This is a genomic window from Aequorivita antarctica (assembly GCF_007997155.1).
Classification (GTDB): domain Bacteria; phylum Bacteroidota; class Bacteroidia; order Flavobacteriales; family Flavobacteriaceae; genus Aequorivita; species Aequorivita antarctica.
Genome location: NZ_VORT01000007.1, coordinates 173,015 through 229,903, shown reverse-complemented (window position 1 = coordinate 229,903; position 56,889 = coordinate 173,015). Strand labels below are relative to the sequence as shown.

The following is a 56,889-nucleotide window of genomic DNA, read 5'->3' as shown; positions in this document are numbered from 1 at the left end:
TTTCCTAAATGATTGCTCAACCAACAGTTTTTCACGTAGAGCGGTTCATCTCTCCTGGCACGCTTTTGACCAAAATTGTATTTTAAAGAACGTACCGTAAATATACTCATTCTATCCACTCAGCCAATGTTTTGCGATGTCTTTTATCGCTTCGAGAACCGTCATCGGGTCTATTCTAAAAATTGTTATTATTACTACAGCAATTATCAGTAGTTTCCACCAGCTCGGCAACGTTAATTGGATTTGGTTCTCATTCGTGTTTTTCTTTTTTTTGCCCATAATCAGCTATTTTTTTAAATTATTATATCACGTTGTTTTTATTTAACAATGTCAGTAAGGTTTTTAGGTTTCATTCGCTGTACCCTTTGCCTTGTTACATATATCTTTGGATTTCCCAAAAGTTTAATTTTTGTTCAAATAAAAAAAGGACAACAGTTTACGAGCCTTTCCCACGAAGGTAAAACAGTGGTTTCGGTTAAGTTGTGACAGTAGTTTTTTTAAGGTTGTTTTAATTCTCAACTACTTGAATAACAGTATTTATACTGCAAAATTACGCAAGGTTTCTTCCCTGTTAAAAGATGTAAAGCCAGTTTTGATGAAGGTTTCCTTGATGAAGATTTCCTTGATTTTTTTTCTAAAAACTGGGTTGATAGATTTGGAAGGTAAAGCCCTCGCAGGGCAAGCCCAGATTTTTGCGGAAAAGCAAAAAGCCCCTGTTCTTGCCCTGCTCCCTTACAGCCGCACAGCACTACAGCCACCAAAAGCCACGGCAACAGTTTTTGATTTCGTCATTGATTTTTAAGTGGTAAAAACCGTTGCAAAAAGTGGCGTGGCAGTAGTGCTTTCCAAAGCTATATTTACATAATTGGGCATTATAGAACAGCCGACTACAGCCGAACTCTGCCCAATCTTTTCTATAATACAACTATGTAAAATAGCCGCTACGCCCAACGCTCACTTCCGAACTGAACAATAAACCTTTGAACTTTAAACAAAAGACAAACTGGGTGTCGCTCTTTGCCGCTGGGCAAGCATTCCGATAAGCGAAGCACCGCCAACGCTCCTTCCATCGCTGTACTTCACTTATCGGAACGCCCAACAAAAAAGGCCCGTCCGCTCGGGTTTTGCCCGAACTTCAGCGGATTGGCTTTTTTGGATTGTATTCCCGTAAGGATTTTCCATCCGAGTGGGATTGACGTTTTAAAAAGATGAAGATTTAGGCGGTGGATTTTTGAGCGCAAAGGCAATCTTCGGCTTTTAAAAATGATAGCCACTTATGCGGCGATTGAGCATAAATATTAACAATCGTAGTGCGCTGGCAGCAGCGTGGGCAAAGAGCGTTGGCAGAGCGGACATTTTACATAATAGCAGTTATAACTACACCCGCAACAATAAAGAGCGCCGCAGGCAACCAAAAGGGAAGCTATTATAACTACTATTATGTAACTTGGCTTGGGATGGTTTTTATGGCGGATTTTTTGTTTTGTGGCGTTGGCGCAGCTCTTTACTTTTTTAAGATTACAGCTTTCTTTAAACAACTAAATTTTCTTAAAAAAGTAATGTGCTGTTTGTGCGTTGGCTACAAAAAATGTGACATAAAAACCATAGAAGTGGTGGCAAGCGGAACAGGATAAAAGACAGGGGATTTTTGCCTTTTCGGCAATAATCTGGCTTTTATCCTGTGGGGATTCAGACGGGTTTTTCATTGCAGTGGATGGTACATTTCAACGGACTTCTGTAATTCTTCCAGATTGCTCTCTTGGTATTTTTCGGTGCTGCTGATGTATTTATGCCCTGCCATATATTGTACTTTTCTAAGATCGTATTGTTTTAGCCAATTAATAATAACACTACTCCGCAAGTGGTTTGTACTCTCTAATTGTGGATTGATCTTTTGCAGCTTTTTGATATTCAACATCAACACATTGTTTATCTGCTTTGGAGCATCAAAAAAGTGTTCTTCGGATATGCTTGTGTAGTTGTGCGCCAACATCACTGGACGTACTTCATTTATATATTCCAACAACGGGAGCAGCTGCCACGATTGCAGGGGCAGTTCCCGTTCATTGCTTCGCAAGGTACTGGGAACGTTTAACTTTCCTTTGTAGAGATCAAAGTCTTCTTCTCTTAATTGTTTTATGGTAGTGGCATTGAGCCCTTGATAAATCATTAGACCGACAATGACTTTATTTTTCTTTGCATACAGTCGATGGTTTGAGCACCGTATGTTTTCCGTTGGAAAACGATAGTACATATCTTCCAATTGGTCATTGCTCAGTGGATTGTAAACGACTTTATTAATCGCTCCTCTCATAGTAATATCCTCGGTCGGGTTTGTTGTGGCGTGATAGATTTCTAAAAAACTATAGTAATTTTTTAAAGTCGCTAAATGGTTGCTGATGGTCTGGGGCTGGTATCCTTTGCGTTTTAGATAGGCGATGTATTTCAAGAAGATTTCATAACGCATTTGAGTGATTTCGTTTCCTGTTTTCTTGCACCAACTTTTATATAATTGCAATCGTTCCTTAAAATGGTTTTGGGTATTTGTGGTGTAACCTTCACGGATTAGGTATTCTGTATATTCCATCTTTATTTTTCGTTTAAAATATGGGTATAAATTTGTGTGCTTTCTAAACTACTGTGTCCTAAAAATCTTTGTATATCTGTTAATGGCATTCCACTTTGTAAAAAATGCGTGGCGATACTGTGGCGCATCGAGTGGGGCGTTAGCGCCAGTTTTTTGAGTTCGTAGTTATTGGTTGTTTCAATGATGGTTTGTAAGTAATTACGGATGGTTGTATAATGCAGTTTTAAAGAGCGGTCTGATAAAAAAAGGTATTTGCTCTCTGGTGCTTTCTTAAATTTATACCGCTCATCATATCTGTATGTTTCCAATATTTTCAGATTGTAGGCATTGATGGGAACATAGCGTTGTTTGTAATTTTTCCCTTTGGCCACAAAAATGTAGGCTCGTTCATAATGGATATGTTTCAGCTCGATGTGACAGACTTCTTGCGCCCGTAGTCCAAGACTATACAAACACACTAATAGTGCTTTGTGTGCTGCTCTATATTCCTCTTTTGGGTGGCTCTCGTCTGTAGCTTTGAACATCATTTTTATCTGGTCCAGTGTAGCGACTTTTATAATACTATCATTTGCCTTTTCCCTTTTGATGGGAAGGACAAAAGGCATTGCTCCGTGCTTTTTTAGATATTCCCTAAATTTTTTTAGTGCTTGTTGATGTTGGTTTAAATAGGCATTGCTTAATGCGCCGTCTCGTGTCTTGCTTGGTCTTTGTTGCAAGTGTGCATAGTACATCGTGATATGTTCTTTCTTTATATATGCCAGTTGGTTGATGTTCTTTTTTTCAAGATGGTAGAGGAACTCGCAGAGCATTTTGGGATAGTTGTTTTTCATACTATTGCTGTAGCCCAATACATCGAGCCATGCTTTAAATCCTTTTGCCAGTGCGCTGTAACTATCGTTTTGTAAATCGTTTATGACCATAATTGTAGCTTTAGAAAACTATGCCCGCATACCCTTTTTGGTGGAACTGTGGAACGGTCGGGCTAAACGTTTGATATTTATTTGGTTGACCGTTCCACTTTGGATTTGGAACGCTTTGGAACACTGGAACACGGCGAGTCGCCGCAGACAGATTTTTTTATATGCTCTAAGCAGTCATCCAATACCGTTTGTATCTGTGCTTCCATTTGTTGGTATTCCTTTTCGTCTGTGACTTGATATTGGTTAGTTTGCTTGTCTTTCTTCTTTACTTTCTTAATGAGGTAGCTATCTTCCAATTGCCTGTGGTAGCGCCATTGTGAGGTCTTGGGAACTCGTAAAGCTTTACGGATTTCAAAGGCGTTAAATTGTTTCTTTTTCTGTGATTTTAAATATGTCTTTACATCTTCGAGGTAATTTCTACAGCTGCCCGTGAGTTCATCACTCTTTCTTAAAAGCACATCTTTTAGCAGATAATTTGCATTTTCTATATCTTCAATCGTTACCTCAATATATTCTTCTCCTGTTTTTTTATCGAACTTGCTTTCCCTTTGGAACTGATGGTAAAAAGTAACCGCCTCAATAAATTGCAGGTAATGTGAGTTTGTTCTTCTTGGTTTGAATACGGATTCTGGTAATACCAATTTTTCCGCAAAAGGATTGATGATTTTTACGGGCTTTAAAACGCGCTGGACGTTCTGTAAAAATTCCTGCACTTCTGTTTCTTGGTGCGGGTTGATGTTTCCCGAGGCTGCCCGCCTCTGGTAGTCCATTATCTTTTGGTCCTGGGCATTGCTTTCGTTTAGGTAGAGCAGAAAACTACGGTTTGCGTTATCTTCATAAATACCCTCTTTGGTGGTGCAACCGCCAACGCACACGGGGCCTTCCACTATTAAATGTTCTGTTTTTGTCTTGCCGTTGCTGTCTTTGCGTACAATGGTCTTTACTATTTTCTTTTTGGTCTGTAGTTCACGTAAGGGATATAATGCACCTACAAAACCGTCCAGATCCTCGATGATGATAATTTTATGGGAGAGTGCTTTTCTTTCAAAATAGTAAAAGGCGTTGTCTGATAATGTTGTGATACCGATAATATCTTCTGGCGGCATACATTCACTTACTTTTTCTTGTAGGTGGGTTTTTCCCGTTCCGCTGCTCCCAAAACTGATAACGTGCAATGGCTGTTGCTGCTTTCTTTTTGTAAAAACTAAATACATTATTTGCCTATTGATGTCCTCGCCAATAACACCACTTTTTCCAATAAGATCATTGGTCTTTTCTAATAGATTGGGTTCCTTTAAAAAATTGATGGCGGTTTCTTGTTCTTTGGTGGTCAGTTCTATGGTAGTTGGCTTGGCTCTTTCTTCCCGTTCTTTGATCTGCGATAGCCTGTATTTTTCAAGTTCCTCTATGAGTTCGTAAAAGGATGCAGATATTAAACTTGCGCCGATCTCTAATTTTTCTGCGCACTTTTTTGCAAACCTGTCGAGCTGGGTGTCGCTGTATAAATCTAGGTTGTGCCTTAGCGGTGGGCGTGCGCTTTTGTTGAGCTGTACTTTTAATGTTCCTCGCAATCGCTCCAGTGCTTCTAACTTGATACCGCCCAAGACTGCGATGCTCACAAGGTCGTTTTTGTAGGTTAGGTGGAGTGGGTTCTCTGTATTTAGCGCAGCCATATTATTTTTTGCCTTATCAATCAATTAAGCAAATTTATATATATTTGCCTTATTAAGCAAATATAATTTTACAAACGATGTCTAAATTGATAAATAGGGCTTTAAAACGTAGCTTTGTTGTAACATTAAGCAACAATATGAAAATAGGCGACAATATAAAGCGGATTCGAGAGGTAAAGGGTCTTTCTCAAAAAGAGGTTATTACAGCCATTGGGATGGGGGCGGCTCAATACTCACGCATTGAGAACGGCAAGACCGATCCATCTATATCTACGGTAGAGAAAATTGCAAAGGCTCTCGGTATTTCTATGGCGGAGCTCTTTACGGGTGTGGAAGACCTAAAGGAAGTGCACTCGCTCGACAAGACTTTGATGGAACGGGTAACGCTTATCGATAGCCTTGACAAGGAGGAACAAAAAACCATCTTTACCATCCTTGATGCCTTTATCTCCAAAAGAAAGTTCAAGACCACTCTCAAGGGAGTGCTCAACGAGATGGATTGATTTTTAACAGATTTATTTAAAAACTAAGGACAATATCATATAGATCACTATTCCTAAAATTAGTGATACAATTATCTCGTTTCTAAGCTTATTTTTTGACATTAAAACCTGATTTAGTTATTTCTTTAGTATCGAATATTTGTTTTTTTAAGTTGATTTGATTTTTTTTTGGGTCTTCTTTTGAAATTGTTATTTCGTAAAAATTACCTATAAATCTTTCACTCCCATCAGAATCAACCTTACTAGAACCTTCATATAAATGGTTTTCATAATAATATTTATACTTTACATTATGTACAGTATATTTTGAGATTGAGATTTCATAAACCATACCTACTACCGATACAGGATTTTTATTAATCTCATTTACATAATTATATCTATAAACCATAAGTACCGCGAACAGTAATAAAACTATCAGAACTACGTATTTTTGGCTATCTGATTTCAAATTGATTATGGCTTATCATCTTTGTTATCACTTGTGCTTTCAATCTCTTGCCCTACTACATTAGTTCCTCCTTCTAAAGCGGTATTGCCTAATGATTCCATAAAAGTGCCTAAAGATGGGGATAAATTAAATAAATCACTTCCAGCATTATTAAGTTCTTTGCTAAGACCAGCTCTGGTTGATCCCAAGGTGATTTCTAAAGCAGTTGTTTGAACACTATTTGTTGTAGGTCCATTTTCAAGTGTAAAATTGGTATAAGCTTGTGCAAAAATTGATGTCCAACCACTAGATATTGTACTTAAACCAACATCTCCATAATCTATATCATCAAGACTAAAACCATGCCCTATATATTGTCCAAAAAAGCTTGATGTGCCACCTACTACGGCTGCGCCTGTAGAATTAATCGTAAACCCACTACTTAACGCACTCTGCCAAATTGGGGCAGATTCAGCAACTAAAGCAAGTTCACCAACAACAGCTGGGGCGGCTACTGCTGCGCCTATTATCACTGCTGGCACAGCCAATGTTCCAATAATTACATTCCCTGGATCGAAACTTTGATAAGAATCATATGTGTTTTTACGGTGCTCCGAACTTGCAGAATGATTCAGGGCATCAAGAAATACACTATTACTGCTTATTGTTCTGCCTCTAATTTCGTCAGAATTAATACTATGCTGTGTCGTAACAGGCGTACCAAATGATAGCGGGGAACCTTTAAAACTCTCATACACATATTTCGTTACAAAATAGCGATTGGGTTCTCCATTTCGAATAATATAAATAGCTTTGGTAAAATTGTCAAAATAATAGTCATCCTTTCCGTCAGGATCTTTGAAAATAATTGGATTATTCCTTGCAAAAACATAATTTGATTGGTCAGCTTTCGGTTTTTTGTCTAAAGCAAACCATCTCCCAACTCTAGGGTCTAGCATTCTCGCACCAAAATCGTAACTATTCCCTTCCCCTTTGATTTCATTATCAAGCTCCATCCCATTCATACCATAACGATAGTCAGGCGTATTCGCGTGCCTTCCCGGCTGTAACATACCAAATGGAAAATAAGAATTATACGCCTTCACATCTGGGTTGAAGTATTGTAATGTGCTACCAGACAAGGTTGGTATCTTCTTATCTGATACCACGGAGAGTACATTTCCTAAGTGATTGCTGAGTTCGTATCTTCTATCTCCAATTTTTCGTCCATAAGTGTAAAGAACCAACCCGTCATCACTAAAAATACTAGCCGCCCAGAACTCATCCTGTGCATTAATGTCCATTTCAATGGATCCTAATTTACTTATAGGTTCGCCAATTCCTTCCTGTAATGAAAAATAATCTTCCAAGGTATTATATTGGGTAGTCAATCTATAGTTAAGATCTCTAATCTGAAAGCGGGTACTGCCAAAACCACCAATTAATGAATGTTCCGTCACGTCAACTGGATCTGTAGAGGCATAACTTTCCGTCAAAATATTTATCCCATTATTCTGTGAATATGTACTGTCGTTTATCTTTAATCTTGCCAAAAGATTATCGTTTTCAGGATCAAAATTTGTATTTATTTCAAAATCGATCCCTTTACTTAATACATCAGTTTCAGAAATACCATTTTGGGAAATTATATTTATCAATTCTCTTGTTTGGCCTTGGGTGATTGAAGTTGTATAAAAATCAGCATAATAGGCACCCCCCGAATTTCTTATAAATAAATCAAGCCTGTTCGCCCTAGATAGCGTGTCTGTTGCACTGTTCACTTTTGTATTGGCAAAGGCAAATCTCCCTATCTTAAGAGAATCATTCACGGGAATAGCATCCAAAAGAATAATTTTTGCTGAAATTTTATAATTGATAGGAGAGTGGTCTGTCTCATTATCAATATAACCAGCATACCATGATCCTTGGGTTCCATTGTCCAATTGAAGTGCTAATGGACTTGTACCGTCGAGCCCCGAAATATCTATGTCAACACTTGCGATATTCTGTTCTTCTATGCCCAATCTACTACTTCCGTAGATATGTTGTTCTTTAACTCCTATACTTGTAAAAGTATGATTGGCTATATTTTCTTCATCGGCAAGCGTCTCTATCACACTCAGCACATTTCCTTGGGCATCGCGTGCATAATGGGTGCCTCGAACTTCATCTATGGAATTATCTATAACTTTTTTTACTATACGATTGCCAAGCCCATCATATTCAAATTGAATGGTCTCAACTATTTCGCCAAATGAATTGTCTGCATATTTATTTACTTTGTCCACTTTACCATCTACACGCCAATCAATCCTAATTTTCTCTGCCTTGTCCATAATTAACTGCCCTAGCGCATTATAAATATAATTATGGGATTGCGGATTGGTTTCATTATACGGAACACCTGCAATTGTTTGGTCCTCAATATCAACCGTAAAAGGATCCCCGCTAACGTTGTCTTTAACAAGATTAAGACGGTTAGAACCTTCCTTATAATTATATTTAAAGTCGTCCATAGCTATTGGGGGACTAGTAGGCGCGGACTGGTTGAATACTTTTCTTAAAAGTGTATCAAGGTTACCATTTCTATCGTATCTGTAATCTGATGAATAACTGTCATAAATAGTACCTGAAAATGCAGAACCGGCAATACCAAAAGATCTCATGGAATTTATGCGGTTTAATTGATCATATTGATAATTATTGATCTGTGTGTTAAGCATTTGATTACCAGCTTGTCTTAAACTAGTAATCATTTCTTTTATATTTCCATTATACAAATCCTTATCGCTATGTTGAATATTAGAATTATTAGAAACACTTAAACCTCCATTTGTAAAAGATGTCGTTGCTCGTGGGCTGTAATCATCATCAAAATAAGAAAGCGAGTATCCAAATGCATCTTTTGCAATTAAAGGATTGAAAGTTGTTGCATCTTTTCCAAAATCATTGTCTGGATTGCTGATGTACTCTCCGTTCACTGCCTTGAGCCATCCTTGAAGGGTATAGACATAATCCGTTCCCTGAACTTTTTTGTCGCCTATTTCTGTTCTAGCCAAAGGACCGTGTTGATAATATTTATAAGAAGCATCATTTTCCCATATAGCACCGTCTTTTGATGTTGAAACAGAGGTAATTCTGTTGTCGGCATCATAATTATATTTATGTATAAATTGATCTGTCTTACCTTTTTGATACACGACATTGTTTACATTCCCACTTATGAGGTCATATTTATAATCTATCTTTTTAATATGTTGTGAGGATAAGGAGTTATTGCTTTTTAGCTCCGTATAATAAGTTGCCAAATTCTCAACGTTTCCATGGATGTCATAATTGTAAAAAATACCATTATCGAAAAATCCAGCTGCTACTATTTCAGGGTTCAAAAATTCATTATAAAGAATACCTGTAACTCTATTTCTAGCGGTCAATTCGTTATAGTTATCAAATAAATCATCCGAATTCTGGATTGGATCTATAGTCGTACTTATATTGGCTATAGGAACTGGAGAATCATAATAGGTCCTTGTTACTTCCCGTTTGTTCAGAAGTCCATCGAATCCATTTACAGGAGTTACGTTATAATTTAATTTTCCATAATTCGAAATGCTATAATCATCGAGGGCAGGCAAAACTTCTCCAGCTTCCACAATTCTGCCTAAGGCGTCATATTTGGTGTAGCTAAATTTTTCAATTGGCTCAATATCGGCGCCATAGTCTATTAGCTTTAAGTTGTTGATTTTGGTATTATTATTAAACATCGCGAAGTCGATTCGCATGGGCTCTCCCGGATGGGATTCTGTAAATGTCGTTTTAAGAACTCCATTTTGGTACATTTTTATCTGCCCGTTGATGCGTTCAACCTTTAAAACATCGCCAATGGAATACGAGAACGAAGGAGAAATAGTTGGATTGTTTTTTTTGGAAAACGACACCTTTGGATTTAAACCACTTAAATAAGTATAAATAAAGTAATCAATAGTACCATAGGTATTTGAGGCTGGTGTCTGGGGGTAAACCACTTGATTGCTGGCATAGCTCAATCCCAAATAAATCAAAGTATTTTCGGTATAATTATTAAGGAGGGTACGCTCTACATAGCCATTGCCTTCCAATATATCAATACCATAGCCACCGCGCCAGTTATTTCCACTTTTTGTAATGGTATTGCCATTTTGGGAAAATGCAAAACTACCAGGATATTCCTCTGCCAAAATAAGCTGTGGATTCTCATTGCTCTGCTCAGAGTTTTGTGAAGCAATAATTCTACCCAAATCGTCATAGCCAAAGCGGGTTTCACCTCCATCTGGTGTTTTTTGCCAAACTAATTGGTTCAATGAATTGTATTGATATTGGGTACGATATGCATGCTGAGGCAGAGTTGTATTACTGGTGTTATTAGCAATATCTGCGTCTATGGCAGCATTGAGGGTTGCCTTTGCATTTTCGTCCATTCCCTTCCCTAAACGTTTCACTCCCTCTGGAGCTATTGTTTGGATAAGGTTTCCGGCTTGGTCATAATAATATAGCGTGTATTGATATTCCTTATCTGGATAGCGCATGGTGTAATTTTCCACCGCATTACTTATGGCACCATTAATATATCCTGTTTCAAACTGTTGCCTGATGGTCTCAAGATAATCGAGGTAGTTTTCTTGGGCATAGGCAAGCGTAATATTGCCCAATAACAATTCACAAGGATCATCGGGCTCAGGAATCTCAATGTCTATGTGAGGAATCATAGGAGCGGGTACACATAATACATTTTCGAAGTATATTGTATTTACATAATCTTGCCATGATTTAGTTGCTGGATCTGTAAATCCATCAATTATGGCGATCATATCATTTTGTGGTGTCTCTGGATCATCATAACCATAGTTCAGAAGCGTGTCCCCAAACTCACCAATGGATAAATAATATGGGTGTAAGGTGCTATCTACCCCTTTTGTGGTTATGTAGTATAGATAATTATCTGTAATGTAGGCATAGTTCATGCCACAGAAATATTCCTCATTAAAAAAGTAAGGTTCCTCGTATCCAGCTATAACACTCGATACGTATATGTCAGAAGAATTTTGTTGCAGCCCCAGCCCATTTATATAAGCGTCAAATTTTTCATTACAGGATTGGGGGGCAACGGTTTGTTGGGTGCAAGGGCAGGGAGGCAATTCATTATCACAAACCTTAAAATAAAGTTCTTTATAACTAATCGTTTCACCCGATTGTTTTGGATTATAAAATCCAGATTTTATTGGGATACTCTGAGGGGAATTTGATGGATCTTGATAACTGAAGTTAGAATCATATAAGTTTAAATAGTAATAGGGCTCGGAAAAATCGTTTGAAATTCCTGTATTAAAAGAAATGGAATTAATATGTTGAAATTCATTAAAATCTATTTCAACATTGCCACTTTCACGGAAGTGATAAAATATATTTAGTTGTGGAAAATAAATTCCAGAGGTATACCTATCAGGTCTCATTGGAAGAAAAAACTGTCCATTTTTTACAAAAACGGCCTGATCTGGATTAAAATTAGAATCTTCATAAATTAATCCATTATATAAAAAGGATACAGTAAATAACTCCTTTAAAAAATCTGTATATTCTGGAATTGAACCTAATGCAATTACATTATTTGGATTTGGTATTACTTCATTTAACAGTGCAGTATAATCATTTTCAAAATTTTGTTTAATTTGATTGACATCGAAACCTGGACAGTTAAATAAGTCACTTGAAATATAACTGGATTTCTTTCCCAAATAATAATTTGAGATATTTAAAATTTGCTGGGGTACAGAAAATGATTCAGATTCACTCTCTTGAATAGGAATCGGATTTAAAAAACCATTGTCACAATCAAAACTCCATTGACTACCGCAAATATTAGTTGTAGTTGAATTCGTGGAATAATTATAATTTTTATAAATTAAAGATTCTTTATGATAGTTTACCCCTGATTGTTCCTGAACTGTAATTATAGAACCATAAGAGAAAGGAGAGTAATCCCAAAGAGGAATAGGAGGTATTTTATAATCTAAAATATTAAAAAGCTCAAAATCATTAACGAGTAGAGGTATAAATACATCACCAATAATTAAACCAAAATAGTCATTATTTCCTACTTCATCAGTTCTTCTTATTGAAGTGTTTAGAATATCCGTCTCAGAAAAAATTGTACCACAAGAATCAACATTTTCATAAATCGGAATTTTTCTAAGATAGTCTAATATGGCTTCACGTGATGACCAAGAAACAGCGTTCAATAAAGGGACTGAATTATTCAAAAGAACTGAATAATTATTTTTCCCGTATATCATTAATTCATTTATCGCTGCATCAACATAATTTTGATAATTTTCGCTTCTATCATAACAAAGGGGGTATGGATTAAAATCAGGAAGAGACGATGTTTGGCTGGGATCTGTACAAACCCAAGGACAATCCAACCGCAAGCATGTACTCCCTTTAAAAACAAACTCCTTAACCACTCCACTAATTTCCACTTTCCCCAAAATTTCGAAATGATATTTATTGGGGTCTATTATTGAAGTATCGTAATAATACTGTGACATCTCAATAATTTTCCACGAACTGCCGTAGTTACCCCAATTGTGGGAAGAGTTCCAATTTGGGCTAAGGGGCAGGTCCAAAACTATTGGGCTATTGCATTCCCCGGGAATGTTGGTATCTATGGTTAATGAATTGGAAGTGATAGTTCCATTAATATTTACAGGATCTGGAATTCCTTGAGCACCCCCAAGCGCCTCAAACAGCCCAGGAACAAAATACGTTCCTGTATATTTCATGCCGTTGGTACTAAAAATAGCTCCCACATCACCATCTGAAAATAAGCCATCCAAAAATATTTGTTGGTAGAACTGCATGGCGCACATACCAGTTTCTGCAAAAATATCCTCTTCACTACTTGATAGGATTTCTTCCAAAAATATGGTTGCATCATCAGCATATTGTTGAGAATCGTATAAATAGTCAATCGGCACAAATCTTTTAATTTTGAAATTATACGAATCCCCTGCTATAGTGCAGAGCGATGAAGCACCGTCTCCACTTATAAAGCCACTGATAGTAGAAGTATCATAATTGCTCAATACATCCAATATATCTTCCGAGCCACTATACCCTCCCAAGCAATGGTTGTGTACTCCTTCGTTTTGAGCATGGATTGTAAGGAATACATAATACAGCCGCTCTTTTAAACCAAAATAGGATGATTTGTACTGATGCCACAGTTGATCTTTTTTTTCTGTACTGAGTGCATCTATTGCAGTTAATAATGCACTATAACTGGAGGGAATAGGATATCCGCTGCCATTGGAAAGGCTTCCGCATTCTGCAAGAACATACGCTCCCTCCAAAATTGAATATCCGCTTGCCTCATAGTCTGTTCCTATGGCATATTGCATTAAATTAAATCGTGCTGTTTTATGAGCTGCGATTTCTCCAGAAAAAGATTTGAAAAAGAATTCATCGCCATTCATTAATTCATATTCATTTGAACTAAAAAAGCCTTTATTGTTTTTTGCATCATCATAGGTGGTAATTCCATTAAGATATGTGGTATAGTTATATGAATTTAGTTGATTGTTGCCGTTTTCAGAATTACTTATATCTTCAGTATATAATGTATATTTATATTCGGGGTGGTAAGGTACTAAGGCCGCAGCCCAATCATTGTCCCAAAAAGCAAGAAAGTCTACAACATTCACCAATTGCTGCGGAGTTATTCTATTTTCTGAATCTCTATTGCCAGTATATTCCGGCAGCCATTCGCCATTCTCAAAATGCAATTGTATTAAGGCCTCGTCGCCATCAGTTTGGTAACTTGGTATTGGGTGTTTCCAAGACCAGTTTAGGTTTGGATCTGCAGGATTATTGATGGTGCCGTTACGATAAAGGATATTATTATTATTAAAAACACTAAGAGGATCTGTTATTTCTCCATTTGAGTCAACTGCGTCATTGGCGTATTGTCCTCCTCGGTAAAAATCTGCAATCAAGATACTTTCATATACATTGTGAGTATCAACTTCCTGACATAATTCTTCAATAATGTGATAGACATCTGTAAGATTGTCTATTGCGGCAACCACTTGATCATAGATTTCAGGATCCAAAGCTGTATTGGCAATAATTTGTCCTCCAGTTTCTATATATGGGGCGGGGTTTGTACCAAATAGCGTTTCAAGATTTGACTTTAGATACACATTTAGCTCGTCATCTAAAACACTGCAATCTAAATTATTACAGTTTATCTCCAACATAAAATCATCTATATTCAAAAGACATCCTCCTTCTTGACTGGCACTTTCAAGAAAACTTTCCCAATGTTCTTGCAATGCTTCTTTACTTACCCGAAGGTCTTTATAGATTTTATACTCATCGAGATTTAACGTCTCTTGAATATTTATAATCGTATCGGTTACTCTTTTCTTACTGATTTCCGGAAATGCTTCCCCGCAATCGTTTTTTAAACTGAGTACAAGGTCATATTCATAAGGAAATGTTTCGGGGCATTCGGGAAAATTATATAGACTTGAATTAGCCAGACTATAATCAAACTCATAATCTGAATTATTCTCGATAACAACTATGCTCTTGTTTAGCTTCAATCCGTCGAAGTTCATTCCATAATTTCCTGTGGTATATTTAATGTTATTGTCTTCTTCCGTATCAGGTGCGTTGGGGTTTAGTTTATTCAGAAGGTCTCCAATCATATAGCCATGTAGCTCTTCTTCACTATCAATCTCATCTTCCAAAGCTACCAGATTAGCAGGATTTCCTCCAGCAAGTGCCGTAGCTATTGTACGCCCCTGTGGATCGATATAATTTACACTCACTTGACCATTGGGATCCACCACCACATTCTTCTTATAATGGCTCAATTTTCCTACCTGAAAACCAAACAATCTATTCAATTCGAAGGAAGAGTTGGGCTGCCCATAGAAATATTGCATTTCATGGTCACTTCCCAGTTGATGGGTAACGCCAACGCCACTTTTTCTGCGAATCCTTCCTGTATTGTCAGGCGTATATTCAATTTGAGAAAAGGGATATGCCTGTGTCGGATCTGTGGGATCTACAGATGATGGTACAAAATCCTGATATGTATTGGTTCCGGTGGTAGATTTGTTATAGTATTTTGAAGCACCCTTTACAGGGTTCATGCCATTTAATTCAACCTCACAATCTTCATTTACCGCATCAAAGTCAAAATCATTATAGGTATAAACATCGCTCGTTGGGTTTAAATTAAAATCCTCATAATAGTGTATATTGTTGTCTCCTGTGGGGACGGGGAGTACCTCAACTGCTGGCCTACCTTGAGCATCATATATTACTTCTCCGGCAATGGCATTGTTGTCACTGTTAATTTTTGTTACAGTTTGTCTATTTCTTAGCGTGCCATCAAAATAGTTAATCACATCCTTTCTTTTCCCGCCCTCTGCATAACTGGACTGAAACTGCCAGTTTTTTTTATTTTCGTGGGCGACACTAATTTGTATTTTGGACCATTCGGAAACATTCTGAGGAGCTGGAAGTCCACTCCAAGGACCGTATTTGTATGTTGAAGTTGAAGTCAGGAACCTTCCTATGGCTCTTACCCTATAAATTAAATAGCCTTGGGAATAAATCAAGGGAATGGTATAGGAGGTTTCTTTTGTCTGAATCCTTGTGCTATTCAATTCAAACTCTCTATTGGTCATACTTATCTGGGATGCCGTCTGATCATAATTATCTACCCAAGTCCATTCTACATCATATTCAATGGCTCCTGGGATTCCTGAACTTTGCCAATCTATTCTTACGGCATTTGTTAACGGGGTAGAAGCTGGGGTGGGAACTGTCGAAGAAAGTTCATAATATCTCTCTCCTCGAAAACCCAATAATATATAAGCGTTGTTAGGAGTACTGATAGTACTATTGTTGGGATTATAAGAAGTGTAGCTCAAGATTTTGACTCTTATGCCATATTTATTTTTAATCTGATGGTCGATTAAATCCGTAAAATTCCCATATAACGAATTGGGATTGTATTCAACCGTAAATGTTTTGTTATATTCAAGACTTGGTTGCAGAATACCAGCTGAATTATAGGGAGTAATCTTTGTAGATAAAACAAGTCGATATGGTATATATGGTCCCTGATCGTTATCTATGTAAACTTTTATATAGGCATCAAAGTTTTTGGTAACATGACCTCCTATTGAAACCTCGGGATCGATAAAATCAATTGGTGTAGTAGGTAATGAAATGGTATTTATTTGAATTGGTCCACCAGAAGGGTTGAAATCAAATTCCTGACCGTAAGAATTGTATATAAATAGAATATTAAATAAAAAAACCAGCGTATATAAAAGTTGGCGGTCGTGGATTAACCAGGTTCTTTCGCTTCCCATAATAATATTGTTTTTGGTTAGTTAGCGGGAAAAAATTCAAAATCTTTGAATTCCTTCCCCAAAATAATGTTGTTATCTTTTATGGTAAAGTAGCGTTCCTTTTCAAAGAAGCTATTTGTTGTCTTATATTTGATATTTCGATATTCCACTTCAAGTCGGGCAACATCATATAGTTTTTCTGATTTTTTTTCTTCATAGATAGAGAAATCCTTGACCTGGGATAAATAAAACACCTGTTTTATAATTTTACCATTTTTAGTATATATTTTCATTTTCGCTATGTCGCTGTTTTTTTCAGGATTGGCATACATTTCAATCACCTCATAGCCTTTTTCATTAATTATCAATCCCTCACAATAATATTTGAGTAATTGGGAAACATTATCTATAAACATATTATTAGAATAATCCTCATTAGAAACACCAATAGTTATCTCTTTATCTTCATGATTTAACTTCACGAAAAGATTATCACCAATTAGCAATTCCATTGCTCCAATTTTTTGATAAAAACTATTTCCTTTCTTTGCGTTAATGCCTGAATAATTTTCAAAAACCTTGGTGCCTTCCATGCCTTTGTAAAGCCGATAATTAGTCTCCACCTCAAATTCCTGTTTTCCAAATGTGCTTTCAAAAGATTCTTTCAATAATTTTTCAGAGGTTTGGCCAATAATGTTCCCTCCCAAAAAAATGAGTACAATTACAACAACATGCTTCAAATATTTTTTTTCAATCATAGCTATCAATGGAATCTAATCTGAAATCGAGTTTTTGGATCTTGTTTCTTGTATTGTATAAAAACCACGTTCTGTTTCTTTTTTGACACGTATTAAACCACCTTCTTTGTCGTATTCATAAAGAGTAGCATAATTATTTTCATCTAGTTCTGCCATAAGCCTTAAAGAAACTGGATCGTATACAAACGATTTTAAACTGGAGTTAAATGGCTGGATTCTTATATCATCAAAAAAAACAGCACTACTTACATCATTGCTTTTCAAAATAAACTCAATTCTGGTATAACCAATCGGAACTACAAATTTTTGAGAGATTTTTTGCCAGCCTTCTATAATTGATCCGCTTGGAAAAAAACTGTACTCCTCCAAAAGATTAGACTGTTGATCATAAAATTTTATTTCGATTCTAGGATTGGAGTATGAAATTTTTTGTTCATAGCCATCTTCTTTTGCCCAAGCACTTAGAACGTATTCTTGTTCAGGTTCAAGTTTGATTTTTATACAATTGCAGTCATTTCCCGTTACCTGTGTGTAAGACAGTAAAGGAAATAATAAAAGAATGCTGTAAAGACTTATTTTAATATATTTCATAGTAGATTATTTTATTCGTCACACCCAACTATTTGAGTAGTACTACAATTTGAGGGGTCCTCCGTACAAATTGTATAGCTATACAAAGGATAACCGTCAGCACTACCAGTATGTTCAATATAAATATTATCTATTGCTGTTTGATCATTGGGATCTAATGGACTTGAAAAATTATAAAGCTGTACTTGACCACTAGTAAAATTCTCGATTTCAATACTTGTTATTAAACAATTTCCCAGTTCGTCATTTCTCAATATATATCTTTTCCTATCATTTCCAGTCGAACCATTTACAATACAATTATCTTCTACGGCCTGGATAGGCTCACAATCATCGCATCCATATGCTGGATCTATAATATAAGTCAAAGATTTTCCAGCCTCAATCCGCATACTACTTTTACCAGTATGTGATTCATTGGGATCTATGGATGCATTTTGATTTTGAGCAATAGCCTGTGCAAAGCTAAAATGATCTTGTTTTTTTAAACCGCCTTCAACTGTGTAAGATTCCATATTATCATATCCTATCTCTTCGTATTTGGAATTTGAAGCTACGGCAATAGGCATAGTTGCGGCATAATCATAAATGGCAGCTGAATATCTCTCAAGGGCATCTTTATTTTCAAGTTCTGCTCCTAAAGGACTATATTTTGTAACCTCGCTGGCGGCAGTCCAGTTCGTATTGTTAATTTGCCAAGGTGCATTTACATTATCTTTTCCATAAAAAGGCATATATTCTTCCATATAACCTTCTTTTCTTGGATGATATCCTTGAGAGCCATTGTTGCGCCCTGTTAGGTATGCATAGGACTTGACTGGTCTAAATTCTCCCAAAACATTATAGACGTATGGATTGTAGGTTTTCTCTGGGTCAATTTCCGTAATATTTTGATCTCCGTCCAGACTGAGAATATCCATCTGGGGCAATCCATATTCACATTGACTGTCCCAGAAATCACTAAATTCTATAGCACTACTGTTTACCACATTTGTACCAACCCATTGTGCTGGGGGCAGAATGTTTGTTAGATGTCCACCGGAAGTTGCAAATGGTATAGTTTGAGTAGTGACACTAGCCATTGAAGCATTCAAGTTATTTCTTTTTCCAGAACGGGTTATTTTAAACTTTGAATCATTGATATATCCCCAGTCGCCATCGCTATCCATCAATTTGATTTTTGAGCCGATAATCGATACTATCCAATATTTATCGTTTTGTCCTTCTATGGCAAGTTCATCACCTAGATTCAATAAACCTATAATGTTATTGCTCGGATTAAATTCATCCTGAACGGTATGTTCCTCATTGGAGTCAAGAATAATCTTGCCTTTTAGTCCAATATTTTGTGATGCGCTTCCCATATTCTTATAATACCACCTAGAAGGATAATTGAAGCTGTAATAATTTTCATCGTATTCATTACTTACCTTGGTGAGTAGTACCTCTCCAGTATCAGCACTCCAACCCAAATTTTCTGTAGAAACTCTGGATCCAAGGTCGTATGCCACTTTTTCAAGTAGTATTCCATTGGTATGGACAACCTTAGTTGTAGACGCCATTTTTAATTGGGTTTCATGTCTTCTCAAGTTTGGAAATATTGATGGTATTGGGATTGGGAAACCAAAAAATATAGTTGGTATAATTGCAACGTTTCCATCGGCACCCAGCACTTCTGCTTTAGATTTGCTCATTCTGAAATCGTTGATCATATCATAATTTACTCCAAGGAGTTCTTGATGAACAGCCCCATCATCATCTATTAAATCCAACGTATTGGAAAGCTTGCCATTTCCATCAACGGAATAATTATAATCTACACCTGAAATAAATTCTCCCTCTCCCTGTCCCTCTGCTTTAACCCTTTGTGATTTCATTTTGCCATTCATATCATTGGTATGAACAACAAACCCTTGGGACATAGTAAGATGGTTTCGAGTTCTTACTTTTAGAAAATTTCCTAATACTCCGGTTTTATCAAATTCAATGGCGGGATCAGTGTAGTCCGCAATAACAGGAAAATCAAAAGATGTATAAAATGTAGTTACTACTTCACCAGTTGCGTGTTTTGAAATTGTTTTGGTTGGGTTTCCTTGCGTATCCAGAATATCCTTATTAAGATTTTTAACCTTAACGCGGCTATAGGTTACCTGTGCGGCTGGAAAGAAAGATTCTCCCAATGGCTTTTCAATATAGTTTGATTCTTTTGGCGCAATTACTTTAACGGGGTCATCGAATATTGGTAATACAAATGGATTTTCTTTACTGCCATTTGGTTCAAAAGTTGCTACGCCGCTGCTCTTTCCTTCTTCAGTAAGATAGGAATATTCTTGCCCGTACATATTTTTATACAGGTCATTACCAGGCTTGTTAACCATAATATTCCATTGGTCATTCAAAGTAATCTTTTTTACCCGGATGCCACCTCCAAATTTGAAGCCTGAGGGTTCGTATAATCTTATCCAAGATTTTTCGGGAACAAACGTACTTGCAATATCCTTGGCCTTGAGGGCTTGATTTGGACCTCCGAAAATATTGAGCATGCTACCAATACTGCTGACAAGGGCTTTGGCAGCACTTGCCAAATTAGTTTCATCTACTGAAGCTGACAAACCATATGCCTGTCGGTTCAAATATTTTCTAGCAAAATACCAACCAGCTTTGGAAATAGGGTTTACTAATTCATTTGATCCAACTAATCCACCTTCTTTATCTTGAAAAACAAGAGGTAATGCAGCATAATTTCCTTGAGGTAATTCAACAATATCAATTCCACTATCTAACCTTAAATAACCAGTTACATAATCATAATCTGGCAAACCGATATTTTTGGTCATATTTGTAAGCACCCTAAAATACATTAGATTATTATCTGAATATCCTATATCCCCATTAGCTCCAGAATTACTTTTTATATAGTCTCTCCTAAATTCATTAACAGAATACCCCGTAGGCAATTCATCAGGAAGTTTTACGTATATATATTTCATTGGACCATTTCCATCATATAACCTATTGCCTTCTAACTGTGACGGACTAGGGTCATTCGTATTTCCTGCACCCACCAGTTTAAACATCTGCATAGCCTTTCTGTTCTGCACAAACTGATAATCATCGCTTTCGGTTTCGACAGTAAGTTTCCCTCCAGAGGGGAGATCTATGGATTCCAGTGTCCAGGCGGTTGCATTTAAATCTGCCAGAGATTTGTCTTGTTCTACAAAGGGAAACTCGGTAGGTGTTAAATTTCCTTCCACTATATCACAAGTGCTTGAACCTATATTTTTCTTATAATTTCCCCAAATATCATAACCTTTAAGATTGTAGGTGTAATTATTTTTATAGTAGAATCTGTATGGGGTGTATTTACCCATTTTAGAATTTTGATAGGTAAAATAAACTTCATTAAGGGTTAGCTTGCCTTCGGAAGAATTTGGTAATCCTGGACATAGAGTATACGCATAATCGAAATGGGCAGTTTTAATAGGAATGGCATTTATATTCGTTGTTCCACTCACACCATTTATGTAATATTCTGTCAGTGTATATAACTTAATACTATCAAGTTTTTTCATTCTTCCACTTCCCTCACTTCCTTCTGGACCATTCACTCCTTTGGCATCATCTCGAGAATTTAAATGGAATATAGCAACATGGGTTTTGGTCTCGATTTTATCGACATACTTTATTTCCTTTTCACCATAGATATAGTTTCCTTTTTGATCTTGGTGATCAGTATTGAGACCAGCATTAAAGGATGCGGTTTTGGTACCATATGGAACTCTCCATTTATAATCGTTTGTGGCCGAGTAAGTGATCTTAGTATAAGATCCCAAATCATCCATAGTGGGCCCGTCATTTTGTAGATCTTCGTAATCTTTCGAAAGAACTGAGGTCAATAAATAGCTATGTGCATAGCTTGGAGTTATTACTTTATTATAGAAGTGATCTCTTCCTTGGGAATTTGAAGTTCCATCGTCACTATTTTCATACGATACTATTCCTGTACTGCAATCCGAATTATTACCGCTTACAGCAAAGGTAGCCTCAACCTTTTTTGTGTTATATGCACTTTCTCCATAGATATATCGTGATCCGTCATCCTTTAAAACCGATATTCCAGCGGTATGATGTGCCTTAACAAAATTCTCCGCTCTTTGTGATATCAGACCTTCTTTTCCTGCCTCAGCATTGGTAAATTTTTGAATACCATTGGTTCTATCTTCTCTATTATTTCGTTTTATTCTATTCACACTTGAAGAACCAGAACCTTCATATTGCAACTTAGTTGTTCTTTTGAAAATGCCCCCACCGATTCCTATTCTAAGTGGTGAGTCTGAATAATAATTATTGTTGGGATCAGAGTATTCTCCATCAGAGCTTATATCTCCGCTCATTTTATAATAAGTAGGCTCATAAGCTGCATCATTTTCACTATCTAATTCAAATCTGGATAAAGCAGGATTTGTTGATACTTCCCACCGTCCGGAAGTGCTAGTCGAGGGATTAACTTCTATATCCAAACCAAAATGGACATATGCACCTAATCCTAGTTCTCCACCAAGAGCTGCGCCATCACCTGTAGTAGATACATAAGTATCATATAAATTTCCAACTTGACTACGATACGGACGGAAACCACCCTGCAAACCTTGTCCGGCAACCATGTAGCTATCGTAAGTGTAATTTGTCGGTGCAAGGGCTTTGGTGTTTTCATTCACTATCCTGTCCTTTTCCCTATTAAAATCTAGAATGCTCTGACCCACCAATGCATTTTCAGTATTTTCATAACCGTATGCTGATATATTTTTGAGCTTTTCAGGATCACGCAATTGTTGGATTGATCCCCAAGCTGTGATTTGTCCCTGAACTTCTACTCCCCAAATTTCTCCACCCAGAGCAAAACTGAAACTTAAATTTGTATTATTGAAACTCAACTCATTTTTTGGAGTAAATGTTAAATAATCATTTAAGGGAATGTTACCGCTAATACTATTTCCATGATTTAACATAGCCACAGTTTTATTTGAGAAATTAGTAGTACTTTGATTATATGAAGCAGATACATTAAAAGAAGAAAGACCTTTTTGAGAATCATAAGTCACACCAATATTTCCTGTTAGAGATTCGACATTTCCCATACTAGTCTTATTCTTACTTGAAAGGGAAATTCTTGGAGAAACCGAAGCTCCGCCTTCAGAAGTACCACCCAATTGCATACCAATACTGACTTGATCACTAATATCAAAGCTGGGGCCAAGTGAAGTATTAAATGAAATGCCATTATAATTGTTATATACTACACCAATACCAATTCCCAAAGAAAGAAAATCATATCCAAATAAGGGAAATCGCACATCAGCGTTTACCCCAATACTAACGTTGTCCTTTACATTATTTTCATAAATCATGTTATCTCCGTCAAAATCATCAGGAATCCCCCGTACATTTCTATTAATTTGACCAACATTCAAATTCCAACCCAGTCCAACCCAAGAAGCTTCCTGATCCATAGTAACGCCTGAATCGTAGGCTAAATTCAAAGGATATCCTCCCACATCCATTATGGGGATGTTGTAATTAAAGTCCCCAGTGGAGAGATTTACCATATCCGATGTGCCAATGGGTGTAAAAGAATTAAATTCCGGTTGCGTTGGTCCTCCTGTAAGTGCATACATATTGTTGGGCTGCACAATGGATACAATCATTTGGATTGCCAAATAACTGGCAATGATCTTTGAGAGGCGGCTGTTTCTTATTTTGTGTATCATGGATAAATAAGTTTATGTCTTAAAGGGCAATTCATTGAATTTGAACTTAAAAATACCGTTGTTGAACAAACGGTCCTGATATATAAGCTGGATATTTTCAGAAGGATCGATATTCCCAAAATAAAGAAGAACTCGCTTAAAAGGACTGACCTTAAAATGGCGCTCAAACTGAACGCCAGAGCAAGGTATGGTATCATTCTTAGTAGTTACGGCCATAAAGTCCCTACTTATAGTCGAGGCCATATAGGTAACTGATTTGTCATAATCCAATGCAGTATATTCCTCCTTTAAAAGATCGTCCTCATTGATCTGTTCAAATTCAAATTCAATGATCCTCTCCCTATTATGATTTTTGGAGAGTGAATCAATACGGGAAAGATTTTTATTCCCTTCGCTCTTTAATAGATAGTATTCGTTCGGGACTTCTGTAGCACTATAGTGGATATCATTGACAAAGTGGGTGATGCGCTGTGATTTCCATCCTCGGTTTTCCAATTGAAAAAGCTTGTGTGAAATAACATTATTAGAATCTTTTTCTTCATTTCCAGAGTTACAAGAACCAAGAAGGATGATAATAATAAAGTATATTATTTGTCTATTCACCTTCATACTTTTTGTTTGCAAATTCAATAAAGTTCTGTGTAACATCGAGCTCCTTTTGGGCATACATTATGTTGCCATTTCCCTGTGTTCCCATGATCAAGGTATAATTGTTCTGAGTGCCATATTCCTCGATATAGGAATTGATGCGAGACCATACTTGTTGGCTTACATTGTTCGTGAAATATTCACCCATCTCCTTGAGTTTGTTGTTCTCGAAAACGAAACGGCGCTGCAATTCATCATTAGGATTATTTTTATCGGAATCTTGCAGTATGGCAATGATACTGTCTACAGTCTTTTTTTGTTTTTGGAGGTTTTTCTGGTGTGTCCTATCAAGATCTTTGGACATATTGAAGCTGGAGAAAACCTTTATATTATCCACGTAAACCACGTCAGGATTAACTTTACCATAATAGGTGTAAAGGAAAAAAAGTGCGAGAGATAGCAGTGCGATCGTGTTGATCACACTCAAGAGTGATGGTTTTATTTTCAATTTTGTAGGTTAGTTAGTTAGTTTTTCTCTATGTTATCTTAAAGTGAAAGTTGAAAACTTATATTTTAAGAGTCAAAAATGATTTTATAAATAGAATGATGAACTAATTGGGGTGCAACTAAATTAATAATTTTTTTAACAATTCCAAATTTTTTTTGGCAAAAAATTAACTAAAAAATTCTTCAAAATCTTACCCTATTGATAATAAGCGATTTAATCTTACTTTTTGACGAAGATTTTTTTTTCATTTCCAAAGAAAATTAAAACTGAGTCTTGATAAATTTCCTTTATTTCAAGACCTTCAAATTTCTCCCCTTTTCTAATACGTTCTAATTTGTTGTTGATTTTAAATAATAATAGAGAGCCATTGCTTTTTTCTCCCTTCAAAAAACCATAGTACTCTATTGAAGGCCATATCAATTCCCTTACTTTCATTACTTTTCGATGAGGCATTTTTATAGAGACCTCCTTCTTTTGTATGGTATATTTTCCCAAGAATGGATCTCGAAATATTGTAGGTAAATCAAATACTTCTTCTTTTTCAGTTTTAAAATTTACACTTTTAGGAACTACCGTTGTTGAAATGGAATCAACTTCTTTTTTTCCAAAGAAGCTTGAAATAAGTTTATATCCCACTACGGACCAAATCAACAATAGTGAAATAATTAAAATTTTATTGATGCCGGACTTACTCATTGACTGTCAGCTTTCCATTTGAATTAAAAGTTCCAATATTCCCTGCGGCATCCTCACCTTTTACTCTCCAGTAAAAAGTGCCACTATTGTTAAAATTATAACTAAAGGTTGTCGGAATGGAGACTCCACTTTCAATGACATTCACAAACGAGGAATCAGTTGCTATTTCATAAACACTTGTAATTGTTGAATCGATAACGCCGGGGTCATTGCCGAAATCCCAAGTAAAGACAATTATGTCGGAAAGATTAAACTCCTCTTCAAACTCAGGTGTTAAAAGTGAAGGGATGGGTGGCATTACAGTATCAATATAAAAGACCCGTGAAAAAAAAGCTGTCTGACTATTTTCATTTTTAGCTTTTACACGCCAAGTATATTTTGCATCACGATCAATTACATCCCCATTCAACGTCAGAGTGGTTTCAGTAAGTCCTTCCTGTAGACTGACTGTGATAGAACCCGAAGTCGTTTCCCGAAGCAACTCAAAGGTGTAGGATGTAGCAGATGGCACTGAGCTCCATGTAAAAATAATTGAGGTATCATTGGTATAAATGTTATTGGAGGGGCTATTGAGTTGGACTGCTTGATTTGTAAGATCAGACGATGACACCACCTCAAAATTAACAGGAAAATTATATTGTGTTTGGTAGGCCTCATTTTGCCCTTTTATACGCCATTGGTAGGAATCACTAGATAAGAAATTTACAAAGGGAGAATTATCCACCAGTGTATCCATTATCAGTAGGTTGCCTTTGTAAATCTGTATGTTGTAGTCATTGGCGCCGTCAATGGCATTCCATAAAAACTGGACCGTATTTCCTTCAACGGTACTGCCTTCATTCGGACTAATGATGGTTATCTGCATATCGGTAATATCCTTTTCTAAAATATCATCACAGGAAAAAAATAAAATCGTTAAAACAAACACACTTAATAAGCTACTTTTTTTCATAATTCTGGAATATAATTTCATTGTACAATTCATTTTTGGATGTTTTGGCATTTCGTTCAGTATGAAAAACCATACTTGCTATTCGGGCATATTCGAAATCCTTTTCAAACTCATAGATTGTTTTAAGAAGACCGTTAAAATCCCCTTGCAACAAAATAACATTAGAGTAAATAGTAAAATAATCATCATTTGAAACATGCAGATTCTCAATTTTTGAAAGAGTCATTTCCTGAGATCTTGTACTGAGGAATCCCAATATCTCATTTTGTACTATAGCCGGATTCTTCGTGCTTTTTCCAATCGTATTATCGAGGATACTGACCTCTTTTTTTATATTCGATAATTCCATTAAGGAATTTGAACTCTCCTTTATATTCTTTACAGATTCCCTATAGAGGCTAATCGTTTCAATAGTGCCTTTAAATGAGCGATTGTATGCGGTGAAGCTTAGTATTACCACGAAGACAAGTAGCCCATAAAATTTCTTTTTATAACTAATATTCTTGAACATATTATAGATATAGGTTCAACTTAAACTTGTATTCATTCTTTACGAATGCGTATGACGATACTTCCACTTTTTTTATCCAATCGTAGTTATTGAGCAATTCTACCCATTGGGTAACACTGGAATTTGATGGTGTTACACCTTCTATTTCAATAATATTGGGTTCAATACGGATTTTTTCGTTTGGATTGATCGGTTTTTTTGCTGGAAAGACCTCAAGTTTTTCAAGTAGAATAGTTTCTGGTAAGCCTTCCGCAATCTGGGCTATATAGAAACTTAGTTCATGTTTGCTTCCCAAACTTGAATTTGCAATAATGCTCGTTTTATATTCCCTATCTTTTTTTAATGTAGCTATCTGATCCAGAACCTGAGCATTCAACATTGCTTCCTGTTGAATTTCTGAACTCTTTTGGCTATAAACTGATTTTACCATATAACTTATAGAAAGGAGTATAAGAAATGTAACCAAAATGCCTTTGCCCATTACGGTAAAAGCTTTCTTATATGAAAATGATTCAGAATAAGCATCAATATTAGTCTGATAGTTTTTTTCTATATTATCGGGATTTAGGAAACATAAAAATCCAGCAAATCCTAATATATGGGTATTGTATATAATATCCTCTCCAACTTGAATTTCCTGCGTTTCGTTACTCTCAGCATTGTCATTTATTGATAATAAGGTATTGGTTAAATCATATTCAAACTCTGTGGTTTGAATTTTTTTTGGCTCCATCAATAGAGGAGCGAGACTCTCAAGTATGAATGGCCCAATGGAAAAATCCAAAACAGTGTAGCCTTTTTGAAGGATCTTATTTATATAACTGTCCAAATCATCTTTCCGAATAAGAGAAACAAGTGTTTTTGTCGGTTTGGGATATTCAAGAATATAATAACCTTCAGGATCCTTATTAAAAAGTATTTTATCAATATAATTAGCCTCGATGGCCATAATCTTGCTTATAATTTTTTTACCTGTAAATGCTAAAATCACTGGCACATCCTTTTGCAATTTTTTAAAAAGCTGATCAATCCCATAAATACTTTCCTGTTCCAAAATCGTAATCTTCGATTGTTTTTTCTTTAACCGAAGCACATGATATACTGTTTCTTTCTCCGAAATATGGACATGGATCGAATAAAACTCTTTAATCAAATACTTATTTGCAAAAGTCTGTATCATTAGTAAACAATCGTTGGTTTTATAAATACGTGCAACTTCGATTTAGATCTGGATTTTCGTTTGCTACTAAAAAACCATTTAATTACAGGAATTCTTGACAGAAAAGGTGTCCCAGAACCTGAATTCTGTCTATCTAGTTCATCCAACCCACCCAATAAGATCATTTCGTTGTTTTTCACTCGAACCAAAGATTCAAAGCGTTGAGTAGCTTTATCAGGTGGAGCATCTTCTCCGGCCCTGCCCAAAAAAGCACTTTTTTCAACGTTTATATTAAGTGTAACCTGCTCATCTTTGCTGACATAAGGTTTTATGAAAACACTTAGGTTGGCCTCTGTAGGCTTCCATACTCCGGATTGTAATATATTTTCGTTAATTCCAGATGTGATTAATTTATTGGTCTGTTCAAAATAGTAATTTGTCTCTCCTATCGATACGCTTGCCTCATGGCCACTTAAAGTTGCTATTTTTGGGGTGGACTGTACGTTTATTATCGAATTACTTTCAAGGGCTGAAAGATTTGCATAAAAGCGCTCCGTAACCTTGCCCAAATTAAAAATTCCGAAACCATTAAAGCTATCGATCAAATTATTTATGGAACTTGAATTTAATGTAACGTCTGTACTTGGAAACAATACTCCTGAAGTTTTGACATCCTTGCCTTCATCTCCAATAATTGCTTTTAGACCCGTTTGAATATCATAGGATTTTTGATATTGGACAATCAATACCTCTATTTGGACCAATGGCACCACCTTGTCGATCTCACGCAGATATTCTTTTATTTCCTGAATTTTGGGCTTGGACCCAGAAATCATAATCCCATTGAGTTCCATTACTTCCTTTACTTCTACATTTTCCAACAAAGCCTTTGGTAACGTTGGCAAAACCAATTCTATGGTTCTGTTTTCAAGCTGAACCAATTCCGTTATACGAAGGCCTTCAGTATTCTGCTCCCCAATTAAATATAGATCATCCATTTTTTTGAAAGTATATTTCTTCCCTTTGAATATATGGTTGAGCAGATCGTCAAAGCTTATTTCATTTGCAATTAAGGTGGTGGTCTCATCTCCCATGGGATTATAGAAGAAATAGCTTATTTTTAAAAGGTCGGCCGCTTGAAGGATGATACTTGTTAGATCTGATTGGTAAGCCTTTACGGTTAAGTAACCATTGGGGTTCAGTGCTACAGTAAGATCCCCAGAACTCTGAGGTGTTTTGGAGATATTCCCTTTTGTATTTCTACGACTCTTTGTGTCATTGACAACCTCAATATTATCTTTTCCCAAAAAATAAAATCCATTTTCGTCTATTGTCAAGGTCAATTGATTTGACTTGGCGAGCATATCCATTACCTGATCAAATGGTCTATTGAGAATGTAGGCCGAGACTTTCAGTTCTTTGATGTCAGGGGCCAATACAATATTCTTATTGGAAATCTCTGTGATTTTTTGGGCAACCCTTGGAAGGGAATCATTTTTAAGTTTAACGGAAAGAAAGTTGTTTTCGGGATTGTAATCAATATCTATTGGTGTCTCAACTTTGGGAGGCTCTATCTTTACTATTGGTTTCTTCTTGTTGAAAGCTATAATTCCATTCATAAAGGTTACTTCTAAGTCATATTTCTGAACCAAAAACAGATATACGTCCTTAACGTCAACATCGAAAAAATTACTGTTTACAATTTGATTCAAATCATTGTCAACACTCACGTTCAGTTTATGTTCTTCCGCAATAGAAGTAATAAAATCATATAACGACAACCCCGAAATATCAATCCGAATTTTTTCATTCAGACCGTTTCGGGTTTTGGCAATTTCACTGAGTTGACCTTCAATATTTTTAATATCTGTAGTTTGTGAAATAACAGATACGGAAAAGGTAATAGCCGCGATAAAAAATAAAAATTTGGTCATACGTTGTTCTTGTCTTCAATTAATATTGGATATACTTCCTCAAATGTGGTAATCCCCTTTTTTACAAGGTCAAATGCTTTCTCTGATAATTTTTTGTAGTTCAGTTCATTAGCCATGTTACTATTTCCCGTTTTAATCAGATCGATTATCTTTTGATCCACGGGTATCAATTCATAAATAGCTACTCTTCCCTTGTATCCCGTGTGGTAACATTCATTGCATCCAATTGGTATGTAATGCTCAGGCAAATCCTCATATCCTAAAATGCTATTCCCTTTTTCTTGAGACAATTTTTTACAATGGTTGCAAAGTTTGCGGACAAGCCGTTGTGCAACCGATATTCTTAGGGTTTCCGCAATCAAGAAAGGAGGAATTCCCATGTCCATCAATCTTGAAAGTGTACCGACAGCAGAATTGGTGTGGATAGTGGAAAGAACCAAATGTCCAGTCAAGCTTGCCCTTATTGCCATTTGGGCAGTTTGTTCATCCCTGATTTCTCCTAGCATTATTATATCAGGATCCTGTCGTAAAAAAGTTTTTAATGCACTGGCAAAGGTCAGTCCTATTTCTTCTTTCAACTGGACTTGATTGATACCCTCCATGGTATATTCAATAGGATCTTCTATGGTGAGAATATTTGTTGTCATTTTGTTCAACAACTTAAGAGTTGCATATAATGTGGTGGTCTTTCCCGATCCAGTAGGGCCGCTTATTAAGATAATCCCCTTGGTAGCGTCCACAGCCTGTAAATATGTATTTTTCTCATCCTCGCTCATTCCTAGCATTTCAATGGAAAGATCAGAAGTGTCCTTTCCCAAAATACGCATCACAATCTTTTCTCCGTGCAAAGTTGGAAGGATTGAAACCCTTATGTCAAAGTCGTTATAATTAATTCGTCCGTCTTGAGGCAATCTTTTTTCAGAAATGTTGAGATTGGACTTGATCTTGATTTTATTTACCAATTCGGGATAATCCTCAATTTTTACTTTATACCTTTCAATCAATTTTCCGTCAATTCTGAACCTTATTCTTGCCGCATCCCTAAAAATTTCAAAATGAATGTCACTGCTTGAATTCGATTTGGCTTCCCAAATCAAATTTTCCAAAAAATCGTTTCCCAACTTGAATTCGGTTCCCGCCACTTTATTTCCCTCTGAACGGTAATATTGGGAAAGCGCTTTGTTAATGGCATCGTTTCCCCATGGTTCCAATACGACTTCCGTTCCCAAAAGAAGCTCAATCTCTTCGGGTGAAACAGTTCCATAATTACTTTCCTTAATGTATAGCGTAATGATCTTGTCTTCCATCTTTTTGGGAATAATCCCATAATGAAAGGCAACATCAGCTTGGATTAGCTGTTGGTTCTCTGTTGTCAGGTTTATATTATTGGTTTCCAAAAGTATTTATAATAATAGGGTTGTAAAATAGATCCAGGTTCAAGCTGAGCGAAAGCACTTTTAAAACAATCAGATGACCTGATAAAATTCCGGCCAAGGGAATAAGTTTTGTTTTCATCAAGTTTTTGAATAGCATAAAAAAAATCAAGGCTATTATCATCCCACTTATGAAAAACAACATATAATTTCGCAAAGAGAACAGAGGTGCAACGGCAAAAAAGAACAAAACATCACCCAAGCCAATACCTTTCGTTATCGCCTGTATATTTCGATTTTTCAGTGTTATATAAATCCATAGTAGAACTAAGACCGATATCAGAAAAATACTTGTGTAAAATAGTGGGCTCAGGCTTTTTTGATCTTGCCACAATAATAAACAGCTACAAATGAACACACCGATTACGAGAAATACATGAATGGCCCTGTATTTAAAATCCTGATATATTATGGCGGCTAATGAAACGCCCAATATTATATTTAAAATTATGACCATCAATCCTTGGTAACTTCTTTGAGCAATTTATCTTCGTCGATTTCCCAGAGATTGAAAGTACCGTCCCCGTCAAAATCTGATAGGGCTGTTGCTCTAGCCTTAAAGTTATTCGTTCCTGCCTCAATAATTTCAATGTTATAGACTGCTTGCCCTCCTTTATCGATCCCCAAGGATGGTTCAAAACCTAATTCCTCGAAACTGGAAGAATAACGGGAATAACGATAAAAATGGCTTTTCTCCAGTGCATATAAATGGTTTAACATGGTTTGGGCTTCTATGGCTTTCGCCTGACTTATTACCGAAGTTTGATTGGGTAGCACCATTAAGATCAATATCCCAATAATGCATAATACTATAAGGATTTCGGTCATCGAATACCCTGGAAGAAAAAACTTATTTTTCGGCTTTTTCTTTAAATCTATTTTTTTTAAAAACATATGGTTAGGTATTTTGTATTTATAAAAAATTAATGCCCTCCTATCACTTCACTTAAATCAAACATGGGTGCATACATAGCCACCATGATGACACCCACAATTCCTCCAATAAAAAGAATGAGCATTGGTTCTATTATTGTGCCCATTACTTTTGTTTTATGTTCTACTTCGGCGTCATAATGATTGGCCAGTGTAAGAAACATTTCATCCAATTGGTTCACCTGTTCGGCAACCTTTACCATGGAAATAATGTTGGTATCAAAAATCTTAAACTTGGAAAGTGACTCGCCAAGAGCAATTCCTTTTGAAATGTCTTTTTCTATCACATCAAGAGCCTGCTCAATTGGATAAAAGGCTATCATTTTTTTTACCAGCCCAATGGATTCCACCAAAGAAGTTTTGGATACCAAAAGCAGCGCCATGGATTGACAGAATCGAGTGATGTAGATTTCTTTTACAAGTTTCCCAAAAAATGGAATTTTAAGTATTAGACCAGTAAATCTTTTTTGAAAAGCTGGCTGTTTTTTTATTTTTTGAAAAGTAAATATTGCAGATCCAATTATCAAAAGAAACACAATTAGTATTACATTGAAGTTTTCAGAAAGGGAAATCACATAACGTGTAAGTGTGGGCAGTTCCCTATTGAATTGATGAAAAACGGATTCAAACAACGGCACAACATAGGTCAGCATAAAATAAAGGGTTGCCAAGGTAAGTACCAAAATAAACGCTGGGTAGGTAAGTATGGATATTATTTGCTTTTTGAGTTTCACCTTACGATTGAAATACTTTTGCAGCTCTTCCAAAATATTGTCCAAACGCCGTGTTTCCTCACCAATCTTAATACTAAATATTTCATAAGGTGTAAAGTTTCCCGATAGTTCCATAGCCTCATAAAACGCTTTTCCTTTAATCACATTTACCAATAATTGATCTATGATATTCCTGATATATTCATTTTTTTGTTGATCCCTTATAATAGTAAGTGTCGTTTTAAAATCTATACCTGCTTTTAGTAATGTTGCCATATCCTTATAGATGAAAGCCTTCTTTTTTGAGTTTAATTTTTTCGAAACGAAATAGTTCCTTTTCGTCAAAGAAAAAGAAGTGTTCTTTTTTATGGAGACAGTTTTTCCTTTCCCTTGTATTTGACCAATATCAATACTCATTTTTCAAGTTCAGATAGTTTGAGAAATATTTTTTATAGGCAAATAAAGAGACGTCGTTTCCATATAGCTCAGCATTGACCAAAACATTTTTTATTAAATTTTCTGAATTCTTAGGCAAGTCAGAATAAAGAAATGTAAACGTAACTCCCTTGGATCGAATGGAATCCCGTGTAATGCTATTTTCTCTGTACAAATATTGTTCTCCCTGTCGATAGACCACAGAAGTTTCATCATAAAATATTACTGTAAATTTCCCTCCATTTGTGGAGATTATTTTGTCCGCTTTATAAAAATCTTCTTTTAGCCTTGTATTGAATGAGGCCATTTCAAAATTTTCTGTTGTCATTAATGAATATTCCGTCATGTTTTTTGAGAAATAGCCATATACCACATACACCATGCTTACGATAATGCTCATCAAAGCGAGGTTAATGATCATTTCCAAAATGGTAAATGCCTTAATTTTCATGACCTTCAATTTTATATAAGAGCATAGGTAATATCACGGTGTCTTTTTGACTTATGACTAAAAATTCGATATTGCTTAAGCTTCCGCCATCTTCTTTTTTAGACAACCTTCCTGCTATACTATAATCTTTGTATTCCCTGTTAAAAGGTATAAAGTCACTTTTCAGGGAGGTTTCTTCCATAAGTTTGCTTACTTCCATGGACCATTCGTATTTCTTTATGGGAGGTGTTTGGTCAATAATTCGACTGTACACCAATGTTGCAATTAGTGAACATATAGTTATGATAGTTATGGCAATAACTGTTTCAATTAATGAAGAACCCTTTATTTTATAGTAAGCCCTCATATTTTTTTTATGATTAACGGTTCTTTGCTTTTAAAATCTTCCAATAATGAAACCTGGAAATAATTCGCTGGTAATTTGTCCGCGAGGATCTTACCATTGAAAATTAAATTGTCGTACTGGCTGTTGTCCGTCTTATAAAGCAAAGCTGAAGCAAAAACACTTCCTTTTACTGTGCCATAAAGTGATAATTTCCCATCACAATAAACATCTCCTGTTATTTCGGCATCTTTCTCTATTATAAGCGTGTTTTTGTTTTCATCAATGAGTCCGTTGCCATATAAAAGTACCGTGCCTTCAATGACAGAATTTTCTCCCACAATTATTTTCTTTTCGGTTGATGTGTCATCTGAATCCACTACTAGAACGGAAGGATAATTAAGTTTGACATCCTTCTCTAATTCAATTTCATGGGTCGAGAAGACTTGAACATTCCCTTCAGTTCCAGATCGGAAAACAACCTTTGGTGCTTCAATAATAATATCTTCCAATATGGCAGAGGGCATAATGGAAAGTGTATCTTTAGAACGCACGATGATATTTCCTTTTAGTTTGATGTTTTCCAAAATGTTTTCTACCTCGATTATCTTTGTTATTCTGTCAAACGAATTTATCAAGGAGGCTTCACGAATATCTTCTAGCAATAAAAGTTCATATGCTTCGGGATAGCTAATTATAAAGCTCTCAACGTGCGGCAAAATTTTATCTGACCGGAAAACAGTTCCCGTAAACTTTGGTTCATAAAAACCACTATTTCCAGTAATGGTCGTTTTCTTTAACCCATAACCAGATATAAAAATATTGCCATTGATCTCGGTTTTTCCTGCAATCTTAAATTCGCTATCATTATCGCGCAGATAAAGAGCAGGGGCAGTATTTAGATGACGATCTGCCATTAGAATATCCTGTCTTACAGAATCCCTTTTTGCCATGCTTATAACAGTGTATTTTCGGAACACACCCCACGAGGTCCCCTCAAAATAAGTCTTAATGTCATTCTCTTTTGGAAAGAGAAAAACTTCTCTCTCGTTACCAAGGGTGTTATAATTGGCCTTTAAATATTCCAATGCTGAATCATTATTTGTTAATAATCGTTGGCGCAATTCAAAATGACTTTCTATATTTAAATTAAGTGAGAATGTCAATACCAAGGAATAACAAAGAATTCCAATGACCAAGGAAATGAAAATAGCGTATACCAACGAAGCCGCACGTATCATATCAGTTCTTTATATCCTTGTCTTCTTTTTTGTTACCCACTTTCTTTCCAAAGATTCTTTGAAAAAAATTTGGTTCATTATCTACATCTTTATTATTGGACTTAATTTTTGGATCCTCACTTTTCGGTTTCTTTTTTCCGAACAGTCTTTTAAAGAAACTGTCCTTTTCGTTTATAGCTGTGGAATCTTTTTTTCCGAACAATTTTTTGAAGAAACCTTTCTTTCCGTCAATTGAATCTTGTCGCTTTTTAACTATTCTTGGATGTTCTTTGAAAGCCCGACCTTTTTTATACCAAGTTGTGTCTTTGGTTTTCAAGTTTATCCAAACACCTATCTTAACATTATCCCTGTATTTTCCAGTTATTACCAGTTCTCCCATCTCATCGTAATAGGTATATGGTCCGTATTTTACTCCATCCACCCATCGGGATTCCTCCATAATTAAACCATTCGGGTACCATTGTTTCCAAACACCTTTTTTAAGGCCGTATTCAAATTCACCTTTCTCTGCCAAACTGTTATCCGTGTAGTACTTTACGTACTGAAGATGAAGCAGTTCGCCAGCCGCGTTGCCGATTGAATTGTGTATTTCACCCGATTTATACCAAAAATATTCTTTATTTTGATTTGCCCTTTTTTTCTTTAGGGAAACATAAAATTGAATATCATATTCTTTAGTCCGAATTACTTTTTTTTGAACTGGATCCCCATTAAAGCTGAAAAAAAGAAATATTGAAACTGTGAAAAATAAAAACTTCATAGACGATCTGACAGGTGGATAGATTTGTTTTGGGGTTAAATATATATATTAAAATGTTAAATTTATTAACATTTAAAAATATTTTTTCCATTTTAATTTTTCCAAGAACTATTTAGTTCTATTTTTAGACCATTAAACCTATTAATGACTCGAAAAGGTTCTTTTTTTGGTTTATAAAAAGGTCAAAAGTTCTTTTAAATAGTGAATTGAGTGAATATTGAATTACTATCCCTTCGGCATGTTACAGCCCGGGCGGCATGCGAACACATCTGACTATCGTTATGGTTTCCAAGGACAGGAGATGGACGATGAAATAAAAGGCGAAGGAAATTCCATTAATTATAAATTTAGGATGCACGACCCGAGGGTGGGAAGGTTTTTTGCTATGGATCCTTTGACATCTAAATATCCTTTCTATAGTCCTTATTCTTTTAGTGGAAATAGGGTTCTTGACATGATTGAGCAAGAAGGTTTAGAGCCAGATTTGCCAGAATATTTATGGTCGAAAAGCAAAGGGTACGAATTTTTGGGAGATTATTATAATCAAAATACCACAATTCAAGTTGTTCAGGGGTATTGGGTTCAATCTTATATGGATAATGAAATGAATGATAAATATCAATATTACAATCCTGAAAAGGAATCCTGGTTATCTTTCTATCCTGTAACACCAACCAGTCTTTATAAAGAATTGAGCGATTTAGCAACTGAATCGATTCCAGATGCAGGAGAAATTAATGCTCAAGGAAGTGTTAAAATTGGACCAGGAACAAGATATACTTTTGGCGTTTCGCTTTTCCATGCAGATGATGGTTTTGCCCTAGGTGTAAACCACGGCATTGAAGTATCTACCGATAATAGTTTATACTCTTTTGATGGTTTAAATATTAATGTATTTTATGCACATTATGGAAAAGAGTTGAGTACTTCCGATTTTAGTGGTAGAGAAAAAAATGTTTCAGGTGACATTCCTCTTGAGCTTTTCAATTTAGGACTGAACTATGCTGAATCGGAAACTTATACTGGTGCGGGCTTAAACTTTAACACACTTAGCAAACCCAGTTTTAGTATGGGAATTACAGAGTCAATTATGCTATTTGAGCAAAATGGGAATGGCATTTTTAATAGCCCAAATATAGAAGAGGACCTATCTGCAAAACCAGAAGAAGATGAAAACCCCTAATTTAATTATTTACATATGGTCAGTATTTTAGTATTACATATATCGATAACTCTAATTTTAAGCTTATTGGTGTTCGTGATATTTTCTAAGTTTAACTTAAATAATAAATTAAAAAATAAAACTAAGTTGAATATAAATTATGGAGGAATACTAATATTAATAATAATTCTTGTCTTCAATTTTATTCTAAAACCAAATGTGCTTGATAAAATTCAAGGTTATCGTATTTTTACCAATTTTGATAGTAAATCTATTAATAAAATCTATCTTGAAAGGTTACAGAGAAATGACCATGATGGCAAAATTTATTATGACAAGAAAGAATTTAAATTTTCTAAAATAGATACTATAGAATCATTGCTTTCTGAATTAAAAAAGATGAATTTAGGATTTCCCGAAAGAGTAAAACCTTATGGTTTCAGATGGGTCGGAAAAATTACTTCTATAGACTCAAGTGTGTTTTATTTTCAACTTATCCAGAACGAGGATGATATTACAATTATCCCATATTATAAAAATGGGGTGGTTTCATTTTACAGAAATGATAATCTATCAATATTTCTAAAATCCCTAAAAGAGATTGATTGATTGAAATTTGCAAATTACTATTTGTGAATATTCTAATCGTTTTAGGTTTTTGATTTTAAGGAATTTTAAATGGTTTCAAATAAAATCATTTATTTATGTAACTACCTAAGTTCTTTCACATAAACCTTCCATCCCTTCGGCATGTTACAGCCAGGGCGGCATGCGAACACTTCTGATTACCGTTATGGCTTTCAGGGACAGGAGATGGATGATGAGGTAAAAGGAGAAGGGAATTCCCTGAACTACGCCTTTAGGATGCATGATCCGAGAACGGCGAGGTTCTTTGCGCCAGATCCATTAACTAAAAAATATCCATGGTATTCCCCATATAGTTTTAGTGGAAATAGAGTTATTGATGCCTTTGAAATAGAAGGCCTAGAACCTTCTAAAAATCCTGAAGGTAATGGAGGGGCTAAGGAAATTATTGCGAAAGTTGAAGTAGGTTATATAGGTACAGCTTCTAATGTTTCTCAGGCTAAAACTAATGGAGCACAAAGTGTTGGTGCTAAATTAAGTTATATAGAATGTGAAACTTGTAATATTGGCGGGAATGATATAAACAGAATAACTAAAGAAAAAGGCATTTCTTATATTTCTGATGTGGATAAATCTGTTGGAAGATTTAATATGTATGTTCAAAGCTCAGGGGCTGTTCTAGTGTTAGAAGATGAAAAACAAATTAATTTAAATAACTACGAGCAATTTGTTGCGAACAATTTATTGCAGAATTTTATTTCAGGTAAAGGCCCTGAAAATTATGTATTTCCAACTGATGGAATTATCAGTAGATCGTTTTTAGGATCAGAAATTCTAAATAAAGCGATGGAAGAATTTAGATCAACTCCAAATGAAACAACTTTTAGAACAAGTTTTGGGCCTAAGGATTTAGGGTCTAATTTATTAAATAATGAAACAGCCTTTAACATATCTGGCTTAGTGGGCTCAGCATTAATTACAATAGTTCCGAGTGGGGATTTAATAAATATTACAATTTTTAATGTAACCAGTTTAACATCTGGGGCTTTAACTGCAAAAGCTTGGTCGAGATTGCCTTTTGTAGATAGCGAATCAGGCTGGCCAACATCATATGTAAGAGACAAAACTTTATATAATAATAGTGGAAAAAGAACTCGTTTTGGTAATATCAGTCAGACATTTCAATTAACCTTACCAAATCCTAAGAAAAAATGATCCTAAAAAAATATTTGATTTTAAATATTGGCTTATTTTTTTTATTAATTAATTATTCTTGTTTGGATAATAATTATAAAACAAAACAAGTTTCTGGCATTTATAAAGTTGATTTTGCTTATGGAGAAAATAATTTCAGTAGTGAAGAAAAAAATAAATATAGCGGTGTCTCTTTAACATTAAATAAAAATGGTTATTTTAAATTCAGTGAAATTCTTAGCCAAAAATCTGAAGCAGGTAAATGGCATTTCCACGATGATAGACTTTCTGGATTAATCGTTTTAAGATACGATAATGGAGCATATGGTGAGATTAGCCAATGTATTGATTTGGGTTGTTTCATATTGGTAACAATAAGAAGTAACGGTGAACTCAAAAAGCTCCCTTTCAAAAAAATACACCACTGATATTAATAGCGTATATTCCCACTGGCAGCTTTTATAAATCATGCATATTCGTTCTTTTTATTTTAAAAATACTATATTAAGTCTCCGTTCTTTCACATAAATATCCTATCCCTTCGGAATGTTGCAGCCAGGGCGCCACGCCAACACCGCGGACTACCGCTATGGCTTCCAAGGGCAGGAGATGGATGATGAGGTTAAAGGCGAGGGAAATTCCATCAATTATAAATTCCGAATGCACGACCCGAGGGTTGGTAGGTTTTTTGCAGTTGATCCCCTATCTCCTCAATATCCTCATTATTCTCCTTATTCATTTAGTGGAAATAAAGTTATTGCTTTTATAGAATTAGAAGGATTAGAAGAATTTTCACTTGAAACTCATATGAGTATGACTAATGGCAATCCCGCTTTGGGTGTAACATCATATGTTTTTGATTGGTATAATGATAAAGCTAAGGATAAAGTTGATGCCGCAGGCAGGGGACTTGATAACTTTTTACATAATATTGCTCCTGTTCGTCCTGTAACCCAAGAGGAACAAAAGTTAATAGATGAAGCTGGTGGTAATTGGGAGTATTTAAAGCAAACTCCATCAAGACTGAGGGAGTTGCCTTCAAATATAGCTAATGCAGCCGTTAAATATAAAGAAGTATTAGAAACAGGAACTCCTGAAGAAAAAATTGAGTCTTCTGTTGTCGTTCTTGGAACAATAGGAGCCGTTATTAAGGGAAAGAACCCGAGTAAGGTTTTGGTAAAAACCGTTAAGGCTGGATTCAATCCTAAAACTGGGATTGTATCTTGGATTAACAGAATTAAGAATATTAAGATAGAAGCAAAGTTGCCCGAAGGATTTGAGAAAGTTACTATTGCTGGTAGTAAGGCGGAAGTTTTTAAAAGAAAGGGGAAGAAAGAATGGATTTCACCTGATTTGGATGGCCATAAAGGAGGTGTTTGGAAAAAAGCATCCGGGAAAGCTGAAAATCTATTCGATAAGAAAACTAGAGATGGAACATACAACGAAGATTTATCAATAAAAGTGGGTGAATAGTTATGAGAAAATATATCAAACGAAAATACATTCCTATTATTAAATACAATCCTGCATATAGAGATAAAGAAGGCACTTATATTAAGAATGAATGGACGTCGTATTCAGAAATCGGAAACAGCTTTGATGGAGAAATATTTACACTAAAAAAATATTTGGAAGTTGAAGAAAAATATGTCGAAGCATTTTTTATGGTCAAGTCTTTTTTCCATACAAAAAGCATCGAAATCATTCATGTTTTCAAACACTCTGAAGATTTATCGGCTAGTGATTTTAGTGATGATTCATTATTTAAAACTTATAAGAATATAAATATTGGAGATGTAATTTATAGTGAGGATGTATTAAGTAACATTATTATCTTAGCTTTAAGAGAGTATTTTGAAGTAGAATTGTTAGTTGATAGAAGGTCCAGAAGTGAAATTTTATTTGGGTTTGATTATTATATGTATTTAAAGACAAATATAGATGTAGACCTTTTATTAAACGAAATAAGTGAAATTGGGCTATATACTTCTATTTAGGATTTAGAAAGTTTGCATGAAACGATTAACAACTTCCCTCCGTTTAGTTAAAATAAAAATCTAAGGAACAGAAATTGTATCTTTACATGAGCAAAAAGAAAACAACATGGATTTAGAAGCACGAAAATATCATTTTATAAAAGAACTTTTTAGCATTGACCGAGAAAGTATTATCGATACTCTAGAGCGTGTCTTAAAACGTGAGAAAGAAGAACATCAAGAAGTCTCTACAGACCTAAAAAATGAGCTGGACAGCCGTTTAGAAAGCTACAAAAACAACCCCAATAATATTTTGGATTGGCAAGATGTAAAGAATGATTGGTAATGAGTTATCAAATTAAGCTACTGCCGATTGTGCATACTGATTTGCGAGAAGCTAAAAAATGGTATAACGGAAAAAGTATAATTTTAGCAGAAGAATTTAAAGCTGAAGTCAATCAGGAAATTGATTATATAGGCTTATATCCAGAGCATTATCAACTTAAATACAAAGAGTTGCGACAATCATTGGTAACTCGTTTTCCTTACGCTATTTTTTATATGGTGGAAGAAGAACTGAAACAAATCATTATTTTTGGAGTTTTACATACACGTAGAAATCCCGAAATAGTTAGAAAAAGAATAAGTAAATAATCCCCATATTACAAAACCCAGTTTATTGCGAAGAAAATTCCATAAATATTTAGGTAACGGTTTATTTTTTTATGGAAAAGTTAGCTCAAAGTTTGAATTATAGAAATATATACTAGGGATTTATATTCTTGTTGGGATAGTGAGATTTATGCAAATCTGATACTTTTGGTAGTTTTGTTAAAAAGAATAACAATATTTAAACCACGTTCTTTCACATAAAATTTCCATCCCTTCGGCATGCTGCAGCCCGGGCGGCATGCGAACACATCTGACTATCGTTATGGATTCCAGGGCCAAGAGATGGATGATGAGATTAAAGGTGAGGGGAATTCTATCAACTACAAATACAGAATGCATGATCCTAGGGTGGGTAGGTTTTTTGCTATGGATCCACTTGATGGGAAATATCCAGATTTAACTCCTTATCAGTTTAGTTCTAATATGCCCATTCATGCACCCGAACTTGAAGGTTTGGAAACAAGTTTCGAATTAAGGCAAACTCGCAGGGATAAAGTAGTTCTAAAAGGCGAAATCTCCCGTGAAGAGTATATGAAACAAAATAATGCGGAGGGTTATGGAGCATTAATTGGGTTAGGAACTTTAGCTACGATATATTCAGGAGGTGAGGCTGTTCCTTTTCTGAAAAGAATAGTTACTTGGGCAATGTTAAACCCTGTAACGGTTTCAGAAATCGCAAATGAATCTACTGCTATAACTTGGAATCTACTTTTAGATGAGCCCTATCCAGGTCCTGCAATTGGTGATGATGTTGCAAGCGGAAGTAAATTAATCATTAAAGGCTTAGTTGATTCAAAACTCGTTAAAAAAATAACTATTCCACTTGGTAAATTAAATTTCGCTCTCGGTGAAGGTTCAACTTATTTAAAAGATTTGTCCAAAGTTAATATGAGAGAGATTGAAAATATGGCTAAATCATTAACAAGAGGAAATAAATTTAAGGATAATGGGATAAAAACTTCGGAGGACATTGCAAAATTAACGGTGCAAGCGTTTGATGAGGGAGTACGAATTACAGATAATGCATTCAATGGCATAAAAAAACAAATATCGCTTGAAGATGGTACCAAAGTGAATTTTTCATTTGAAAAAATTGATGATGTATATGAGTTAAAAAGTATTTCTATTCCTGAGGTTAATAAGGATTTGCCAGCCACAATAAGGGAACTCAAGGATAAAGCAATTGAATCAGGAAATAAAAATTTATAGTATGGAATATACATTAAGTAATATTAAAGATACGAATGAATTGACACATAGCTTACCTATAAAAATTGAAAAATTTGATTTTATATTGAACATAAATGAATTTATATACCCCGTATTTGATAAATATAATATTAAGGAGTTTGATGATGATAATGTAATATGTATTAACTATTGGACCAAAGTTGCGTTAATAGATGGGACATCAGGAGAATTACTACTATATATAGGAATTGAAAATGGATTTGTAGGAATTGAATCGTTAAAAGATCGATACTTAATAATTTCTGACACAGCTATGATTATGATTAACAAAGAGAATTTTTATCCCATATATCGAGCTATATTACCAGATTTTGTTTTAGATTATGAATTAATAAATCATAATGAAATTAAATTAAAATTTGCTGTGGATAATGAAATAATTAAAAAATTAGACAATTTGGAAAAAAATTATTAAAAGCAATTTTCAATTTTAATATGATATTTTTTTATTGTTCTTTTCTGACTATTTTTAGTGCGTGGTGAATTGTTTATTAGATATATTTTAGTACATCAAAAGCATTTTTTACTTTTAGAGAGAAGCTAAGCATCACTTCTATATAATTGAAGGATTTATAGGATCAATCTATAGTTAATCCATGTTCTTTTACATAAAAATGCTATCCCTTCGGAATGTTACAGCCAGGGCTGCATGCCAACACTTCCGATTATCGTTATGGGTTTCAAGGACAGGAGATGGATGATGAGGTTAAAGGCGAGGGAAATTCTATAAATTATAAATATAGGATGCACGATCCGAGGGTGGGTAGATTTTTTGCAACTGACCCATTAGAAAAAAAATACCCAATGTTAACCCCATATCAGTTTAGCTCCAACAGACCAATTGATTCAAAAGAATTAGAAGGGCTAGAAGGGTTTCAGCACACAAAATATGACATTGTTAATGGAGTCAAAGTTCCTATTGCTCAGATTGTTGAAGTCGATATTTATGTCTTGGTAACTTCAAACAAAAATGATAAAATAAGTTTTAAAAAGGGTTCGGGTGATGATGTAAAAAATATTCTAGATAGTAACTATAATCCAACTTATAATGATACTAAAAGAAATAGAAGATTAGGAAGAGCCAATATGAGTAAGGAGAAATTTACAACTACTATTGAGGGTAATGTAGTCCCAGTTGAATTTAAATTTAATGTTTTTGAAAAAGAAATTAGTGGAAGTAAAGACAAAAGAGAAAGATTTACACAGTTTTACAAAGAAGTAGAAAAAGAGACAAAAAATGATTTTAATATTGGGGGAGTAGACATAAGAAGAGGCATAACTATAGCTCAACTTTTAGAATTTGATATTAATAGTCCAACTCTAGCGACATCAGGAGGAAATGGCATTAAATTTAGAACTGGTAAAATAGGTAGAATAATACATGAAATCATTCACAACTTTTTTTCTTATAATGAAAAATATGTAATGGGTGATTCTTCTAAAAAACATGCAGATGAATCAATTGGAGGAGGTGGAGCTCTTTTGTATGGATCAGACTCTCCTCCAAATCAAAACAACGTAGATCATATTTTAAAAACTTTACCTAACATAAATGAATCAGACATTCCTGATAAAAATGAAATTAATACTACAGAATGATTAGATTAATCTTTTTATGGACTTTACTACTGGTATTTAATTTTTCTCATAGTCAAAATAATGTTTATGAGGGTTATCTCATATGTAAAGATAAATATGGTGAGCCGGATAGGACAGCCAATAATAGCTATTATTATTTACCATTGAATTATAGAAATTTAAATAACGATACTATTCATAAGTCAACAATTGAGGATCCGGAAGATGGATTGGAATTAAATATTAGAAAGAAAAAAGGGTATAAGTTTTTTCAAGATTTATATAGACCTGTACTTTGTGATACAATCGAAAAAATCCCCTCAGATACTTTTGTAGAAAATTATATGAACTTCATATATTTTCATTACGACCCAGATTTAAATAGGCCTACAGATAAATATTTTATAAAAAAAATAAATAAATATAAATTTTATGTTGCAAAGATTAGATTTGAAGGTTGTATAATTAATGACCCTAATTATATTAGTGCTGATATACCAAAATTGTTTATTCAGAAAATAATTTATATTGAAAAAATTGATTGTAAGGAATCAAAAGATATTTCAAAATTTATAAATGAATCTTTAGAAGGAGTAGATTAGCTAAACTTTTATAATTAATTTAAAATATTTGGATTGTGGCCTTACATTTTAGGATTCTAACTTTCTTAAAAAAATAAAAAAATTACTGCGTTCTTTCTCATAAATATCCCATCCCTTCGGAATGTTGCAGCCAGGAAGGCATGCCAACACCGGTGATTATCGGTACGGCTTCCAGGGGCAGGAGATGGATAATGAGATCAAGGGCGAGGGCAATTCTATCAACTACAATTATAGGATGCATGATCCTAGAGTGGGTAGGTTTTTTGCGGTGGACCCGTTAAGTGATCAGTATCCGTATTTGTCTAGTTATAGTTTTAGTGGGAATAGAGTAATAGATGCACTAGAATTGGAAGGATTAGAGCCAATTGTAATTAATGGCGAATTAGTTGCTTATGAAGTACAGCCTGGTCAAGGACCTTCTCAAGTTGCGGCTGATATCAATAATAAAAAAACACAAAAAAAGTATGGCTATTCAAATGAAAAAGCTGTTACCTGGAGTCAAGTTGTTGCTTGGAATTTTGATGAATTTAAGGCAAAAGGAAACTGGTTAGACCCAAGTGGTATTTTTGATAAAAATGACGAGACTTTTAAGCACTTAAACATTAATGAACACGACGTCCTTTTTATAAATCAATTTGCAAATGAAAATTTCATTTATGAAAATGAAATACCAATAAATGGAAATGATATAGTTAAAGGTGAACTTGTTGAGCCATTTAATGAACCCTTTACTGCAGGATTTAGTGGTGGTGATGCAGAAGCAGGTGTAGGATATTCAGGTTTTACAGCCTCAACGAGTATCTTTGAAGTTCCAAAAGAGAGTATATTTTGGGAAGGAGGTAGTGTTGTTAGAATGACTACCTTAGGAGCACAAATTTCTACACCTGGACTAAGCACAAGTTTGGGGGCTGGAAATATAAATTTTAGCGGAACTAAAGAGCCAAGTATAAAAAGAATTTTAAATTCGCCCAGTCATACAGAAACTATTGGAGGTATAAGTCCAATTGGAGTAGGAGTTAAATATTCTCAAACTATATCAGAGAATTATCGCGCATCTTTAACTTCTATAGTAGGCGGAACACCAGGGCCGATAGTTTCTTATGGAAATAGTGCCTGGAATCATACAGATATTACTGTAGAAGGATTAAAAACGGCAAATGATTCTATAAAAAGAGCAAAAGAAATTTTAAAACATTTCCCGGGTGCAAAACACGCTGTAGAATATTTAGAAAGCAAACAAGGTAAGGCTAGACCCCTTAGAACAAACGAACTTTAATAAAAATGAAGACATATAAATTTTTAATTTTCATACTGCTAATTTCATTTTATTCATGTAATCAAAAGGTTAATAGTAAAGATAATTTGAAAAAAATTCAGACAGATGAATTGATTAATAACTTAAAATTAAATTCCAATAAGATTCATAATAATTCATTTAGCACTATTTCAGTAATTGTAAAAGAAAAAGACAAGGTAGAAATAGAATATGTTTTCAATAAGTCTGAAATTGTTAATCCAATTCAACAGAAACTTTTCTTATCATATCTATTATATACTAGTGAAATTCTAAGACGTTACAAAGATATTAATTTTACATACTTCGTGAATGGAGAAAAATTTAATGCTAAAAATTTTTTTATAGATGAAAAAGCAAAAATTAATATATTGGAAAACTTGAATTATCTACCATTTAATAAAATGTTATTTTTTTGTTTGAATAATTTTAATTCTGAAACCATTTATGATTTAAACATTTGGATCGAAAATGTTTATAAAGTTTATCCCAATGAAGCATTAAACACAGATTTTTTTTCACTCTTAGAAAAATTATCAATGGAATGCTCAAATGAATCTAACAGTAAAGATGCTAAAGTAACCTTGGTATTGATGTATGTCGCAATAAAAGATGCCATTGAAAATGGCACATTAACTAAAGTAATGTTAGACTCTCAAAAATATAGCTTAATGATGATTGAAAAACTTTGGGGTATTTGTGAAAATGGAGAAAAAATTGAGTTTGCTGAACAGAGACTGTTTGGTAGAGTAGGTAATAATTGGGTTCCCAATTAAGAAACCCCCTCGTAGGGTGCAAATTCTTACACCCTTTTTTCATTTTAAAAGTTGAGTAATTTTTTATATAGTTTCTATTTTAGCCTCTATGAAAAAAACACAGGCTATTATTCCACTATTCAAAAAATTCATAAAAGATACAGAAACGGGCAAGAGGGTAAAAAAGAATGGAGAACGAATTAAAAAGGATTCAATTGATAACTATAAATACGTACTTAACAATTTAATAGAATTTACTGCCTCCGCAAAATTTGAACTTCGAATATGCGATGCTTCCCGATTGACCAAAAAAGAATACACTTCCGAAAAGAATTACTGGAAAAAATTTTATAAAAAATTTACTGATTTCTTATATAAAAAGGGATGTTATGACAATTATGTGGGCCACAATATTAAAGTGATTAGAACCTTTTTTCTTTATTTAAAAAACGAAAGAGATTTCAGTACAGGTGATTTCCAAAGAGTTTTCTACGTTAGAAAGGAAGAGGTAGATATTTTGGTGCTTTCCCCAGAACAGTTAAAGTATTTAATCCACGATAAGGACTTTGATTCAAGTCTATCATTAGCCCAAAAGAGAATAAAGGATATTTTCATTTTTGGATGTTGTACTGGTCTCAGGTTTTCAGATATTTTCTCATTGACTAATAAAAATTTTGAGGTACAAGAAGGAACTTATTATCTTAAGATAAAATCCAAAAAGACCAAGACGTATAGTTCTGTTAAATTGCCCAGCTATGCAATTGATATTTTTCAAAGTTATAGATCAAGATCAATGAAGAAAACTGTTTTCGGGAAAAGTTCACTTTTTTACTTTAATAAAAGCCTTAAATCAATTGGAGAAAAAGCAGGCTTTACTGATGAAATTGGACTGTCAAGGGAACAATTGGGAATACCCAAAAATATTGTAAATAAAAATATTAAATCCGAAATGAGATTTTGCGACAAAATGAGTTCCCATATGATGCGAAGAACTGCTGTAACAACATTACTAATTTTGGGTATGCCTGAACACTTGGTTCGTAAAATCAGCGGCCACAGTAGTAACAGTAATTCATTTAATAGATATGTTCATTATTCCCAGGTATATATGGATAAGGAAATAGATAAAGTGCATAGCAAGCTTCAAGATTATTAAAGTTTTATTCGAGTAATTTAGCCTTTAGTACAAGCATTCCTCTCAGCCCATTCCCCTTCATTCCACGAAAAGCCACTTTACGGAAAATGCGCTTCATTACAAAAGTCTTGGACACAACTCCAAAGATTCTAATTTCATTCCATTTGTCCGCTCATTCCCGAGAAAATTCGGGAAGCGGGCAAACTCCACTTCGGCTCCGCTCAGCACAGGCATTCCAATCTCCATCTTTGAAGTTACGTCCGCTTTAAATATACTTCAGATGAGAATTGTAACCGGTATTTTAATCAAAGACGGAGCTAATTATTTCCAATTAGTACCACTTAATGAATATGGTGGTAATAATTTGTTTTCAAATATTTACCACTTTTTCTTATATTTGGCAAAGTTTTGATATATGTATTATGCCAAAGATTATAGAAAATAAGATTATAGAAGTATTTAAGGAGCGAAGTTCCTTCGACAGGGACGAGCCTATATCACTTTTATCTGGACTTTGAACCAGACCTAAAAGAGAGTACTTTTAGTTGGCGAATTTATGACCTTAAGAAAAAAGACATCATCAAAACCATAGGGCGAGGATTGTATGTTATATCCTATAAACCAAAATACAAACCTGTTCTAACGGAAAATGTACTGAAAATAGCCCGTAAAACTACCGAGAGATTTGAGGATATTACATACTGCATTTGGGAAAGCCAATGGCTAAACGAGTTTACCCAACATCAAGCATCCAATCAAATGATAGTCGTAGAAGTAGAAAAGGAATTTACAGAGTCACTTTACTATTTTCTAAACGATTCACTACGAATGGATTTTTTTTTGAATCCCGACGAAAAGGAAATCGAGTTCTATATTTCTGAAAGTAATGTGCCAGTCGTTATAAAGCGACTCGTCACAAGAGCCCCAATAAGTAAAATAAAAGACAAAAAATCAGTTGTTCCGATTGCGACACTTGAAAAAATAATGGTAGACCTATTTGCAGATGAAAATCTGTTCCATTTTTATCAAGGTTCTGAACTAATATACATTTTTGAAAGGATACTAAACCGCTACAGTATCAACCTTACAAAGCTGTTCAGCTACGCTAAAAGACGTAAAAAAGAACAGGAAATTAAACAATTTATAAGCAAACACATTCCAAATTTTTTAGAGGACATCCAATATGATTGAAAAAATAAGTTTCACAAAGGAATGGTTGGATAGTTTCCGAGCAGAAAAAGAGCACAAATCCATTAACGTGACCATTCTAGAAAAAATGGTACACGCATTTTCGCTGTTGGAACATTTAAAATTAGCTAGGCTTGATTTTGTGTTCAAAGGAGGGACGTCACTAGTATTATTGTTAGAAAAAGACAATCGATTTTCAATCGATATTGATATTATTTCCAGCGTAGCCCGTGAACCGTTAGAAAAGATTCTTGATACAGTAGTGGCTAACACGCATTTTAAAAGACATATTTTGAACGAGAACCGAAGCTATAAAGAAGGTGTTCCGAAGGCGCATTACACGTTCGAATTCGATTCAGTCTATAACCCGAATGTTCCAGGAACAATTCTGCTGGACATACTTTTTGACAGTCCGCATTATCCTGAACTTATAGAATCTGCCATAGAAGTATCTTGGCTTTCGGTCGAAGGAACTACAACGACGATTTCGACACCATCTGTGAATTCCATCTGTGGCGACAAACTTACTGCCTTTGCACCAGAAACTATCGGTATTCCATATTACAAACAAGACCAGCTTTTTGCAATGGAAATCTGCAAGCAGTTATTTGATTTGGGAAAACTATTTGAAAACATTACCGATATAGCAATAGTAAAGAAAAGCTTTTCCGCTTTCGCAAAAGCTGAACTATCCTATAGAAGTAGTGATGAAGATTTCAATAAAAGAGAACTAACAGAAACAGATGTGCTTTGGGATTCTATAAACACCTGTGCTGTTATAGTGAGAAGGGAACACAATCTAACCAAAGAGACAAAGAAGAAATTTGAGGATTTAAACCGTGGTATTCGCAGTTTTGGTAGTGCATTTCTAATGACGGGACATTTTAGGATAGAAGAAGCAATGGCAGCTTCGGCCAGAGTTGCTTATTTGATTGCAATACTGTAGCAGCCAAAAGTTGCCGAAATTGAATATTATGAGGGACAAGACATAAGTGAACTTACTATTGAAAATGAAGAATGGGCATACTTGAACAAATTGAAACGCCAGCCCGATAAGTCAATATTTTATTATTGGTATAAGGCGGTGGAATTATTGTAAGTGTAAAAAAAAATAAGAAAGATTGAATTCAAACTTTAATCTTTTTCTCACATATTAAACTATGATAGATAAATGTATAAATGCTAATCTCAAATTATTACAAAAATTTAGAACAAACAATTCCGGGATATTAACAACTGGGAATTCTAAAAATCATTCTTTTAATGGTCTTTCGGCAACTATAGAATTCGGTAGAAATATAGAACTAAAACCAGATGCATTTTTATCAAAAGACTTAAACGATAATAAGGATATTAGATTTAGAAAAGGAACAGAAGTAAAATTGAGTTGTTCTTTACTTGATTACTATATATCAGGATCTGATTTATTGCCGAGCAGTATTAAGTTTCCTAACTTCAACAACCCAGAGGTTGATGCTAATAGTTTGAAAAAACAGATTATAGCAAATATACACAATTTGTCAAATCAAAGTAAAACGCATTATAAAAAAAATAGATTTTATCGATTTCTACTTCCTGTTGAGAAAGGATTGTCTTTTCAAGGAGATTTCTACCCATATGAATTTGCCAAAGTGGATGCCGCCACCAATAATGCTTTGACGATTAACATCGAAATTGAGAATGAAAACTATCATTTCTTCTCAACTCATATAAAGAAACAGCACTATATCGTTATTGATTCTTTGAACAAAGTAATGCTTGAACGATTTACGCAAGTAGTCAATTCAATTTTTATGACCTATGCTTTTTTGAAGGGAACTTATTATGGTGGTTTAGCCCATATCTTCTCATATAATGATGTTGAATTAAGACGTCCTATAGGTATTCGAGTATTTGAATCTTCCGAAACTATATCGAAGGGATATGAAATTCACACCACAAATCCCTATAAATATATGAAATTTAGAAGTCCTAAATTCATAAAGAATAAGAAGGGGATGATAGAAAGAATAGGAAAGGATACTGCAAAAAATTATATGTTTGAGTTTCCGATGGAAAACTATTCAAAACTATGCGAGTTGATACTTTTAAGGGGAAGTATTTTGCGAAGTTTTATATTAATTATCGATTGTAGTAATTCTCCATTGGAACTTAAAATACCAGCTTTTTTTGTTGCACTTGAAAATATTACAAAGGTTGTTGTAAATAAAGGCGAGAATAATAGCGGAGAAATATTTGAAGAAAAAGAAATTAATAAGCAAATTAAACAAATAAGTAAAGAAGCTGCCAAAAAAATCAAAGTGCTTGAACAAGAGACTAGACCAAAAGGACTTTCATCTATTGAATTGAAAGAAAGAAAGGCAAATTATGAAAGGTTGATTACTAAACTACACCAAATTAATAAAGGGAGTAATAACCAAAAGCTTGCAGAACCTTTTGAAAAATTTGGATATATTCTCTCAAAAGATGAAGAAAATGCTCTTTACATCCATCGAAATAAGTTTATTCACGGAGATGATTTTTTTATACCAGATTTAGGTTTTGACAAGGAATTTAAAGAACTATTTCATTTAAGCTTCTTGGTTTATACACTGTGCGCAATACTTCTTTTAAAACTTTCGGGCTTTTCAGGTTATATTGTAAACCTTCCTAAAGCATACGCATACATAACTAAACAAAAAACTTCGGGTAGAGGATTAATTAAGATATAATGACACCATCAGAAAAATATGTAGCCAATTTATGTAAAAATTCCTTTTTACCATTTTGGAGCTTCCCAAACCCTTTAGGCAAGAAAGATAAAGAATTATGCGATGTACTTGTTGTATGCGGTAGCACAATTATTTTGATTTCTGTAAAAGATATTAAAGTTTCAGACCACAGCGATAAAAGTGTCCAATATACGAGGTGGGTTAAAAAGGCTGTGGACGACTCAATTCAACAGCTTTATGGAGCAGAAAGGTTTTTGAAAAATGTTGACGAAATTAAATTAAAAAATCGTTTTACAAAGGTTGCTCTACCGGATAAAAAATCGCGAATTATTTATAGAATTGCAATTGCATTTGGAAGTGATTATGACTTTCCATTACCAATGAGAATGAGTAATAGCGGCTTTGTACACGTATTTGACGAAAAGTCAACTGCAACCATTATTAGCGAACTTGATACGATAACTGATTTTACAAGATATTTAACGGCCAAAGAAAAGTTTCTAACTTCAAATCATATGTTGCTTCCGGAAGAAACTGATTTTTTTGCACTTTATATTCAAACGGGTCTTGAATTCGATTATCCAGTTGATTTAGTAGCAGGTTCTGGGGGACTTTGGGAAAGTTATATTAAGTCAGAAGATTATAGGGATTGGAGAAAGCGTATTACACCTAGTTTTATTTGGGACTATATGATAAACCAATTACACTTTTATCATATAAAGGACGAAACAAATAATCAGCAAATACAAGATTTAGAAAATGCAATCAGGATAATAAACCAAGAGGACAGAATACACAGAACTGAATTAGGTCTAGCTCTTGATAATGCCATTAAAAAGAAGTCAAATGGTAGAATGCTACTTCCACAGAAAGATGCCAAACATATGTATGTCTTTATGCCTCTGACTCAAAAAAATTGGATTGGAAAGGAGAAAGAACTAGAATTGAGATGTATTGTTGCCCGATACTTAAATACCTCTGTAGATATAATTATTGGAATAGGCATTGGATCAAACGGGAAAGATGAGAGTGTTTATGATATATGCTATCACTATTTTCCTGAGATTTCCGATGATTTTATTAAACACGCAAAGGAAATTCAGCAAGAGCTTGGGTTTTTTGAAAATCCAAGGCAAGCTAGTAATTCCGATTACTCAATAGAAGATTTTAATGGATTTGGAATTAACTACCTATAATTCCTTAGTTCTAATTAAGCTAATCTGATTTACTAAATAGGGCTTAATTCTAAGATTTTTCATTTTAAAAATTACCACTCAGCACATTCCCCTACATTCTGCGGAAAGCTCCATTTCGGGAAATGCGCTTCACTACAAATATCTTGGACACAACTCCAAAGCTTCCGATTTGCATTCCACTTGCCACCCGTTACCAAAAAAGTTAGGGAAGGGTCCAAACTCCTCTACAATTTCCATCTTTGAAGTTAAGTCCGCTTTAAATTCTGCTAAGAATTAGCTACGGTATTTATAATCCGTTCAGCACATTCCCCTGCATTTCGCGAAAAGCTTCATTACGGAAAAAGAGCTTCACTAGAAAGGTCTTGGACACCGTCCCCAATTTCTGCTTTCCATTCCGAAATTGTGAATGGAGTCCGCCCGTTCTAAAAGGACATTTCTGCATTTGTCCCCACTTCCCTTAATTAAGTATTTCACTGGCATTACTTAGAAACTTTCTGAGTCGTCTCGACCATGGTTCGAGTCCCAAAGATTTGTAATCTATCAAAAAATGAAAATCATGAATGCAAAGTGAAATAAAATAAAGCTAATAGAAAATTCAGGAAAGGATCTAGAGATTATCAAATTGGAATTTTGAAAGAAATTTGCCATAATCACACTTGCAATCAATGTCAAATATCAAAATACTCAAGGAGAAAGTGGAGTAGGGTCAGTGAAATAACCTGACAGCTCGGCAAAAGACTGTAGATATCATAAAGCATGCGCAACCAAAAGAAAAGCGATTGTTATTGAAGATAAAATAATTTTTTTTAGCTATGAAGATATAGATGGTTAGAAATGCAACATAACCGAGGATCTATTTATTGAGTTGTTGAGTTCGTGTAATTAATACTTTCATTTTATTCAATATTAAGACTTACAAATGAGAGTCAGTCTTATTGAATATAATCATCTTTAATAAAGGGTTTTTTCTGTATAAATCATTTAAAATTAGTATCTTGAATAGGTTATTTATTTATAATAAATTAAATTATGTCAAAATCTTCATCTTATACATCTGAGGCCGAAAAAGCTTTAAATATATTAACCTCCAAATGGTTTACTTCTGAAACTCCTCTTAATTGGGTTGGTCCCGATTATTGGCGTACACCTACTATTTGTCTTTTATTAATTGATGCTATGAAATTGTTTAATAATTCAAACTATGTAAATACCCTTGTGAATTCATATAATGCAGGAAAAATGTATACAACTAGCTGTGGTTATTATGACGATTTGAGTGTTTGGGGGAGGATGTATACACATGGTTATAAATTATTTACCGCTCTTGGGCTAGATCAAAATGCAACAAATTTTTTAAATGAAGCCAAAGCTGTGAATAGCCAACTTGAACAAGGGGCCGATTCAATATGCGGAGGTGGAGATTGGTGGAAGCGTGATGTGGGTGATCCCAAAAACTTCAAAGCATCAAATTCTACAATTGGTTGGGCAGAAACAGCCATTGATTTGTATAATATTACAAAAGATGATAAATATTTAAACAATGCAAAGACAGCTATGCAGTGGGTTATATCTAAAGATCTCATTGCATCAAATGGTGCTGTTTGGGGAGGGCTAGGACATCAAAGCAATTGTTCCGTTGCTCAAGATAACCCTCCAGTGATTGCTCTTCAAGGCAATCCGCTTGCCCCTTTATGGGATTTATATATAGCTACAAAAGACAGTGCTTATCTCACTGCAGCTCAAAATTGTGTTGACTGGGCAATGCAAAATAAAACATTCCCGAATACACAGCTCTTTCTTACAAAAGAAGATAATGAATGGAATAGTAAACCCTATTCATGGCAAGAAAATAATTCGGGACCCTGCCTTTTTAAAGGAATATTTTCAAGGTATCTTGCTCAATTTACAATTAATCTCTTTGAATCTGGAAATTCCACATTGGTGGCTAAGTCAAAAGATTATGCAACTATTATAAAGAAAAACGCAGATATAGTATTAACAAATTATCCTAGCTATATTTTTGGTATGAACTGGAATATTTTCAGTCCAAATAATCAACCGACATCAAACGATCAATTAAACGCATCATTGCAATACAGTGGATGCTCTATATTACTTGCAGCTATTAAGACGGAACCAATCTTAAATAATGAATACTTCTAGTTGTATTGAGGTCATTGGTCCCTATAGAGGGATTAGTGGATATGACCAGCATACACGAAAATTTATTCGTGAGATGCGGCGACAATCGGTAATAATAAAAGCTACACAGAAAAATGAATGGTCCAAGAATGTCTTCTCAGATGCTGAACTTAGTGATATTATAGATCACCCTAATCAGGCCTGCTTAAATTTTGATAAAGTATTGCATTTTGCAATGCCACACCAAGCAAAGCCAAAAACAGGAAGTAAAAATTTCCTTTTCACAATGTTTGAAGCTGATGGAATTCCAAAAGAATGGGTAGATTATTCCTTACAGCACGATATTGTTATTGTACCTACAGAATCATCAAGACAAGCGTGGGTAAACTCAGGATTCCCGAGCAATTATATACGAGTCTGCCCCTTAGGTGTGGACACAGAAGAGATTAAGCCAAGGGGTGTTATTTTAAATAATGAAGGCATATTGGGCAAGAATGTTCATTTTTTGAATATTGCTGATCTTCGACCACGAAAAAATCATTTAGGATTGCTAAGGTGTTGGCTCAGGGCAACTTCAAATAATGATTCTGCTACTTTGTCAATTAAATTGAATCCAATAGAAGAGATCACAAAGATTCAGTTTAATCAGGATATTATCAGTTTACAAGAAGAGGAAGGTAAAACTTTCAAAGAAGCTGCAACTGTTAAAATCATTATTAAAAAAATGTCAAGAGATTCTGTTTTTAATTTGTACGCTTCAGCAACACACTACATTTCAATGTCGTTTGGTGAAGGTTGGGATCTTCCTATGATGGAGGCCATGGCTACAAACTTGCATGTTATCGCTCCTTTTCATAGTGCTTATACAAGTTATTTAAATGAAAATGTTGCAACACTCATAACTGCGGAAAAAGAACCCGCTATTTTTAAAGGATCATATCGATTAGCAGATCAATGCTGGTTTGATAAATTAAATTGGTGGCGTCCTAATGAGCAGAAAGCCGAGAAAACCATACGCAATATTATAGATGGTAAACTTATACCAATTCAAACTGCGAGAGCTCATGTTCAAAAGCATTTTACTTGGACCCACGCTACAAAACGACTTATTGAAATTTTGAAGGAGAAATAGTTGTAACGGCAATCGCTGCAATAACGACATTAATACCAGAA

The 56,889-nt window shown here is 34.7% G+C and carries 49 protein-coding genes and 2 pseudogenes (1 of these 51 running past the window's edge); 25 read left to right on the top strand and 26 right to left on the bottom strand.

Going from position 1 to position 56,889, the window contains the following annotated elements; genetic code table 11:
• Positions 1–111 precede the first annotated feature (111 nt).
• Positions 112–279 (bottom strand): hypothetical protein, encoded by a 168-nt coding sequence (locus ESU54_RS17845; protein ID WP_160113284.1) that lies wholly within the window; start codon positions 277–279, stop codon positions 112–114.
• Between the two features lie 244 nt (positions 280–523).
• Here ESU54_RS17845 and ESU54_RS11465 point away from each other — a divergent pair, with 244 nt between their 5' ends.
• Positions 524–802: a hypothetical protein gene (locus ESU54_RS11465; RefSeq protein WP_111844844.1), complete on the top strand. Its 279-nt coding sequence runs from the start codon at positions 524–526 to the stop codon at positions 800–802.
• A 508-nt stretch (positions 803–1,310) separates the two neighbouring features.
• Positions 1,311–1,634, top strand: coding sequence for a hypothetical protein (locus ESU54_RS11460; RefSeq protein WP_111844846.1), 324 nt, complete (start codon positions 1,311–1,313; stop codon positions 1,632–1,634).
• A 68-nt stretch (positions 1,635–1,702) separates the two neighbouring features.
• Here ESU54_RS11460 and ESU54_RS11455 read toward each other — a convergent pair whose 3' ends face one another.
• From ESU54_RS11455 to ESU54_RS11445, 3 genes are all read right to left on the bottom strand, one after another.
• Positions 1,703–2,587 (bottom strand): tyrosine-type recombinase/integrase, encoded by an 885-nt coding sequence (locus tag ESU54_RS11455; RefSeq protein WP_111844847.1) that lies wholly within the window; start codon positions 2,585–2,587, stop codon positions 1,703–1,705.
• A 2-nt stretch (positions 2,588–2,589) separates the two neighbouring features.
• Complete coding sequence (locus ESU54_RS11450) at positions 2,590–3,507, bottom strand: tyrosine-type recombinase/integrase (RefSeq protein WP_111844848.1); 918 nt, start codon at positions 3,505–3,507, stop codon at positions 2,590–2,592.
• Positions 3,508–3,584: 77 nt separating this feature from the next.
• Positions 3,585–5,204 (bottom strand): hypothetical protein, encoded by a 1,620-nt coding sequence (locus ESU54_RS11445; protein ID WP_200830111.1) that lies wholly within the window; start codon positions 5,202–5,204, stop codon positions 3,585–3,587.
• 113 nt (positions 5,205–5,317) lie between these two features.
• On the opposite strand from ESU54_RS11445, the gene ESU54_RS11440 reads away from it, so the two are divergent.
• The gene (locus ESU54_RS11440) at positions 5,318–5,683 is read left to right on the top strand and encodes a helix-turn-helix domain-containing protein (protein ID WP_111844921.1); all 366 of its coding nucleotides are present in this window, start codon (positions 5,318–5,320) and stop codon (positions 5,681–5,683) included.
• Positions 5,684–5,771: 88 nt separating this feature from the next.
• Here ESU54_RS11440 and ESU54_RS11435 read toward each other — a convergent pair whose 3' ends face one another.
• The 21 genes and pseudogenes from ESU54_RS11435 to ESU54_RS11340 all read right to left on the bottom strand — a co-directional run bounded on the left by ESU54_RS11435 (position 5,772) and on the right by ESU54_RS11340 (position 36,275).
• Positions 5,772–6,134 (bottom strand): hypothetical protein, encoded by a 363-nt coding sequence (locus ESU54_RS11435; protein ID WP_146744002.1) that lies wholly within the window; start codon positions 6,132–6,134, stop codon positions 5,772–5,774.
• A gap of 5 nt (positions 6,135–6,139) precedes the next feature.
• The gene (locus ESU54_RS11430; protein ID WP_146848126.1) at positions 6,140–16,543 is read right to left on the bottom strand and encodes an RHS repeat-associated core domain-containing protein; all 10,404 of its coding nucleotides are present in this window, start codon (positions 16,541–16,543) and stop codon (positions 6,140–6,142) included.
• Positions 16,544–16,560: 17 nt separating this feature from the next.
• Positions 16,561–17,280: a hypothetical protein gene (locus ESU54_RS11425; RefSeq protein ID WP_111844851.1), complete on the bottom strand. Its 720-nt coding sequence runs from the start codon at positions 17,278–17,280 to the stop codon at positions 16,561–16,563.
• Positions 17,281–17,295: 15 nt separating this feature from the next.
• A complete protein-coding gene (locus tag ESU54_RS11420) occupies positions 17,296–17,871 on the bottom strand; it encodes a carbohydrate binding domain-containing protein (protein ID WP_111844852.1) in 576 nt (191 codons plus the stop codon).
• An 11-nt stretch (positions 17,872–17,882) separates the two neighbouring features.
• Positions 17,883–23,639 (bottom strand): hypothetical protein, encoded by a 5,757-nt coding sequence (locus tag ESU54_RS11415; protein ID WP_111844853.1) that lies wholly within the window; start codon positions 23,637–23,639, stop codon positions 17,883–17,885.
• A gap of 12 nt (positions 23,640–23,651) precedes the next feature.
• Positions 23,652–24,242, bottom strand: a complete 591-nt coding sequence (locus ESU54_RS11410) for a hypothetical protein (RefSeq protein ID WP_170253276.1) — start codon at positions 24,240–24,242, stop codon at positions 23,652–23,654.
• Positions 24,235–24,708, bottom strand: coding sequence for an OmpH family outer membrane protein (locus ESU54_RS11405; RefSeq protein WP_160113285.1), 474 nt, complete (start codon positions 24,706–24,708; stop codon positions 24,235–24,237). Before ESU54_RS11405 ends, ESU54_RS11410 begins: the two co-directional genes overlap by 8 nt.
• Positions 24,709–24,954: 246 nt before the next feature.
• Positions 24,955–25,371 carry a hypothetical protein gene (locus tag ESU54_RS11400; protein WP_146744003.1) on the bottom strand — a complete coding sequence of 139 codons (417 nt, stop codon included), beginning with the start codon at positions 25,369–25,371 and terminating at the stop codon, positions 24,955–24,957.
• Positions 25,372–25,423: 52 nt separating this feature from the next.
• Positions 25,424–26,383, bottom strand: coding sequence for a hypothetical protein (locus ESU54_RS11395; protein WP_146744004.1), 960 nt, complete (start codon positions 26,381–26,383; stop codon positions 25,424–25,426).
• Entirely contained in the window at positions 26,370–26,894 is a 525-nt protein-coding gene (locus ESU54_RS11390; RefSeq protein ID WP_111844858.1) for a hypothetical protein, read from the bottom strand. The genes ESU54_RS11395 and ESU54_RS11390 overlap by 14 nt, the downstream gene beginning before the upstream one ends.
• A 1-nt stretch (position 26,895) precedes the next feature.
• On the bottom strand, positions 26,896–28,074 hold the full coding sequence (locus ESU54_RS11385) for a PilN domain-containing protein (RefSeq protein ID WP_111844859.1): 1,179 nt from the start codon (positions 28,072–28,074) through the stop codon (positions 26,896–26,898).
• Positions 28,074–29,987, bottom strand: coding sequence for a type II secretion system protein GspD (locus ESU54_RS11380; protein WP_111844860.1), 1,914 nt, complete (start codon positions 29,985–29,987; stop codon positions 28,074–28,076). The genes ESU54_RS11385 and ESU54_RS11380 overlap by 1 nt, the downstream gene beginning before the upstream one ends.
• A complete protein-coding gene (locus ESU54_RS11375) occupies positions 29,984–31,384 on the bottom strand; it encodes a GspE/PulE family protein (protein ID WP_235004591.1) in 1,401 nt (466 codons plus the stop codon). The genes ESU54_RS11380 and ESU54_RS11375 overlap by 4 nt, the downstream gene beginning before the upstream one ends.
• Positions 31,371–31,502 carry a hypothetical protein gene (locus ESU54_RS18180; protein WP_262510807.1) on the bottom strand — a complete coding sequence of 44 codons (132 nt, stop codon included), beginning with the start codon at positions 31,500–31,502 and terminating at the stop codon, positions 31,371–31,373. Before ESU54_RS18180 ends, ESU54_RS11375 begins: the two co-directional genes overlap by 14 nt.
• 30 nt (positions 31,503–31,532) lie before the next feature.
• A pseudogene (locus tag ESU54_RS18260) lies at positions 31,533–31,877 on the bottom strand (prepilin peptidase); the annotation flags it as partial.
• Complete coding sequence (locus ESU54_RS11365) at positions 31,877–32,314, bottom strand: type IV pilin protein (RefSeq protein WP_111844862.1); 438 nt, start codon at positions 32,312–32,314, stop codon at positions 31,877–31,879. The gene ESU54_RS11365 and the pseudogene ESU54_RS18260, both read right to left, overlap by 1 nt.
• Before the next feature lie 29 nt (positions 32,315–32,343).
• A complete protein-coding gene (locus tag ESU54_RS11360; protein WP_111844863.1) occupies positions 32,344–33,483 on the bottom strand; it encodes a type II secretion system F family protein in 1,140 nt (379 codons plus the stop codon).
• The gene (locus ESU54_RS11355) at positions 33,473–33,952 is read right to left on the bottom strand and encodes a hypothetical protein (RefSeq protein WP_111844864.1); all 480 of its coding nucleotides are present in this window, start codon (positions 33,950–33,952) and stop codon (positions 33,473–33,475) included. Before ESU54_RS11355 ends, ESU54_RS11360 begins: the two co-directional genes overlap by 11 nt.
• A complete protein-coding gene (locus ESU54_RS11350; protein ID WP_111844865.1) occupies positions 33,942–34,298 on the bottom strand; it encodes a hypothetical protein in 357 nt (118 codons plus the stop codon). Before ESU54_RS11350 ends, ESU54_RS11355 begins: the two co-directional genes overlap by 11 nt.
• On the bottom strand, positions 34,295–35,515 hold the full coding sequence (locus ESU54_RS11345) for a bactofilin family protein (protein WP_146744005.1): 1,221 nt from the start codon (positions 35,513–35,515) through the stop codon (positions 34,295–34,297). The genes ESU54_RS11350 and ESU54_RS11345 overlap by 4 nt, the downstream gene beginning before the upstream one ends.
• Before the next feature lies 1 nt (position 35,516).
• Entirely contained in the window at positions 35,517–36,275 is a 759-nt protein-coding gene (locus ESU54_RS11340; protein WP_111844867.1) for a toxin-antitoxin system YwqK family antitoxin, read from the bottom strand.
• Positions 36,276–36,492: 217 nt separating this feature from the next.
• On the opposite strand from ESU54_RS11340, the gene ESU54_RS11335 reads away from it, so the two are divergent.
• The 22 genes and pseudogenes from ESU54_RS11335 (at position 36,493) to ESU54_RS11230 (ending at position 56,848) form a co-directional block, all read left to right on the top strand.
• Positions 36,493–37,458, top strand: a complete 966-nt coding sequence (locus tag ESU54_RS11335) for an RHS repeat domain-containing protein (protein ID WP_146848125.1) — start codon at positions 36,493–36,495, stop codon at positions 37,456–37,458.
• 126 nt (positions 37,459–37,584) lie between these two features.
• Complete coding sequence (locus ESU54_RS11330) at positions 37,585–38,046, top strand: hypothetical protein (protein WP_146744000.1); 462 nt, start codon at positions 37,585–37,587, stop codon at positions 38,044–38,046.
• A 141-nt stretch (positions 38,047–38,187) separates the two neighbouring features.
• The gene (locus tag ESU54_RS11325) at positions 38,188–39,237 is read left to right on the top strand and encodes a hypothetical protein (RefSeq protein WP_111844841.1); all 1,050 of its coding nucleotides are present in this window, start codon (positions 38,188–38,190) and stop codon (positions 39,235–39,237) included.
• Positions 39,234–39,644, top strand: a complete 411-nt coding sequence (locus ESU54_RS11320; RefSeq protein WP_111844840.1) for a hypothetical protein — start codon at positions 39,234–39,236, stop codon at positions 39,642–39,644. The genes ESU54_RS11325 and ESU54_RS11320 overlap by 4 nt, the downstream gene beginning before the upstream one ends.
• Before the next feature lie 118 nt (positions 39,645–39,762).
• Complete coding sequence (locus ESU54_RS11315; protein ID WP_111844839.1) at positions 39,763–40,689, top strand: toxin C-terminal domain-containing protein; 927 nt, start codon at positions 39,763–39,765, stop codon at positions 40,687–40,689.
• A 2-nt stretch (positions 40,690–40,691) separates the two neighbouring features.
• Positions 40,692–41,213, top strand: a complete 522-nt coding sequence (locus tag ESU54_RS11310; protein WP_111844838.1) for a hypothetical protein — start codon at positions 40,692–40,694, stop codon at positions 41,211–41,213.
• Positions 41,214–41,319: 106 nt separating this feature from the next.
• The gene (locus tag ESU54_RS11305; protein ID WP_111844837.1) at positions 41,320–41,538 is read left to right on the top strand and encodes an addiction module protein; all 219 of its coding nucleotides are present in this window, start codon (positions 41,320–41,322) and stop codon (positions 41,536–41,538) included.
• A complete protein-coding gene (locus ESU54_RS11300) occupies positions 41,538–41,846 on the top strand; it encodes a type II toxin-antitoxin system RelE/ParE family toxin (protein ID WP_111844836.1) in 309 nt (102 codons plus the stop codon). The genes ESU54_RS11305 and ESU54_RS11300 overlap by 1 nt, the downstream gene beginning before the upstream one ends.
• A 237-nt stretch (positions 41,847–42,083) precedes the next feature.
• Positions 42,084–43,073, top strand: coding sequence for an RHS repeat domain-containing protein (locus ESU54_RS11295; protein WP_111844835.1), 990 nt, complete (start codon positions 42,084–42,086; stop codon positions 43,071–43,073).
• Between the two features lies 1 nt (position 43,074).
• Entirely contained in the window at positions 43,075–43,530 is a 456-nt protein-coding gene (locus tag ESU54_RS11290; RefSeq protein ID WP_146743999.1) for a hypothetical protein, read from the top strand.
• A 215-nt stretch (positions 43,531–43,745) separates the two neighbouring features.
• Positions 43,746–44,714 carry an RHS repeat-associated core domain-containing protein gene (locus ESU54_RS11285; RefSeq protein ID WP_146848124.1) on the top strand — a complete coding sequence of 323 codons (969 nt, stop codon included), beginning with the start codon at positions 43,746–43,748 and terminating at the stop codon, positions 44,712–44,714.
• Positions 44,711–45,295: a hypothetical protein gene (locus tag ESU54_RS11280; protein ID WP_146848123.1), complete on the top strand. Its 585-nt coding sequence runs from the start codon at positions 44,711–44,713 to the stop codon at positions 45,293–45,295. Before ESU54_RS11285 ends, ESU54_RS11280 begins: the two co-directional genes overlap by 4 nt.
• Before the next feature lie 121 nt (positions 45,296–45,416).
• Positions 45,417–45,638: pseudogene (locus ESU54_RS18085) on the top strand (RHS repeat-associated core domain-containing protein); the annotation flags it as partial.
• A gap of 3 nt (positions 45,639–45,641) precedes the next feature.
• A complete protein-coding gene (locus tag ESU54_RS11275) occupies positions 45,642–46,571 on the top strand; it encodes a hypothetical protein (protein ID WP_235004637.1) in 930 nt (309 codons plus the stop codon).
• Between the two features lie 5 nt (positions 46,572–46,576).
• The gene (locus ESU54_RS11270) at positions 46,577–47,365 is read left to right on the top strand and encodes a hypothetical protein (RefSeq protein ID WP_111845791.1); all 789 of its coding nucleotides are present in this window, start codon (positions 46,577–46,579) and stop codon (positions 47,363–47,365) included.
• Positions 47,366–47,453: 88 nt separating this feature from the next.
• A complete protein-coding gene (locus ESU54_RS11265) occupies positions 47,454–48,500 on the top strand; it encodes a tyrosine-type recombinase/integrase (RefSeq protein ID WP_111845792.1) in 1,047 nt (348 codons plus the stop codon).
• A 486-nt stretch (positions 48,501–48,986) separates the two neighbouring features.
• Complete coding sequence (locus ESU54_RS11260) at positions 48,987–49,670, top strand: DUF6577 family protein (protein ID WP_317130406.1); 684 nt, start codon at positions 48,987–48,989, stop codon at positions 49,668–49,670.
• The gene (locus ESU54_RS11255; protein ID WP_235004635.1) at positions 49,663–50,613 is read left to right on the top strand and encodes a nucleotidyl transferase AbiEii/AbiGii toxin family protein; all 951 of its coding nucleotides are present in this window, start codon (positions 49,663–49,665) and stop codon (positions 50,611–50,613) included. Before ESU54_RS11260 ends, ESU54_RS11255 begins: the two co-directional genes overlap by 8 nt.
• Before the next feature lie 214 nt (positions 50,614–50,827).
• On the top strand, positions 50,828–52,378 hold the full coding sequence (locus ESU54_RS11250) for a hypothetical protein (protein ID WP_146848122.1): 1,551 nt from the start codon (positions 50,828–50,830) through the stop codon (positions 52,376–52,378).
• Positions 52,378–53,574, top strand: coding sequence for a nuclease-related domain-containing protein (locus ESU54_RS18080; RefSeq protein WP_235004636.1), 1,197 nt, complete (start codon positions 52,378–52,380; stop codon positions 53,572–53,574). The genes ESU54_RS11250 and ESU54_RS18080 overlap by 1 nt, the downstream gene beginning before the upstream one ends.
• Before the next feature lie 1,029 nt (positions 53,575–54,603).
• Positions 54,604–55,737 carry a glycoside hydrolase family 76 protein gene (locus ESU54_RS11235; protein WP_111845794.1) on the top strand — a complete coding sequence of 378 codons (1,134 nt, stop codon included), beginning with the start codon at positions 54,604–54,606 and terminating at the stop codon, positions 55,735–55,737.
• On the top strand, positions 55,724–56,848 hold the full coding sequence (locus tag ESU54_RS11230) for a glycosyltransferase family protein (protein ID WP_111845795.1): 1,125 nt from the start codon (positions 55,724–55,726) through the stop codon (positions 56,846–56,848). The genes ESU54_RS11235 and ESU54_RS11230 overlap by 14 nt, the downstream gene beginning before the upstream one ends.
• Here the strand turns inward: ESU54_RS11230 and ESU54_RS11225 are convergent.
• On the bottom strand, positions 56,823–56,889 hold the end of the coding sequence (locus ESU54_RS11225; RefSeq protein ID WP_111845796.1) for a glycoside hydrolase family 76 protein. The gene runs 1,025 nt beyond the window's last position; 67 of the gene's 1,092 nt are visible here — the last part of the coding sequence; its start codon lies beyond the right edge, outside the window; its stop codon occupies positions 56,823–56,825. The genes ESU54_RS11230 and ESU54_RS11225 overlap by 26 nt on opposite strands.

Bases quoted from the DNA above. Each gene is read 5' to 3' on its own strand.
- ESU54_RS17845 (WP_160113284.1), bottom strand. From the start codon at position 279: ATGGGCAAAAAAAAGAAAAACACGAATGAGAACCAAATCCAATTAACG.
- ESU54_RS11455 (WP_111844847.1), bottom strand. From the start codon at position 2,587: ATGGAATATACAGAATACCTAATCCGTGAAGGTTACACCACAAATACC.
- ESU54_RS11450 (WP_111844848.1), bottom strand. From the start codon at position 3,507: ATGGTCATAAACGATTTACAAAACGATAGTTACAGCGCACTGGCAAAA.
- ESU54_RS11440 (WP_111844921.1), top strand. From the start codon at position 5,318: ATGAAAATAGGCGACAATATAAAGCGGATTCGAGAGGTAAAGGGTCTT.
- ESU54_RS11430 (WP_146848126.1), bottom strand. From the start codon at position 16,543: ATGGGAAGCGAAAGAACCTGGTTAATCCACGACCGCCAACTTTTATAT.
- ESU54_RS11425 (WP_111844851.1), bottom strand. From the start codon at position 17,280: ATGATTGAAAAAAAATATTTGAAGCATGTTGTTGTAATTGTACTCATT.
- ESU54_RS11420 (WP_111844852.1), bottom strand. From the start codon at position 17,871: ATGAAATATATTAAAATAAGTCTTTACAGCATTCTTTTATTATTTCCT.
- ESU54_RS11415 (WP_111844853.1), bottom strand. From the start codon at position 23,639: ATGATACACAAAATAAGAAACAGCCGCCTCTCAAAGATCATTGCCAGT.
- ESU54_RS11395 (WP_146744004.1), bottom strand. From the start codon at position 26,383: ATGAAAAAAAGTAGCTTATTAAGTGTGTTTGTTTTAACGATTTTATTT.
- ESU54_RS11390 (WP_111844858.1), bottom strand. From the start codon at position 26,894: ATGTTCAAGAATATTAGTTATAAAAAGAAATTTTATGGGCTACTTGTC.
- ESU54_RS11385 (WP_111844859.1), bottom strand. From the start codon at position 28,074: ATGATACAGACTTTTGCAAATAAGTATTTGATTAAAGAGTTTTATTCG.
- ESU54_RS11380 (WP_111844860.1), bottom strand. From the start codon at position 29,987: ATGACCAAATTTTTATTTTTTATCGCGGCTATTACCTTTTCCGTATCT.
- ESU54_RS18180 (WP_262510807.1), bottom strand. From the start codon at position 31,502: ATGAAAACAAAACTTATTCCCTTGGCCGGAATTTTATCAGGTCATCTG.
- ESU54_RS11365 (WP_111844862.1), bottom strand. From the start codon at position 32,314: ATGTTTTTAAAAAAAATAGATTTAAAGAAAAAGCCGAAAAATAAGTTT.
- ESU54_RS11360 (WP_111844863.1), bottom strand. From the start codon at position 33,483: ATGAGTATTGATATTGGTCAAATACAAGGGAAAGGAAAAACTGTCTCC.
- ESU54_RS11355 (WP_111844864.1), bottom strand. From the start codon at position 33,952: ATGAAAATTAAGGCATTTACCATTTTGGAAATGATCATTAACCTCGCT.
- ESU54_RS11350 (WP_111844865.1), bottom strand. From the start codon at position 34,298: ATGAGGGCTTACTATAAAATAAAGGGTTCTTCATTAATTGAAACAGTT.
- ESU54_RS11345 (WP_146744005.1), bottom strand. From the start codon at position 35,515: ATGATACGTGCGGCTTCGTTGGTATACGCTATTTTCATTTCCTTGGTC.
- ESU54_RS11340 (WP_111844867.1), bottom strand. From the start codon at position 36,275: ATGAAGTTTTTATTTTTCACAGTTTCAATATTTCTTTTTTTCAGCTTT.
- ESU54_RS11325 (WP_111844841.1), top strand. From the start codon at position 38,188: ATGTTACAGCCAGGGCGGCATGCGAACACTTCTGATTACCGTTATGGC.
- ESU54_RS11320 (WP_111844840.1), top strand. From the start codon at position 39,234: ATGATCCTAAAAAAATATTTGATTTTAAATATTGGCTTATTTTTTTTA.
- ESU54_RS11315 (WP_111844839.1), top strand. From the start codon at position 39,763: ATGTTGCAGCCAGGGCGCCACGCCAACACCGCGGACTACCGCTATGGC.
- ESU54_RS11310 (WP_111844838.1), top strand. From the start codon at position 40,692: ATGAGAAAATATATCAAACGAAAATACATTCCTATTATTAAATACAAT.
- ESU54_RS11305 (WP_111844837.1), top strand. From the start codon at position 41,320: ATGGATTTAGAAGCACGAAAATATCATTTTATAAAAGAACTTTTTAGC.
- ESU54_RS11300 (WP_111844836.1), top strand. From the start codon at position 41,538: ATGAGTTATCAAATTAAGCTACTGCCGATTGTGCATACTGATTTGCGA.
- ESU54_RS11295 (WP_111844835.1), top strand. From the start codon at position 42,084: ATGCTGCAGCCCGGGCGGCATGCGAACACATCTGACTATCGTTATGGA.
- ESU54_RS11290 (WP_146743999.1), top strand. From the start codon at position 43,075: ATGGAATATACATTAAGTAATATTAAAGATACGAATGAATTGACACAT.
- ESU54_RS11285 (WP_146848124.1), top strand. From the start codon at position 43,746: ATGTTACAGCCAGGGCTGCATGCCAACACTTCCGATTATCGTTATGGG.
- ESU54_RS11280 (WP_146848123.1), top strand. From the start codon at position 44,711: ATGATTAGATTAATCTTTTTATGGACTTTACTACTGGTATTTAATTTT.
- ESU54_RS11270 (WP_111845791.1), top strand. From the start codon at position 46,577: ATGAAGACATATAAATTTTTAATTTTCATACTGCTAATTTCATTTTAT.
- ESU54_RS11265 (WP_111845792.1), top strand. From the start codon at position 47,454: ATGAAAAAAACACAGGCTATTATTCCACTATTCAAAAAATTCATAAAA.
- ESU54_RS11255 (WP_235004635.1), top strand. From the start codon at position 49,663: ATGATTGAAAAAATAAGTTTCACAAAGGAATGGTTGGATAGTTTCCGA.
- ESU54_RS11250 (WP_146848122.1), top strand. From the start codon at position 50,828: ATGATAGATAAATGTATAAATGCTAATCTCAAATTATTACAAAAATTT.
- ESU54_RS18080 (WP_235004636.1), top strand. From the start codon at position 52,378: ATGACACCATCAGAAAAATATGTAGCCAATTTATGTAAAAATTCCTTT.
- ESU54_RS11235 (WP_111845794.1), top strand. From the start codon at position 54,604: ATGTCAAAATCTTCATCTTATACATCTGAGGCCGAAAAAGCTTTAAAT.
- ESU54_RS11230 (WP_111845795.1), top strand. From the start codon at position 55,724: ATGAATACTTCTAGTTGTATTGAGGTCATTGGTCCCTATAGAGGGATT.